Consider the following 57,671-nt stretch of genomic DNA (forward strand, 5'->3'; position numbering starts at 1 on the left):
ACAGAATCAGCAGTTGTCGAACGGGGTCCGTCGCGGCTGCGCCGTGGGTGGCTTGTCGGTGTCACCGCGATGCTGCTCGTGCTGGCCGGCGGTATCGGGGCCGGTGGCTATTTTGCGATGCGTTCCCATCAGGAAAGCCAAATCATCGCCCGCAACGATGTGGCGGCCATGGAGGCGGCGAAGGATTGCGTTGCGGCGACGCAGGCGCCTGATGCGGACATGATGAGCGCCAGCATGCAGAAAATCATCGAGTGTGGGACGGGTGATTTCGGCGCCCAGGCCTCGTTGTACACCAGCATGCTCGTTGAGGCGTATAAGGCCGCGAGTGTCCACGTCCAGGTGACGGACATGCGCGCGGCCATCGAGCGCAACAACAGCGATGGGTCCGTCGATATTTTGGTGGCGCTCCGGGTCCAGGTGTCCAACACCGACTCGGATGCCCATGAGGTTGGGTACCGTCTGCGGGTCCGGATGGCGCTCGAGGAGGGCCGCTACAAGATTGCCAGACTCGACCAGGTGACCAAGTGACGGTGGTGGTCGAGAAGACTCAGACCACGCTGGCACTCGACGCGGCGCCGCAGACCGACCTTGCCCCCTGGCATCTGCGGGCAGCCGCATTCGCTGTTGACGTGGTGCCGGGTATCGCAGTGGTGGCGACGATGGCATTGACGGCGTTGACGGTGCCGCAGCGTAGCACCTGGTGGTTTGTCTGCACGTCCATAGCCGGACTGACGATCCTGCTCCTGCCGGTCAACCGGATGCTGCTGCCGGCGGTCACCGGTTGGAGTCTCGGCCGCGCGTTGACCAGTATCAGGGTGGTGGTGCGCGATGGTTCCTCGAGCGGGCCATGGCGGCTGCTGCTGCGGGACCTGGCCCACCTGTTGGATGTGCTGTCACTGTTTGTGGGATGGCTCTGGCCGCTATGGGATTCACGACGGCGTACCTTCGCCGACATGCTGGCGCGCACTGAAGTGCGACGCGTCCAACCCGTTGAGCGTCCCCAGTTGGTGCGGCGGCTCGTCGCCGCGGTGTCGGTGGCGGCGGCGGCGGCGTGCGTGGGTGGCGCCGTCGTGGGTGCTGCGGTGGTCTACCTTAACGAATGGGGAACCGAGCAGACTCGCGCACAGCTGCAGCTTCGGGGCCCGAAGATCGTGGTCGACATGCTGAGCTACGATCCCGAGACCGTACAAAGCGATTTCGAGCACGCCCGATCGCTGGCCACCGAGAGATATCGCCCGCAGCTGTCCATACAGCAGGACGCGGTGCAGGAGTCGGGAGCTGTTTTCAACCAGTACTGGGTTTCTGACAGTGCCGTGCTGGCGGCGACACCGGATCACGCGACCATGCTGTTGTTCATGCAGGGGGAGCGCGGTACGCCACCCAATCAGCGGTACATCACGGCAACGGTGCGAGTGGTTTTCGAGAAATCGGGCGGGCAGTGGCGCGTTGACGATCTCGCCGTTGTGATGAAACCCCGTCAACCCGAGGGCGAGAAATGAGCCCCCGCCGCAAGTTTGCGCCTGGCGAGGAATCGCTGCTCGTGGCGCGGCCAATCGAACCCGCGCGCCGATGGGGCTTGACGCTGCTGCTGGTCGCGTCCGCGGTGGTGGCGTCCGTGGCGATCTCGTTGTGTGCATTCATGCTGAACTCCCATGAATCGCACGTGCGCGCCGAACAGAAGAATCGGGCGATGCTCAGTGACGTGCGATCCTTCATGACCATGTTCACATCGCCGGATCCGTTCCACGCCAACGACTATGCCGAGGCCGTGTTGTCCCACGCCACCGGTGATTTCGCCAAGCAGTACAACGAGCGGGTGAACGATATCTTGATCCGGATCTCGGGGGTTGAACCGACCACTGGCACGGTTCTCGATGCGGGGGTGGAGAGGTGGAACGACGATGGCAGTGCCAACGTGCTGGTGGTCACCCAGATCACATCGAAATCCTCAGATGGCGAGCAAGTCGTCTCGAACGCAAATCGTTGGCTCGTAACGGCGAGGCAGGAAGGTAACGAGTGGAAGATCAGCAGTCTGCTTCCGGTGATTTGACCCAAGGGTCTTCCGCTAGTGGCGGCGAGGCAAGCGATGACACGGCCCGAGAGACTCCGGAAACTATGGAGAACGTGGACAGCGGTGCGACCGATTCGCCGGCTTCCGAGACTGACCCCGACAGTCGCGCCGGAAGCAATGACTCATCTGCGCAATCCGTCGAAGGCGACGAAGACGATATCGACGATCCGGGCGAGCCGGAAGACAATTCTGCCGGAACGTCCGAAAGCCAAGCCGACGACGGTGATTCGGCCGCGGCGGCGGCCAAGGACGGCAAGGCACGTCGCGGCAGGCGCCTGGCGATCGCGCTCGGGCTGGCCGCTGCTCTGTTTGTAGGGTCCGCAGGGTTCGCGGGCGCGATGGTGCAGCCATACCTTTCCGATCGTGCTGTGGTGGCCACCAAGCTCACGGTCGCGCGGACCGCTGCCAACGCGATCACGACGCTGTGGACCTACACGCCTGACAACATGGACACGCTGGCCGATCGGGCGGCGAATTATCTCAGTGGCGATTTCGCAGCTCAGTACCGCAGATTCGTCGACCAGATCGCTGCGACGAACAAACAGGCCAAGGTAACCAACAACACCGAGGTCACCGGCGCGGCTGTGGAATCGCTTACCGGCCGGGACGCTATTGCCATCGTCTACACCAACACCACAACCACCAGCCCGGTGTCGAAAAACATCCCTGCGCTGAAGTACCTGTCCTACCGACTGTTCATGAGACGCTACGACGGGCGTTGGCTGGTAAACCGGATGACGACCATCACCTCACTTGACCTGACGCCGCGGGTGTAGCGCGATCGGCGACTCTATGGTGCAGCAGGCTTGCCGCTGCGGCCATCCCGCTGGTGGCTAGTTGAATGCCAGCCAGCTAGGCAACGCGCGCTCATGCGAGTCGCACAGGACCTGGCGGGTGTCACAGGAGCCTTTGGGCGACCCGGCGCCGGCCCACATGCCGCCGGTATCACGGCGCAACACAATCGCGGATGATCCGCCGCCGTCGAGCAGGATTGCTCTATCGCTACCCAGTCCGCGAAACAGATCTTGCATATTGTCTGGTGTGTAGCTCCCGCCCTGGAAGATGTACATTTCGTCTTTCTGCTTCGCGTAAGCGATAGCCGTTCGCGCCGCACTTGGCCCGCCGTCATGGAGTTGCCCGGTTCTGCCCGGTGAAAGCAGCCCGATGCCGGCGACTGCGACAAACCGGGCGTTCTTCTTGAGCAGGTCCTGTATTACGGGCGTGGCGACGTCATAGTCCTGTCTGCCTTTGGGTCGTAGCACATACGGTGCGCCGCCGACCGGCAGAATCATCGTTGTCAGTGAGGTCCAGAATTCGTTTCCGCCGGAGAGACCCTGCTTGCCGGCATAGGCGAGCGTGCCGGTGACCGCCTGGTTGGCGCGCCCTTGGCCGTGGGTGTTGTCGACGTAGGCACCCAGCGGTGAGCTACACCCGGTCTTGCGCCAGCTGCCGCCTTTCTGCCCGCGAACGTCGAAGAAGTTCGCGTTGATCGCGATCGTCGGCCGCCCCAGCCGTTGCCACGCTTGCAGCGGCGGATAGATCTCGGAAGCTTGCCGCAGTCCTTCGCCGGTTCGAGCCCCCGGGTTACGTTCGCAGCGCGATTGGTATCCGGTGTGGGAATCGACCAGCAGATGGGGCGAAAGCCGCCTGGAGGCGTTCTTGATGATCATCAAGTGCCCGCCGTTGTTCATTTCATACCAATGACCGGCGCCGTTGAGCAGCGGCATGGGATGGCCGCCGCCGAAGTTGTACACCAGATAAGAGCCCCTGGTGGTGGCGATCGCTTGGGCGAGCATCTCGCGTCCGTCGGCGGCATGGGCGGCCGGCTGGCCTGTGGTGGTCGCGAGAGTGGCGCACAGGGCCAAGGTGGCGCAGCAAACCGCTAGTCGGCGCAGGCTGGCAGTCGGTGTCAGCACGGTTGCCCTCTCGGCCCGAATTCGCATTCAACCTACCCAGCATTAGTCACATACGTCACACTGTCAACTTTAGTAACAGACCTGTGACGGTCGGGCGGGGTCGAAATTACGTTTCGTCGCTCGAACCTTCGCGGGCGCCATCGCGCGCTTGGTAGTGAGCCTGGTGTTCCACGGCGATGGCCATCTCAACGGCGCCCGGAATTCGGTGGAAGCCCCGGCGGTCGTACATATGGGTGATGATGCCGCCCAGCAACAGGCCAATGACCAGGCCAACTGCCGTCATTGTCAGCGCCTGGGCCAAGCCGGCATCCGCCTGGCCATCGAGATACAGCAGCGCCCGCACGCCCAGGAACACCTGGTGCATGGGCTCGAACTCGGACAACCATCGGAAGAACGGCGGTACCGCTTCCAGTGGCACGGTGGCGCCCGCCGACGGTAGCCCCAAGATGACGAAGATCAGCATGCTGACGAGCAGGCCCATCGAACCCAACACCGCGATCAGCGAGCTAGACGTGACGCCCACCGCGCTGATCGCAAACACCCCGTAGAGCCATAATTGCCAGCCATGCGCAATCGGCATGCCGAGACCGTGAGCTATTGCCATATAGACCGCCGACGTGAGCAGCGCAAGGACGACCATCAATCCCCACTTGACCAGCAGGGTGCGAAACCGCGAGATATTGATCTGCTCCGCGAAGCGGTAGACCGGGCCGAACTCCGCCGGTACGTAGCCGAGCATCGAGTCGACCAATGTGCTGACCACGATACTGCCGGTGAAGCCCGCCAGCAGCAGCAAGAGCGCATAGTAGAACGCCGACAGCCCGTTGCCGGTCCCGTTGGGCAAGGGGTTGTACACCGTGGACGTCACATCGATCGGATTGGCGAGCCCCAACGCCGACGCCCCCGTCAGCGGCGCGCCACCGGTCCGCGCCGCGACCTCGGCTGTAAGCCGTTCGCCTACTTTGCCATTGACGACGGTCATCGCCTGGGTCAGGGTTTGGCCGGCGATACTGGCGGCGAGCGTTCCGGCCCGTGGGTTCGTTGAGATCGTGATCTCTGGCCGTTCCGCGCGGGTAGGTTCCACGGCGCTCACGGCGAAATCACGCAGCCTTGAGGAGAAGGTCGGCGGTATCACCGCCTCGCCGTACACCTCGGCCTTGTCCAGTAGCCGTTTCGCCTCCTCGGGGGAGACCACTCGAACGTCGAACCTGTTCTCATCCAGGCCGGTTGCCAGGCCGTCGACAATCTGTTTGCCGGCGGGCCCGGCATCCTCGTTCACCAGAGCGATGGGAAGATGCCTCAGGTTGGTCGTTGGATTCAAGATGCCACCGAGGTACAGCGCGGCCAACGCCGACATGAGGGCCAGCGTGATGACGACCGGAGCGGCCCAGAACCGCACGGTCCGTAGGGCTTTGATGTTCCGGTTGGGTTTGGGCGCCGCGTGCCGCGGCTGCGATTGTGCCATGCGGGCTCCTGTCTGTTCTGCCTGGATCGCCTAGCCGGCGAGCCGTGCGTGCATTTCCCAGATCAGTATTTCCGACTGCTCCTTTGCCGCCAGCTGCCGGCCATCGGTGTCGGTGAACCGGACCGCGTCGCCCGTACTCACCTCAGCCTCTGGCGCGCTGAGGCCCTCCACAGTCAGTCGACCGCGCGGGACGAACAGATGCAGATAGGGTGCCGAAGGCAGCCCAATAGTGTCGCCTGGCTCGAGCCGCGAGACGTGCAGTGCGGCACTACGGTTGTGCAGCCCGATCGCCGCGTTGCTTCCGGGTATGCCTGAGGCGATGGTGGCGGGAGCGCCCGTCAACAGTTTGTCCTCGATTTCGTGTTGTTGGTAGCTCGGGGAGATGGCGGTGTCGTCCGGGATCACCCACATCTGAACGAAATGCACTGGTTCCGTTGCAGAATCGTTCTTCTCCGAATGCAGGATTCCACTGCCGGCCGACATGCGTTGAGCCAGGCCAGGATAGATGACTCCACGATTGCCGCCGGAATCCTGGTGTGCCAGCGCACCCTGCAACACCCAGGTCACGATCTCCATGTCGCGATGCGGGTGAGTATCAAAACCACCGGCCGGCTCGACGATATCCTCGTTGTTCACCAGCAGCAGCCCGTGGTGAGTATTGTCCGGATCATAGTGGTCGCCGAACGAGAACGAATGTCTGGATGTCAACCAGGATGTCGCGGTGAGGGCGCGGTCGGCCGCACGCCTGATCTCCACGGTTTCCGGCACGGACACCAGGGTAGTGAGCCCACATTGTGCGCGTGGAGCTGCGGCACCCCTGTCAGCCGGGGCGAGGTTGAGGTATCCATACCAGTACCCCCTTAGTTTGACGGTGGAGCCGGTGCGCGTGGCGCCAGACGAGCCATTACGCTGCCCGTAATGGTTGCCACACGTACTGAACGGAATTTCGAGGGCGTCGACGGTGTGCGCATCGTGTATGACGTCTGGACGCCCGATCTCGAGCCGACTGCGGTGGTCGTGCTGGCCCATGGTTTCGGCGAGCACGCGCGTCGCTACGACCACGTCGCCAAGCGGTTGGGTGCGGCCGGACTGGTCACCTACGCCCTCGACCATCGCGGGCACGGCCGCTCCGGTGGCAAGCGGGTGCTTGTGAAGGATATTTCCGAGTTCACCGCGGACTTCGATACCCTCGTTGGCATCGCCCGGCGGGAACATCCCAGCCTTAATTGCATCGTGCTCGGCCACAGCATGGGCGGTGCGATCGTGTTCGCCTACGGTGTCGAACGACCCGACGACTACGACCTGATGGTGTTGTCCGGGCCGGCGGTCGCAGCGCAGGAGCTGGTTCACCCCCTGGTGGCCGTCGCGGCCAAAGGGCTCGGAGTGATCGTGCCCGGCCTGCCGGTGCAGGAGCTCGACTTCACCGCGATATCCAGAGACCCCGACGTTAGGGCAGCCTACGACAACGACCCACTGGTCTACCACGGACGGGTCCCGGCTGGTCTCGGACGTGCGCTTCTGCAGGTCGGCGAGACCATGCCCCGGCGTGCGCCGGCATTGACCGCGCCGCTGCTGGTGCTGCACGGTTCCGACGACCGGCTGATCCCCGTCAACGGCAGCCGTCGCCTGGTCGAATGCGTCGGATCCAAGGATGTCGAGCTCAAGATCTATCCCGGGCTGTACCACGAGATCTTCAACGAACCGGAGCGCAACGAGGTAATCGACCACGTGGTTTCCTGGATCACGGCGCGGATCTAGGCGTGGCGGAGCGGCACCGGCACGGAATTGTCGTAGCGCTCTATTAGTTTGGCGCTATGACGGACGACAAAATGCTGGCCCGCATCGGCGCACTGCTGCGTCAGGCCGAAGGCACCGACAATCCCCACGAGGCGGACGCCTTCTTGGGTGCTGCGCAGCGATTGGCGACGGCCGCGTCCATCGACTTGGCGGTGGCTCGGTCGCATGCAGTCAGCCGCTCGCCCGCGCAGGTCCCGACCCAGCGAACCATCACGATCGGGACGGCGGGCGCCCGTGGGCTGCGGACCTACGTGCAGCTCTTCGTGGGCATCGCGGCAGCCAACGATGTGCGCTGTGACGTCGCGACCAACTCGACCTTCGTCTACGCCTATGGGTTTGCCGAGGACATCGACGCGAGTCACGCCTTGTACGCCAGCCTGGTTGTCCAGATGGTCCGGGCGTCGGACGCCTACCTCGCCTCCGGAGTGCACCGGCCCACGCCGACAATTACCGCTAGGATCAACTTCCAGCTGGCCTTCGGGGTCCGGGTCGGCCAGCGTCTGGCCGAGGCCCGCGAGCAGACCCGGCAGGAAGCCGGGAAGGATCCCGGTCGTGCCCCGGGCACCGCAATTGCTCTGCGGGACAAAGAGGTCGAGCTGCGCGACCACTATCGCAGTGTGTCGAAAGCACGCGGTACCTGGAGGGCCAGCAGAGCCACGGCCGGGTATTCGTCGGCGGCGCGCCGCGCAGGCGACCGGGCGGGCCGGCGAGCACGACTTGGGAACAGCGCGGAGCTGCCCGGAGCCCGGACCCCGCTGGACCGGTGACGGGCGAGGCCGCGCGGGATTCGTCGCCAAGGGACTTCCAACGCGCCAGGGTCTATGCGGCTGAGGAGTTCGTCCGAACACTCTTCGACCGTGCGGCCGAACACGCATCGCCAATGGTGGAGTTCTTCGGTACGCAGCTGACGTTGCCGCCTGAAGGCCGGTTCGGGTCGGTGGCGTCCGTGCAGCGCTACGTCGACAATGTGCTCGCCCTACCGGCAGTGCAACAACAGTGGCCGGCAGTTCCGTCGCTGCGAGTGCGGACGCGGCGGGCTGCCGCTGCGGCGCACTACGAAAATCGCGGAGGCGCAGGAATTGTGGCGGTTCCCGATCGGGGCGGTTCTGACTGGGCGATGCGCGAGCTGGTGGTCCTGCATGAAGTGGCCCATCACTTGTGCCGAGTGCCGCCGCCGCACGGCCCGGAGTTCGTTGCGACGATGTGCACGCTCACTGAGTTGGTGATGGGGCCAGAGCTCGGACACGTGTTGCGCGTTGTATACGCGAAGGAGGGCGCGCGGTGGACGGACTAGACAACGGCTCGGGCCGCCTATCCGACAGGTGACAATTCGTCGCCGCAGGTGCAGCGGTAAGCCTCACCGGCGCCAGTACAGTGGCATGAGACTTCGACGCGAACGCGGCAGCCACAGCCCTCGTGGCTACAGGTCAGCAAGGTACCGGCCTCGTAGTTCGTCATTTGTAGCATCCTCATCGGTGTAGGGGACTCCGGCGAAGCCCCGGTGGCTAACTCTGCCTGGACCATCCCCGGCGTGGGACCGGCCACACCATCATATACCCCGTATGGGTATCGGGTAAACCCGCGGCATGCTCTGGCGGGTGTTCGCGAGGGCGCGAGGCAAGAACCGCATCAAGTTCATCCTTGTCACGGCGCGCTGGCCGCGCTGAGAGAGCCGCAGATTTTCGTTGCTGGCGTTCCGCGCGCAAGCGTACTCTGGGAATAGATGGATGGGTTGCAGCGAGCCCAAAAAGTCTGCTGCACAACAGAAAGGTTGAACAATGAGTACGGTCCATTCATCAATTGATCACCACCCCGATTTGTTGGCTCTGCGTGCGAGCTTTGACCGCGCTGCCGAGTCGACCAGCGCGCATTTCACCTTCGGCCTGGCCATGCTGACAGGTCTCTACGTGGCTGCGTCACCATGGATTGTTGGATTCAGCGCCACGAGAGGGTTGCCCACGGTTGACCTTGTCGCCGGGATCACGGTCGCATACTTGGCCTACGGGTTTGCGACCGCGCTAGACCGCACGCACGGGATGACGTGGACGCTGCCGGTGCTCGGCGTGTGGATCTTCTTCTCGCCGTGGGTGCTACCCGGGGTTGCGGTGACTACCGGAATGATGTGGTCGCACATCGTCGCAGGTGCGCTAATAGCCTTCCTGGGTTTCTACTTCGGAATGCGCACCCGCGCTGCGGCTAGCCGCGGATAGCGGCTAACCGCAGACCGCGCCGATCGCGGCAGAGCTGACCAGCTTGGTGTACTTGGCGAGTACGCCGGTCTTGTAGCGCGCCGGTGGAGGGGTGAAATCCTTTTGTCGGCTTGCGAATTCGTCCGGGTCGGCCAGCACGTCGAGCGTGCGTGCGGCAACGTCGAGTCGGACGCGGTCGCCGTTGCGCAGGAATGCGATTGGCCCGGCGTCAACCGCCTCCGGTGCAACGTGGCCCACGCACAGGCCGGTGGTACCACCGGAGAAGCGGCCGTCGGTAAGCAGCAGCACGTCTTTGCCCAGTTCGGCGCCCTTGATCGCGCCTGTGATGGCGAGCATCTCACGCATGCCGGGCCCGCCTTTGGGACCCTCATAGCGAATTACCACGGCATCACCCTTGGTGATGGTGCCGTTCTCGAGTGCGTCAAGCGCGGCACGCTCACCGTCGAAAACCCGCGCCGTGCCCTCGAACACGTCGGAATCGAAACCGGCCGTCTTGACCACCGCGCCTTCGGGCGCGAGCGTTCCACGCAGGATGGTGATCCCCCCGGTGGGGTGCATCGGGTTGCTCAGTGACCGGAGCACCTTGCCGTCCGGATCAGGCGGAGCGATGGCGGACAGATTCTCCGCCATGGTTTCGCCGGTGACCGTGATGCAGTCCCCGTGCAGCAGACCCGCATCCAACAAGGCCTTCATGACCACTGGCACTCCGCCGATGCGGTCAATGTCGAACATCACGTGACGGCCAAACGGCTTGACGTCGGCCAGGTGTGGCACCTTCGAGCCGATCCGGCTGAAGTCTTCCAGCGACAGCGCGACCCCTGCCTCATGGGCAATGGCCAGCAAGTGCAGCACCGCATTGGTCGAGCCGCCAAACGCCATGACCACCGCGATTGCGTTCTCGAACGCTTCCCGGGTCAGGATGTCGCGAGCTGTGATGCCGCGGCGCAACAGTCCGATGACAGCCTGACCGCTGCGGCGCGCGAAGCCGTCACGCCGACGGTCGGTTGCCGGTGGGGCCGCGCTGCCGGGCAATGACATGCCGAGTGCCTCGGCGGCGCTGGCCATGGTGTTGGCGGTGTACATGCCGCCACACGCGCCCTCGCCGGGGCAGATTGCGCGTTCGATGGCGTCGACGTCCGACCGAGGCATCAAGCCGCGCGCGCAAGCGCCCACCGCTTCGAACGCGTCGATGATCGTGACGTCGCGTTCGCTGCCGTCGGAAAGCTTGGCCCGCCCGGGCAAGATAGAGCCCGCGTAGAGGAATACCGCCGCCAGGTCCAGGCGGGCTGCGGCCATGAGCATTCCGGGCAGTGACTTGTCGCATCCGGCCAACAACACCGAACCATCGAGTCGCTCGGCCTGCATCACGGTTTCGACGCTGTCGGCAATCACTTCGCGGGAAACCAGAGAGAAGTGCATCCCCTCATGGCCCATGGAAATCCCGTCGGAAACCGAGATCGTTCCGAACTCGAGCGGATAGCCGCCGGCCGAGAACACGCCTTCTTTGACTGCCTTGGCCAGTCGGTCCAGCGACAGGTTGCATGGCGTGATCTCGTTCCACGACGAGGCGACGCCGATCTGCGACTTGGCAAAGTCGTCGTCATCCATGCCTACTGCCCGCAACATGCCCCGGGCGGCGGCCTTCTCGAGGCCATCGGTGACGTCGCGACTGCGAGGTTTCGGGTCGGGGATGGCCGCGTCCGAACCGGGCTCATCAGCGGTGTGGGGCCTGTCTTGGGGCATTACCCAATTATGCGGTCTAAGCATCTTCGGGGCGCCACCGCTACTGAATACCTCGCCAATACCCCACTGGGGTACGAGATATGATGAGGTCACGACGCCGTCGGGTCCCCGCCCTTCGGCTGGCGGGCGTATCGGGCGAGTTTTGGAGATTTTGGACGAGTTTCGGAGAGTGGATGACGAGCACATGACAGCAGCACATGGATACTCCCAGCAGAAGGACAACTACGCCAAACGGCTGCGTCGCGTCGAGGGTCAAGTGCGCGGTATCGCGCGCATGATCGACGAGGACAAGTACTGCATTGACATCCTCACCCAGATCAGCGCGGTCAACAGCGCATTGCGATCGGTGGCGTTGAATCTGCTGGACGAGCATCTGAGCCACTGCGTGACCCGTGCGGTGGCTGATGGCGGCGGCGATGCTGATGACAAGCTCGCCGAAGCCTCCGCCGCTATCGCTCGCTTGGTGCGTTCCTGAGCTGCTCGGGCGTGTTGAAACAGCAAGTTGGTTAACAGCTGTCGGTGCAGTGCGTACGGTAGGGGCACCGAGATCACCTCAATGGCTGCACCGCTGCTGGGGATGATCGCGGCTCCCACGCCATGATTGCCGAAACCGCGGGTACCACCGCACGAACCTGGACGCCACGGATTGCCGCGCAACTGGCGGTACTGGCCGCGGCGGCATTCATCTATGTCACCGCCGAGATCCTGCCTGTGGGCGCATTGTCAGCGATTGCGGGGAATCTGCACGTCAGCGTCGCTCTGGTCGGGACCTTGCTGTCCTGGTACGCCCTCGTTGCCGCATTGACGACGGTCCCGCTGGTGCGGTGGACTGCGCACTGGCCGCGGCGCCGGGCTCTGGTGGTAAGCCTGGTCTGCCTCACCGTCTCGCAACTGGTCTCTGCCCTGGCGCCCAACTTCGCGGTGCTGGCCGGTGGGCGGGTTCTCTGCGCGGTCACCCACGGCCTGATGTGGTCGGTTGTCGCCCCGATCGCTACCCGGCTGGTGCCGCCAAGTCACGCCGGCCGCGCCACAACCGCGATTTACATCGGAACCAGCCTGGCGCTCGTGGTCGGCAGTCCGCTCACCGCGGCGTTGAGCCTGATGTGGGGCTGGCGGCTGGCGGCGGCGGGTGTCACCGTCGCGGCGGCGATCGTCACCGTGGCGGCACGGCTGCTGTTGCCAGAGATGGTGCTCAGCGCCCACCAGCTGCAACACGTCGGGCGCCGCGCGCGTCACCACCGGAATGGACCGTTGATCGTCGTCAGCCTGATCACCATGGTCGGCGTCACCGGTCATTTCGTCTCCTACACCTACATCGTGGTGATCATCCGCCAAGTTGTGGGCATACAAGGACCCAACCAGGCCTGGTTGCTCGCCGCCTACGGCACCGCCGGAGTGATTGCGCTCGCCCTGGTGGCGCGGCCGTTGGACCGTCGGCCCAGGGGGGCAATCATCTTCTGTATTGCCGGATTGACGGCGGCATTCGTCATGCTGGCCGCGTTGGCGGTCGGCGGGACTCGCTCCGTGGCGCCGGTACTCATCGTCGGGACCGCGGCGATCGTTCTCTGGGGCGCCATGGCCACTGCCGTGTCGCCGATGCTGCAGTCCGCGGCGATGCGCACCGGCGCCCACGACCTCGACGGAGCCTCCGGCCTGTACGTCACGGCGTTTCAGGTGGGCATTATGGCCGGATCTCTGGCCGGTGGGCTGTTGTACGAGCGCAGTGTTGTGATGATGCTCACTGCATCGGCGGGCTTGATCGGGCTTGCCCTGGTCGGGACGATGGCTAGCCGGCGCATCTTCGAGGCTGCCGGGGTGACTCCGGGTGCCGAGCAAACGGCCAGTTCAGAGGACTGAAGTAGGTGCCTGGCCGGGCGCGCGAGCGCCCATTGGGTGGCTGTTGACGACGCAATCAGCCGGCGCGCTATGCCACACTGAATGACAGAACGTGACTGGAGGGATGCACTTATGTCGCGCTGGACGAGGGGACGCCTCTTCGCCGTCGTGATCGCAGCCGGAGTGTTGGCGGTACCGGTGTTTGGAACGGGCACCGCCCTCGCGGACCCCGATCCAGGTCCGGGTGATCCCGGTGTGGTTGCGCCACCGGGGCCGCCACCACCACCCCCGCCGGGGTTAGACCCGCTGGCGTTGCCGCCGGCACCTGACCCGTTGGCGCCGCCTCCGCCGGCACCAGACCCGTTGGCGCCGCCCCCACCACCGCCCAACCCGTTTGGGCCCCCTCCGCCCGATCCACTAGCGGTGCCGATGGCCATGGGCCCGGTTGCCGGGCAGAACCCGACACCATTTTTCGGAATTCCGCCGTTCCGGCCACCGACGTTCAATCCGATCGACGGCTCCATGGTCGGGGTAGCCAAGCCGATCATCATCAACTTCGCGGTGCCGATCGCCGACCGCGGAATGGCCGAAAGCGCTATTCACATTTCGTCGATCCCGCCCGTGCCGGGCAAGTTCTACTGGATGACTCCGACCCAAGTGCGCTGGCGTCCGTTTGACTTCTGGCCCGCCAATACGGCGGTGAATATCGATGCGGCGGGCACCAAGTCCAGCTTCCGCACCGGCGACTCGCTGGTGGCCACCGCTGATGACGCCACTCACCAGATGACCATCACGCGTAACGGCGTTGTCGAGAAGACTTTTCCCATGTCGATGGGCATGGCGGCGGGCCACCACCAGACTCCGAACGGCACGTACTACGTTCTCGAGAAGATGCCCACCGTGGTGATGGACTCCTCGACGTACGGGGTCCCGGTCAATTCGAGCTGGGGATACAAGCTCACGGTGCACGACGCGGTGCGCATCGACAACAGCGGCAACTTCGTGCACAGCGCGCCATGGTCGGTGAGCGATCAAGGCAAGCGCAACGTCACCCACGGATGTATCAACCTCGGCCCGGCCAATGCGAAGTGGTTCTTCGACAACTTTGGCAGTGGCGATCCGATCGTGGTGAAGAACTCCGTCGGGTCCTACACCCAGAACGACGGCGCGCAGGACTGGCAGATCTAACAACCAGCGTGCGCAGGTGGGCGCGCGCCTGCCGCTGGCGAGTGCTCGACGGCTCGGTCGACTGAGCGGATGAGGTGAGTCGCATCGGGCGTTGCTTGCCGGGACGATTATGTATATCGTCATACTTAGCCGGCCGGGGCATTGAGGAGCGGCGATGCGAAGCCCACGCGAGCGGATGGTGGTTTCTGCCGCGCTGCTGATCAGGGAGCGCGGCGCGCATGCCACTGCGATCTCGGACGTTTTGCAGCACAGTGGCGCGCCGCGCGGCTCCGCCTATCACTATTTCCCGGGTGGGCGCACCCAACTGCTCTGCGAGGCCGTCGACTATTCCGGCGAGTACATCGCCGGACTCATCACGCGGGCGGAGCGGAGTTTGGAGCTATTGGACACGCTGCTCGACCAGTACCGCGAGCAGCTGGTCGCCACCGATTTCCGGGCGGGCTGCCCCATCGCGGCCGTCGCGGTGGAAGCGGGTGAGGCCGCGGACCGCGAGCGGATGGCTCCGGTGATCGCCCATGCGGCAGCGGTGTTCGACCGCTGGTCGACCATGATCGCGCAACGCTTCGTTAGCGACGGGGTAGCGCCGGATCGGGCCACCGAGTTGGCAGAGCTGGCGATGTCGGCGTTGGAAGGCGCACTACTGCTGGCGCGGGTGCGGCGTGACCTGGCGCCGCTGGATCGTGTTCACCGTCAGCTGTACAACCTGCTACTGGCCGAGCTGCCGGAAGGGAAGACCGATGACCACCACTGATTGGCAGCCCACAGCGTGCATTCTGTGCGAGTGCAATTGCGGCATTGTGGTGCAACTCGAGGATCGTAAGCTGGCGCGAATCCGAGGTGACAAAGCCCATCCGGCCTCGCGCGGCTACACCTGCAACAAGGCGTTGCGCCTGGACCACTACCAGAACAACCGTGCCCGCTTGACCTCGCCGATGCGGCGCCGCCCCGACGGCACCTACGAGGAGATTGACTGGGACACCGCCATTGTCGAGATAGCCGAGGGTTTCAAACACATCCGTGACACCTACGGCGGAGACAAGATCTTCTATTACGGGGGCGGCGGGCAGGGCAATCACCTGGGAGGGGCCTACAGCAGCGCGTTTCTGAAGGCGCTGGGTTCTCGCTACCGTTCAAATGCGTTGGCGCAGGAGAAGACCGGCGAAGCGTGGATCGACGCCCAGCTATACGGCGGTCATACTCGCGGCGAGTTCGAACACGCCGAAGTGTCGGTATTCATCGGCAAGAATCCGTGGATGTCGCAGAGCTTCCCCCGCGCACGCGTGGTGCTCAACGAGATCGCTAAGGATCCGGCACGGTCGATGATCGTCATCGATCCGGTGATCACCGACACCGCAAAGATGGCCGACTTCCACCTGCGGGTTCGGCCCGGTACCGATGCTTGGTGCCTGGCTTCGTTGGCCGGTGTTCTGGTCCAGGAAAACCTCTGCGACGAAGCATTTCTCGCCGAGCACGTGCGTGGGGCCGACATCGTCCAAGATGCCCTTCGCGAGCTGCCGATCGCCGAGTACGCGGACCGCTGCGGGGTGGACGAAGAGCTAGTGCGGGCCGCCGCGCGCCGCATCGGCGCCGCATCGAGCGTAGCGGTGTTCGAGGACCTCGGCATTCAACAGGGGCCCAACAGCACGCTGTGCTCCTATCTCAACAAATTGCTGTGGATCCTCACCGGTAACTTCGCGAAAAAGGGTAGCCAGCACCTGCATTCGTCCTTCGCTCCGCTGTTCAGCACCGTCTCGGGCCGATCGCCCGTCACCGGCGCCCCGATCATCGCTGGTCTGATCCCGGCGAATGCGGTGCCCGAAGAGATCCTGACCGATCACCCGGACCGGTTCCGGGCGATGATCGTGGAGAGCGGTAATCCAGCGCACTCGCTGGCCGATTCGACCGCGTGCCGGGAGGCGTTCGAGGCTCTGGAATTGATGGTTGTCGTTGACGTCGCGATGACCGAGACCGCGAGGCTGGCTCACTATGTGCTTCCGGCCGCCTCCCAGTTCGAGAAGCCGGAGGCCACCTTCTTCAATTTCGAGTTCCCGCACAATGGTTTCCAGTTGCGTCGGCCGCTGCTGGAACCATTCCCGGGAACTCTACCCGAACCTGAGATCTGGGCTCGGCTGGTGCGAGCACTTGGTGTGGTCGACGACGCCGACTTGCGGCCACTGCGCGAAGCCGCTCAACGAGGACTTCAGGAATACACCGAGGCGTTTCTCGGCGCGGTGGCCAGCAACCCGACGATGTCGAAACTGCTGCCCTACGTCCTCTACGAGACTCTCGGGCCGACGCTACCCCACGGTCTAGCCGGGGCGGCCGCGGTGTGGGGGCTCGCCCAGAAGACCGCAATGGCTTACCCGGAGGCTGTCCGGCGCGCCGGCTACGCCGACGGTAACGCGCTCTTCGACGCCATCCTCAATAGCCCCTCGGGGGTCACGTTCACCATCCACAACTACGAGGACGACTTCGCGTTGATCAGCCACGCCGATCACAAGATCGCGCTGGAAATACCCGAAATGCTGATCGAACTGCGAACACTGACCACCGCGCCGCCCCGGCTGACCACCTCGGAGTTGCCGATCGTGTTGTCGGTTGGGGAGCGTCGCGCCTTCACCGCGAACGACATCTTGCGCGACCCATCCTGGCGCAAGCGCGACGTCGACGGGGCGTTGCGGGTCAGCGTTGAAGACGCCCAGGCGCTCGGACTTATCGATGGGTGCCGAGCCAGCATCACCACCGCGGCCGGTAGCGCCGAGGCGACTGTCGAAGTCACCGAGACAATGCTTGCCGGACATGCCGCTCTTCCCAACGGGTTTGGGCTCGATTACGTCGACGACGACGGCCGTACCTTGGTGCCCGGTGTCGCCCCCAATTCCTTGACCTCCACCGGATGGCGCGATTCGTATGCCGGCACTCCCTGGCACAAGCATGTGCCAGCCCGAATCGAACCGGCGCGAGCAGAGGCGCGCTAATTCCAGATCTTGACGCGGTTCTCCGCGGTCAGGAACAACGCATCATCCTCGGTGACATCGAAAGCGTCATAGAACGCGTCGACGTTACGAATGACACCGTTGCACCGGAACTCCGGCGGCGAGTGCGGGTCTACCGCGAGTCGCCTGACTGCCTCGGCCTCGCGTGACTTGGTCCGCCAAACCTGCGCCCAGCCGAAGAACACGCGTTGGATGCCGGTGAGGCCGTCGATGACCGGAGCCGGCCGGTCGTCGAGTGACAGCTGGTACGCCAATAGGGCGATGGACAGCCCGCCCAGATCGCCGATGTTCTCGCCAACGGTGAACGCGCCGTTCACCCGGTGGCTGCTGTCCAGCGACCGCGGCGTGTACGAGTCGTACTGCTCGATCAACGCCGCAGTGCGGGAGCCGAACTCGGTTCGGTCATCGTCGGTCCACCAGTCGACAAGATTGCCATCGCCGTCGTACTTGGCTCCCTGGTCGTCGAAACCATGCCCGATCTCGTGGCCGATCACCGCCCCAATACCGCCATAGTTGGCCGCGTCGTCGGCATCGGCGTCGAAGAACGGAGGTTGCAAAATCGCTGCGGGAAAGACGATTTCGTTCATCCCAGGGTTGTAGTAGGCGTTGACGGTCTGCGGTGTCATAAACCACTCGTCGCGGTCCACGGGCTCGCCGAGCTTGGCCAACTCGCGGTCGTGATTGACGGCATATCCCCGTTGATAGTTTCCGTAGAGGTCGTTGCGGTCGGTCACCAGCTTCGAGTAGTCGCGCCACTTGGCGGGATACCCGACCTTGGCGGTGAACTTGCTCAGCTTCGTCAGCGCTCGTTCTCGGGTCTGCGGCGTCATCCAGTCCAGGTCGCTGATGCTGATCCGGTAGGCCTCCCGAAGGTTTTCGACGAGAGAGTCGATGCGCACCTTCGCTGCCGGCGGAAAATGTCGTTGCACATAGAGCTTTCCGACGGCATCGCCCATCAGATTCTCCACCAGCGATACCCCCCGCTTCCAGCGGGCGCGGATCTGCTCGGCGCCGGTTAGCCTCCGGCCGTAGAAGTCGAAGTCCTCGGCGACGAGTTCGCGGGTCAGCCAGGGGGCGCGGGCATGAATCAACCGCCAACGCGCCCAGAATTTCCAATCTTCCAGGTCCTCGCTGCTCCATAGCGATGCGAAAGCGCTCAAATAATCTGGTTGGCGCACAACAAGTTCCGCGACGTCCTCCGGTGCGCTGCCCAGCGCGGTCACCCACCCGGCCCAGTCGAAGCCCGCCGCTTCGGTCTGTATGTCTGTGAAAGTGCGCAGGTTGTAGGTGAGTTCGGCGTCGCGCCGCTTGACCACATCCCAATGCGCGGCGGCGAGTTTGGTCTCCAACGCAACGATACGGGCGGCCGTGTCGGTGTGGTTGGCGCTCTCGCAGCGATCTCCGTACACCAGGCTGAACATGCGCGCGATGTGCCGGGGGTAGGCGGCCAACACCGGGGCGTGTTGTTCATCGCGGAAGTAGGATTCGTCAGGCAATCCGATGCCCGATTGCGAGATGTGAACGAGGTAGCGGGTCGAGTCTTTGGAATCGGTGTCGATATAGAGCCCGATGCCGCCGCCCATTCCGGTGCGTTGCAGGGCGCCGACGACAGTTGCCAAACCATCGCGATCGGCGGCGTTATCTATCGCGGCCAATTCATCGTGTAGGGGTTGGGTGCCCCGGCGCTCGATGGCTTCTTCGTCGAGAAAGCTGGCGTAGAGATCGCCGATGCGTTGGGTATCGGCCGCGGTGGCCGCCGCGGAGCGGGTCTCGCTGGCCTCGGCGATCAGATCGCGTACCTGCTCCTCGGCTCGGTCGAACAGGTTCCGGAACGCTCCGTCGGTTGCCCGGTCGGCGGGGATGTCGTACTCGGTCAGCCAGCGGCCGTTGACGTGACCGAACAGGTCGTCTTGAGGTCTGGCATCAGCGTCTACGTTGCTCAGGTCGATGCCCGAGCGGATGGCCTCCAATGTCACCCCGCCATCCTTCCATCTCTTTTCAGGTGCAACGATCGGGCCATGGCTGACCGGGAGCGGGCCGAGGAACCGGCCCAGGAAGATTCTGCCGACGATGGGGAAGAGGCTGGCCCCGATTCGTCGCGGCACGAAACGTCGGCTGGGGGAATGTTCTCGAGCTACGGAATTGCCTCGACGGTTCTGGGAGTCGTGTCCGTCGCCGCGGTGGTGCTGGGCGTGATGGTGTGGTCGGCACGCCGCGACGACGTTGGGGAGCGCGCCTACCTGACCCGGGTGATGCGGACCGCCGCGGAGTGGACGCACGTCCTGATCAATATGAATGCCGGAAACCTCGACGCCAGCCTGCAGCAGCTGCACGACGGAACCGTCGGAGACCTCAACAGCCACTTCGACGCTGCGGTACGGCCGTATCGGCAGGTGGTGGAGAAGTTGCAGACCCGCAGCACCGGCCGGGTCGAAGCGGTTGCGATCGACACGGTGCACCGCGACCCAGACGCCGAGCCGGGTACCACCCGGCCGGTAGTGACAACGAAATTACCTCCGTTCGCCACCCGCACCGACTCGGTCATGCTGGTTGCCACGTCGGTCAGCGAGAACGCGGGTACGAAGCCACAGACCGTGCACTGGAACTTGCGCCTCGACGTCTCCGACGTTGAGGGCAAGCTGATGATCTCCGGGCTGGAGTCGATCCGGTGAGAAACGCCTGGCGGTTTGCCGTTTTTGACGTTGTGGCGCCGCTGGCCGCTATCGCGGCTCTGCTGTCCATCGGAGTCGTGCTTGGCTGGCCGTTGTGGTGGGTGTCGGCATGCTCGGCGTTGGTGTTGCTGATCCTGGAAGGTGTCGGCGTCAACCTCTGGCTGCTGCGCCGCGACGCGGTGACCGTCGGTACCGATGACGATGCGCCCGGCCTGCGACTGGCGGTTGTCATGGTGTGCGCGGTCGCCCTGTCGGCCGCGGTGGTCACCGGCTACATCCATTGGACAACGCCCGACCGCGACTTCAAACGGGATTCTCGAACCGTGGTAGAGATCGCTACGGATATGGCCGAGGCTGTCGCGTCATTCTCGCCGGGCGCTCCGGGCGCCTCCGCCGACCGGGCGGCGGCGATGATGGTGCCCGAGCAAGCGGCCGCGTTCAAGGAGCAATACGTCAAGTCCAGCGCCGAACTGGCCGAGCGCAACGTCACCGCACAGGCGGTCGCCCTGGCGGCCGGAGTCGAGGCCATCGGGCCGTCGGCGGCCAGCGTGGCGGTGATCATGCGGGTGACTCAGAGCATCCCTGGTGAACCTGCCAGTCAGGCCGCGCCAGCCGTGCGGGTCATGTTTACCAAGCGTGACAGCGACTGGCTGGTGCTCGACGTCGCGCCGATCAGTGCTCGCTAAGTGTTCGGGGAGCGCTCGGACTTCATGTTGACAAACCGGTCCGACAACCGCCGCATCCGGATCATCAGCGAGGCGGTCGGGCTTTGGCTGCCGTCGAGGTAGGCGGCCAAGTCCGCCTCGGCTACGCCGATTCGTGAGGCGAATTCTTGTTGTTCCAGGCCGCAGCGTTCCAACAGTAGCCGAACGTTGCGGGCTACCTCGGCGCGTTCGTTGGCCTCGAGGTGGGTGCGGGCGCGATCCAGCACTTCTGACAACGCCGTGGCGATCCCGTAGGGCGGCGAGCCGTCCAGAACCTCCTCGACCTGCCGTGCCGTCCGCCCATATGGGTCGCGCTTTAACGCGGCTGCGATGCGTTTCCAGGTGGCGATCTCGCCGCTCGCCAGCGCCGACCGGATCGCGGCGGTAGGCCAGAGTTCGACCGGCTGGTCGGTATCCGGAGGACTTGGCTGCGCCGAGGGCTGCTCTGAGGGGGCGGGGCGTCGGTCGGCTGCCAACGTCACCTCGCCTCCTCCAACATCGCTACGGCCACCGACAGGCAGCGCTGCCGGACCTTCTCCCAGCTTGCCTCAGTGGCTGGGTCGGACGGTTGATCCTTCTGGTCGGACGGATGCGGATCGGCCAGCCGGCGAACCAACTGGGTTGTCACACCTTGCTGCGCGGGTGGTTGACAACGGTAGTACCTGTCCATTGCGGCCAGCACGACCGCGGCGGTCTCGGGTTCTATGGTATCGACCATGTCAGCAAATTCGATGTAGTCGCGGTTGCTGTTACGACACATGATCAGATAGCCCATGAGGCGCACCGTTTCTGCTCCGGTCGGGATCAGCAGCCGGTCACCGGTGGGCAGCGCCACATTGGTGGTTTCCATCGGACTGCGGCGCTCGTACCTCCGATGGGCAGCTTCACCATGGGGGACTGTCGGCTCGGTCCCGTTATTGTTGCTTGTCCCGTCGTTGTCGTCGGTCCTCTCATTGTTCGAGGTCTCCAGCGCGTCGAGGGCCACCGAAAGGCGCCCCCGCCAGAGGGTGACGGGATGTAGTGGGCGCTCATTGCGCGACATGGCGCACGCGACGTCGCTGCGGTGTGCCAGGCCGACCGCCGCGCTGGCTGTCGCGTGACTGTTGGTCCCCGGTTCTCCCTCTCTGGGAACGGTTGCCGATGCGGCCGAGCCATTGCCGCCTCGTTCCTGTTGTGCGACCTGGTCGGGCTTGTTGCCGTTGTGCCTACAGCCGGTGAAGGCGAGTGGGTCGGCAACGCAAATGGCATCAGGGGCAAGGTGTTTGAGCTTGGCCGCGGACTCAAGCGCCATCTTCAGGTCTGAGCTGGGCGTTATCGCACCGGCGATGTCGTCCGGAATGTTGACCGCGCCACCGAGGTCGGCCGCGGGCAGCGGCCGGTCGAAGTCGACCGACGGCAAGATGCGGGCCAACCAGCGGGGCAGCCACCAGTTCCATTGGTCGAACATCGCCATCAGTGCGGGCACCAGAACCAGTCGCACGATCGTGGCGTCCACGGCGATGGCGACGGCGCATGCCACCCCGATCTCGGCTACAAGGGGCATGCCGGCGAAGGCGAATCCGCAGAACACCGCGATCATGATCAGCGCAGCGCTGGTGATCGTGCGAGCGCTGGTACTGACGCCGTAGGCAACGGAGTCCCGCGTGTCGCCGCTGTAGAGGAAACGTTCCCGGATTCGCGTGAGCAGGAAGATTTCGTAGTCCATCGACAACCCGAATGTCATAGCCAGGACCAGCGGCGGAACGGTGCTGTCGATCGAACTGAGCGGCTGGAACCCCAGCCCCTCTGCCCAGCCCCATTGGAAGACCACCACCAGGCTGCCGTAGGCGGCAGCCACCGACAGCAGGGTCATCAGCACACCTTTGAGTGCCAAGAAGACTGAGCGGATCGAAATCAGCAGCATCAAGAACGCGATCGCCGCCACGAAGGCAAGTACCAGGGGCTCCGTCGCGGAGACTCGGTCGTCGAAGTCTTTGATGAGGGCGGTGGGACCACCGACGTCCACGAGGGCAGGGCCGGCGACCTCGGGTAGTTGGGTCCGCATCCACGTGACGGTTTCCCGGGCGCCGAGGTCTTCCGGATTGACTGACAGCACCGCACTGAGCAGAGCGCTGGCATCGTCGCCAGCAAAAACTGGCGGTCCCACCGAGGCGACGTGGGGAGCCGCGAGCATCTGCTGACGAATCGCAGCCAGTGTCTGGCGGTGGGCGGGTGCGGACGCGCCTCCGTCTGGAAATCTGACCAGCACCGCGACCGGGCCCTGGGCGCCTGGACCGAGTGCCTGCGCCGCTGCCGCCACCCCGTTGCGGATTTCGTGCGATGAGTCGAACTGGCGCAGCAAGCTGTTGCCCAGCACCATCGATGCTGTCGGTGCTGCCATGACGATCAAGACCGTCGACGCCGCCAAGGCTGTGAGCCAAGGCCTGCGCATGACCCATCTGACCCACTGGGACCAGAACCGAGAGTGGGTACTCTCCGGCCGCCGCGACCAGTGCAGCAGCGCCGAGCGCTTGGCGGTCGCCTTGGAGAATGTGGCCAGTAGCGCCGGCGTCAAGGTTGCCGACGTCAGCATGGCGACGGCGACCGCGAGAATCGCGCCCGTGGCCATCGACCCGAGGGCAGGGGTGTTGATCCAGTAGATCCCAGTGAGCGAGGCGATGACGGTCATGCCGGACAGCACCACCGCGAGCCCGGATGTGGCCATCGCCGCATCGACGGCATCCCGCGACGAACGACCAGAACGCAGTTCTTCGCGGAAGCGCATCAAGATGAATAGGGAGTAGTCGACCGCAAGGGCAATCCCGAACATAGACACGGTCGAGGTCACGAACACCGACATGGTGGTATGCATTGCCAGCAGGTAGACCAGACCCATGGTGACGACGACGGTGCAGACGGCGAGGGCCAGCGGGATCGCCGCAGCAGTCAGCGAGCCGAATACCGCTAGCAGGACAATCAGGATGATCGGCAGGTTCCAGCGTTCGGCGTCGGCGATGTCGCGTTTGGTGTTCGCGGCCGCCGCGGCGCTCAGTGCGCCCTGGCCGATGACGTACAGCCGCACTTTGCCGTTCGCCGTTTTTCCGGACCGCTCGCCATCGACTCCAATTCGTTGGCGCAGTTTCTTGGCGACATCGCTCGTCCCAGCGTTGCTGGCGTCCAGCCGCAGCGACACCACGTAGGGGCGGTCGGGCCGAGGCGGGCGTTGGGTGGGGTTGGGCGCCACGGTAACGCCCGGCAGCTCATCGGCCAGTCCCTGCAGTAGCGCGACAGCGTCGTTGATGTCCTGATAACTGGCGTCCGGGCGGGGCGCGGCCACAAGTGCCAGCTCGGGGGCTTCTTGCCCGGGGTATTGAGCGTCGACCACATCATGGACCAGCAATGACTGCGAGCCCGCGACTTCGAACCCGCCGCCGGTGAGGTTCCCCGACTGCGTCATCGCCAGGTAGATCGCCGGCACCAACGCCAGTAGCCAACCGGTGAAGACGAACCAGCGGAACCTGCGCAGGTTGCGGCTCAGGCGCATCATGAACTGCTGGATTTCGGTCTCCCCGTAATGTCGCACGTTGCGTGCTCGCGAGCCTACCTCAGCAGGATGCGCGTCAGGTGGTCTTGCGGGTGCTGAGCTGCGACGTCACCGAGGCTGCAAGGTTGCTGCAAAGACGGTGTGAGTATGTCGTAGGAATCGGGATTTCGGCCCAGAAGTTGGCCGCGCCGATGTCGACGGTGGCAGGATGGCTCTTGGCCCCGGGGGGTTCGGGGACATCCGCGGTGGGCGTGCACGGGATCACTGCACTCGGTGATTCCGTCGCCCATTCGCCAAGGCCGGATGACACCCAATCGCGCAGGTTCAGCAGTGCTGCTCTGCGTTGTTGTCGGGCTCCTGCTCTGGTGGTAAGGGGCCGTGCAGGGCGGTTTCGGCAGGATCATCGGATGGTTTGTGCTGCGACGAGGTGGCTTGATCGGTCGCCGCGTTGCTGGCGGGGCTGCCGGCCGGGTCTGCGGTAGGTGCGGTTGCTGATTCGTCGGCATCCGGGTCGGCATCCGGATCGGTGATGTTCTCGGTGCGGAACATGAAAAAGAACACCACCCAGCCGATCGCGGCGATGAGCAGCCAGCTGATCAACCGGTAGATCAGCATCGCTGAGATGGCACTAGGCAGAGTCATTCCGCTGGACACCAGCCCGGGTACCAGCACCGCCTCGACGACCAGCAGTCCGCCCGGCATCAGCGGAATGGTGCCGACCGCGCGAGCGGCGGCGTAGGCCACCGTCAACCCGGCGACCGAGGCGTGGTCGCCGGCGGCATAGGCGGCGAAACCGAGGCAGGCGACGTCGGCGATCCAGTTGAACAATGACCAACTGAACGCCACGGCCAAGTCGCGTCGGCCCAGGCTGACCGATTCCAGCTGCATGAGTATCTCGCGCCACTTCTCCAAGCCGGTGTCGGCCGGCCTGCCGCGAACCGAGTTGGCCCACGACAACACCCGCCGGCCGATCCCTTCGATCAGCTCCGGCCGTGACGCCACCGCCTGCGCCAGCAACAACAGTGCGACGAACCCGCCGAGCGTGAAGAACAGCGAGAACGGGTTGTTCTTTGCGCCCAAGAAGAAGGCGCCGCCCAACCCGAGTAGTGCCAGTCCCACGGCCTGGAGGACTCCCGACATCACCAGCTGCCACGACGCCACCACAGTCGAGGCGCCCCACATGCGTTGCTGACGGAGCAGGAACGTCGCCGACAACACCGGCCCACCGGGCAGCGTGGTGCTCAGCGAATTGGCGGCGTAAAAGGCGGCTTCCGAGCGCCACTGCTTGACGTGGACCCCGGCGGATCGCAGCAAAGTTCGCTGGATCTGGGCGAAGCTGTGCATTGACGCGCCTGCCGCTGCAATCGCAGCGAGCAGCCACCACCAGTTGGCCTCGTACATGCTCGCCCAGGCTTTGTGGAGTTGGTCCCAGCCCAGCGCCACCTCGACCGCAAGCACGATTGCGACGATGGTCAGGACCACCCATCGCAACCACCAGTACTTGCCGCGCGCGGACTCCCCCGCCCGAGCGGGTGGCGTCCTCATCCGCGCGCGGGGGAGTCCGCACCCGCGCTGACGGAGGTTGCGCGAAGCGGCGTCATGCGACACGTGCATCAGGGTAACCGCGCAGGTGGCGCGCTAATCGCCGCACGTGGCGGTCTGTGTCGGGCTCGTTCTGCGGTCGTGACCGGATCGTGCCGGCTGCTGACCGCAGAAGCGATCCGGCGCGGTGGCGGAGGCCGTCGCTCGGCGATTTCGGGAGCGCTGTGAGGTGGGCGGGAACCAGCGCTTTGCCAGCTAGGCTTGCCGGGTGTCGACAAGCCTGGATGATGCTTCGGTCGCACCATTGGTGCGCAAGGCGGCTGCGTGGGCGTGGCGGTTGCTGGTCATTCTGGGCGCGGTGTTAGCCCTGCTGTGGGTTATCCGCAAACTTGAAATCATCGTCGTTCCAGTGTTGCTGGCTTTGATACTCAGTGCGTTGCTGGTGCCGGCGGTGGACTGGTTGGACAACCACGGGGTGCCCCGCAGCGGCGCGGTGACGCTGGTTTTGCTCAGCGGTTTCGCCACCCTAGGTGGCATCCTGACGTTTGTCGTCAGCCAGTTCATCGTCGGCTTGCCCGATCTGGTCGCGCAGGTCGAGCAGAGCATCGAGGCCACCCGCAAATGGTTGATCGAAGGACCTGCGCACCTACGCGGCGAACAGATCGACAACGCGGGCAACGCTGCGATCGAGGCGCTGCGAAACAATCAGGCGAGGTTGACCAGCGGCGCTCTGTCCACAGCGGCGACCATCACCGAGCTGGTTACGGCGGCGGTGTTGGTGCTGTTCACACTGATTTTCTTCCTCTACGGAGGACGCGGGATCTGGCACTACGTCGCCAAGATCGTCCCGGTGGGCGTCCGGGACCGAGTGCTGGCGGCTGGGCGGGCAGGGTACGGATCGCTGATCGGGTACGTGCGGGCGACGTTTCTGGTGGCGTTGGTTGATGCGGCCGGTGTCGGCGCGGGGCTGGCGATCATGGGTGTGCCCCTTGCGCTGCCGCTAGCGTCGTTGGTCTTCCTGGGGGCGTTTGTGCCGCTTGTCGGTGCCGTGATCGCCGGCTTCCTCGCGGTCGTGGTCGCCCTGCTGGCCAAGGGTTTGGTCTATGCGTTGCTCACGCTTGGTTTGCTGGTCGGGGTGAACCAACTTGAGGCTCATTTGCTGCAGCCGTTGGTCATGGGGCGCGCGGTCGCGATCCACCCGCTGGCGGTGGTGTTGGCCATTGCTACCGGTGGTGTACTTGCTGGGATTGTGGGTGCCTTGCTTGCGGTCCCTACGGTCGCTTTCTTCAACAATGCCGTGCAGGTTTTGCTGGCCAACGATCCAGGCGCAGCCGCCGACAGCCTGACCGTGGACGCAGCCGATGCGCGAGATGCGGGCCGAGAGGGTGAGCCCGTAGGCGCCGCCTCCGACAGCCTCGAAGGCGGCCCTGCGACTGACGCGGAGGAGGCTTAGAGCCGTCCCTCGCGGCGCAGCAGATCCGCAGCGCTGAGACCGCCCGCCGCACGCCGGCGCTGGCGCGTGTTGTCCGGCCCGCCGCGGGCATTGAGCTGCTCGGTGGCGGCTTCGGAGTCGTTGCCGTCCGGGCGGCTTACCGGGAGGGCGGCGGTTGGGTCAGCTGGGTCGCCGGTGGCGTCGTCGGAAGGGTTCTTCGGAATCCGCATGGCCCGGGTTTGACCCGCCGACGGGGCCGGCGGCGGCGTCGGGCTCGGCGCCGGCGCTTGTGCTGGCGACGGTGCCGACGGTATTGGCGACGGGGGCCGCGTGGGTGCCGACGAAGGCGCCGTCGCGCCGCGAGCCGAGCCGCGAACGTCCGCCGATCGTTCCGGTGATGATTCGGTCTGGGCACCGTGGTGAGTGGGCGCCCCGAAGCGGGTGGTCGGCGGCTCCGCCGATTGCCCTGCCACCGGGCTGGTCTTGGCCTTCCCTGCGCTACCCGTGCTGGCGGGTGCCTCCTTGCCGGGTTTGCCGTCAGGGCGGCCTGCCCCGCGCGGACGCGATGATTCGACCGCTGCGGAGTGACCGGCTTCGAGTGTTGGGCGCGGAGCCGCGGCGAGCAGACCCGCGGTGACGGGAGGCCGTCCGGAACGCCCGTTGCCGGCGGGCCGCTTGCGCTCGTCAGGCAGATGGATCTCGCCCAGCCCGATGCGGGTCTGCAAGCGTCTCATCCAGCGCGGAGCCCACCAACAGTCATCGCCGAGCATCTTCATGACCGAGGGAACCAAGAACATCCGCACCACGGTCGCGTCCAGCAGCAGGGCCGCCATCAGGCCGAACGCCAGGTACTTCATCATCACCAGATCAGAGAAGACGAAGGATCCCGCGACCACGGCAAGCACCAAGGCGGCGGCGGTGATAAGTCGCCCGGTCGTTGCGGTGCCGATCCGGATCGCCTCCTGGGTCGACATGCCGTGCTCTCGCGCCTCGACCATGCGGGACACCAGAAACACCTCGTAGTCCGTGGCCAAGCCGTACCCGACGGCGACCACCAACGCGATGACCGGAGCGGTCAACGGGGTCGCCGTGAAGTTCAGCAAGTTCGAGAAGTGACCGTCGACGAAGATCCACGTCAGGATGCCCATGGTGGATCCGAGCGTCAGCGCGCTCATCACCGCTGCCTTGATCGGTAGCACCACCGAACCGAACGCCAAGAACATCAACAGTGTTGTGGTCGTGAGCAGGATCAGCAGCATCGCCGGCATGTTGTCGAACAGGCTATGGATCGAGTCCTGTTCCAGCGCCGGTGTTCCGCCGACAGATATTTCGATGCCTTTGGGGGGCGTTATCGCGCGTAGTTCTTCGAGCTTCTTCGCCGCGTCACCCGAGTTGATCAGCCCGTTCTGTAGGACCCGAACTGACGGATCCTTTGACCCGCCGGGAGCGTAACTGCGCTCCTGCCACATGTTCGCGGGGTTGTTGTCGGGCTCGATGAATCCGCTGATCGACATCGCCTTGTTGCGAACATCGGCGACCTGCTGGTCGGTGAGCGGCTGGCCATCGGTCGACTCGATCACGAGCGTCAGCGGATTGGTGCGGTAGCCCGGGAAGAGCTCGTCGAAGTGCTCCTGCGATTGACGCACCGCGTTATTCGGCGGCAAATACTTCTCGCTCATGCCGCCGAGCGAGAGGTTGAACAACGGGATGACCAGCAGGACCATGCCGACCACAATCGGGAGCGCAAACACCAGCGGGCGCTTCATCACCCAGTTGACGAGCTTGCCCCAGAAGCCGGCCTCGACTTCTTCGCGGGTCTTGGTTTTCTGCAGCCGGTCGGCGAGCCAGTTCAGGTAGGCACGCGACACTTGCCAGTTCCGCAAGAACGGCACCCGGAACAGGGTTCGTACGCCGAGCGCGTCGACGTGGCGGCCGAGGATGGCGAGGCAGGCGGGCAGCAGGGTGATCGACAGCAAGGCCGCCAAGCCGACGGCCGCGATGAGCGCATACGTCAGCGATTTCACGAAGCCCTGCGGCAACATGAGCAGGCTTATCCCGGACGCGATGATCAGCACCGCGGAGAAGGCCACCGTACGGCCGGCGGTCATCACCGTGCGTCGCACCGCGGTCTCGGTGTCGTAGCCTTCGGCGATCTCTTCTCGGAACCGGCTCACCACGAAGAGCCCATAGTCCACCGCGATACCGAGGCCGATCAGTGAGACGACGGGTTGCGCAAAGAAATGCACCGGCCCGAACACCGCGATCAACCGCATGATCCCCAGCGCTCCGGCGATGCTCAGGCCGCCCACCATCACCGGCAGGCAGGCGGCGATGACCCCGCCGAACACGAGGAACAGGACCACGGCCACCAACGGCAGCGCCAGAACTTCCATCCGCCGCTGGTCGGTGGCGATCGTGCCGGTCAACGCCTCGGCGACCGGCTCGAGGCCGGCCAGTTGAACTGTGCCGCCGTCGAGCTTCTGTAAGGACGGCGCGATGTCCTTGTAGTTGTTGAGGATGGTGTCGTCGTCATCACCTTTGAGCGGGATGGACACGAAGGTGTATTTCTTGTCTTCGGTGGCCATCCCCTTGACTACCGCGCTGGTCGTGTCGGGCGCTCTCAGGTAGCCGGCCCAACCCATCACTTGGTCGGGGTGGTCGGCCACGAACTGGTCGAGTTCGTCGACGACTTTCTTCGACCACGCCGGGTCGTTAACGGTCTTCCCCTCCGGGGCGTGGAAGATCGCGACGATATGACCGCTGCGGTCCCGACCGTAGACGTTGTCGCCGAGTACCGAGGCCTTCACTGACTGACTGCCGTCGTCGTAGAAACCGCTCTGCGTGACGTGTGAACCGAGGGACAGCCCGAAAACGCCGCCACCGAGGGACAGAGCCACCATGACCCCGATGACGATGAACCGGTAGCGGTACACCGTCCGACCCCACCAGGCGAACACGGAAGCTCCTTACTGGATCGCTAGCGACCCTCGCACTACTTTTCGTTTTTTAAGAACGGTTTTCGTTTTTCAAGCATGTCGAGCGTCAGACACGCGAGGTCAACAGCGAGGACAGCGGCCGGAATGGCTGCAGCCAAGCACCCTGCTCAGGTAGCGAATCAAGGCCGATCCGCGGGAGCGGCTCCCGGAAAACCCCAGCAATGTCCTCCAGGTCGACGAACTCCAAGGTATCCGACGCTAGCGCCCAACTAGCGTGTTCGCGAAATCCAAGCACCTGAACTGGGGTTCCGCCGCGGGCGATCTGCTCGAGGGGTTGGCGGAAGGCTTGACCATCGGCCGACGCCACTACCAGCGCCGCAAGGCCCTGCTGGTACCGCTGGTCGATGTGGTCGAGCATGTCACGGTCGACATCGCTGTCCTCGTCAACCTTCGGTTTGGCGAAGACCGCGAACCCGACGTTTCGCAGGGCATCCACCCAGGGCCGGACCACTTCGGCACTACCGGGCGCGATGTTGGTGAAGACGGTGGCTTCAGGTTCGGTCGACACATCTGGCTGGCCAGTGGCGACTTCCGCGGTAAGCGTCAGGAGCCAGCGGCCCAAGGCGTCGAAACGCGGTCGTTCCAGAGCTGTCGGCCGACGACCCAAGATGGAACCCAGACCCATGTCGAGGTTCGGGGCGTCCCATACCAAAAGGACACGTCCCGTTGGGGATGGGAGGCTGCCCAGCCCGTCCTTGGATAACTCGGATAAGGCCGGCACCGGCGGCGGGACGAAGGGCTGGGACGCTGGGGTGGTCACTTCTTCAGTCAGGCTCATCGTCATCTAGTTTTCGGTTCGTTTCATATCAACCGCGCCTTTTCTCTGTCAGCGGCGTTTCCTAGCAGCCGCGGTTTTCTCTATCAACCGTGCTTTTCGGGTCAGCTCCGTGTTTTCCAGATCAACTCCGCTTTTTCCAGATCAACTCCGCTTTTTCCAGATCAGCTCCGTGACGCTGCTGCCCTCATGCTGGGCTTTGGTCTCGTACTTGGTAGTGGGGCGCCACACCGAAATCGGCAGCGGTTCGGTGCCGGGGTCAACGCGAACCAGGCCGGGTTGGCCGTCGCCGGAATCGGCGATGTGCTCGGCGTACCCGGAGTGATCGGTCGCGGCGTGCACGACACCGCCAGGGCGCAGCCGGTCGGCGATCAACGCAAAGGTCGCCGGCTGCAGCAGCCGCCGCTTGTGGTGGCGTGCCTTCGGCCACGGATCGGGGAAGAAGACCCGAACGCCGTGCAACGAACCGGGGGCGATCAGGTGTTCTAGCACGGTGACCGCGTTTCCGCGGATCAACCGGATGTTGTCTACTTTCTCGCGCTCCAGTGCGCATAGCAGCTGTGCCAGACCTCGGCGATAGATTTCCACCGCGATCACATTGATATGCGGCTCGAGCTGTGCCATCGCCAGTGTCGAGGTGCCGCTGCCTGACCCGATCTCCAGCACCACTGGTGCATCGCGGCCAAACCAGGCTTGCGCGTCTACCGGGCCCGGCGGCACGGATTGGGCCGGCGGGGATTGCGGGAGTGCCATCATGCCGAATCGCGGCCATAGTCGCTCCCAGGTCTGGCGTTGAGCATTCGACAGAGCGGAGCGCCGCGACCGAAAGCTGGTGGACGGAAGATTGCCGCTAGCGCTAGAACCTGCCCCGTGGTCGAGACCCTGGCCCGATTTCACCGGCGTGTCGGGGTCTGCCCCCAACCCGGGTTGCGCATGCATTTGTCCATCGTGGCCCATGAACGGCTGGTGTAGCCGCCTGTGGTCCAGATTGATACCCAACAGTTGCCTTTTGCTGGTACCAGAAGGTGACTCGCGATTCGGCGGTGCGGATGCCACCATTCGATAGCGCCGGGCAATCGAGCCCTGTCAGCAGCCCGCCCACGGCGTCGGTTTCAGTGGCGATGCGAACGTTGCCGCCTGCAGGGAGCCACTGCGGATTGCGGCTGATCGCTCGGCAGAGGGATCGAACAGAGCGGGCGGGATATGAGGGGACAGGGGCACCAGATATTCGCCGACGAGTTGAGGCGATTTGCGGCCAGGACCGATGACCGGCGAACCGAGGCCGTCGCCGAGCGGGCTACCGAACCACTGCGGCTGGCAGTTCGTGGGCGTCGTGGAGTGGGGTGCAGCACCGTCGCGTGCGCGCTCGACCGAGCTGGTAGCTCGTTAGGCATTACCGTGGCACCGCCGGAGCGCACCGGTGATCGCGGTGATCAGCCGGCCGAGCTGGTCGTCTACGTCATTGCCGAGGCGATCAAGCCCGAAGACTCCGATGCCCTGGAGGCCATCGCCGCGACCCGCCAGCCGGTGGTCGCTGTGCTGAACAAAGCCGACCTGGTCGGCACGCTATCGGGTGATGGTCCGATCGCGGCGGCCCACGCTCGGTGCAAGCGCTTCTCCGCACTCGTCGGAACACCCGTGGAGCCCCTGATCGGGCTACTTGCTGTTGCCGCGCTCGACGATCCGGATAGGCGCCCAGACCCGGACTTGTGGGCTGCTTTGCGGGTGCTGGCCGCGCACCGCGAAGGCCCAACCTGTGTGGACGGATCTTTCGACGGTTTTCTCGCCGCACAGCTTCCGGTGCCGACCGAGATACGGGTGCGCCTGCTGGACACCTTTGATCTTTTCGGCATCGCGCTGGGCGTGGCCGGGTTCCGGGCCGCCACCTCCGCGGGCGAGCTCGCGGGAACCGCGGAACAAGTCCGTGTCCTGTTACGTCGGGTCAGCGGCATCGACGCCGTCTTGGACCGCATCTGCGCCATCTGCTCCCAGCTGTGGTACCGGCGGGTGCTCGTGGCCGTCGCGGAACTCGAGGCCTTGGCCGTCTCGCGGGACCGCGTTGGCGAGCAGGTCGCTGAATTTCTGTCCTCCGATGACTCGGTGCTGGCCCGGATGGCTGTTGCGATCGATGTGGTGCGGGCATCCGGATTGGCCGCTGGCAGCGATCCCGAGCCGGAACCTGCGCCATCCGATGGTCCGGCCGCGCACTTGTCCCGGGCGGTGCGTTGGCAGCGATACCGGCTACACACCAGTGCGGGCCGCCTGGATTCGACAAGCGAGGTTGGCCGGGCATGCGCGGCCGATATCGCTCGCGGATCGCTTCGGCTCTGGTCAGATGCCGGCGCCGTGCCGCCGGGTGCATCCGAGGCGTCGCGGTGACCGACGGGCCTTACGAAGACCCCGCAGCCCGGGTGGACACCCTGGTGGCGGCGGTCAAGCCACGGCTGGACTCGCCCGCCGTCAGCCGCCGTGCGGTTGTCTTGGTGACCGGTCCATGGCTGGCTGGGGTCAGCAGTGTGGTCGCGGCGCTGGCCCAACGGCTGCCGCACCGCACCGTGGTCGAGTCGGCAGACTTCACGCCTGCAGATGCGCCGATGGCGGTGGTATTTGTCATTTCCGGGGCGGCTCACCTGGCCCCATCCGATTGTGTGCTGCTGGACGCCGTCGCCGAGCACACCGACGTGGTGGTCGGGGTGGTTGCCAAGATCGACGTGCACCGCACCTGGCGCGACGTTCTCACCGCCAGCCGCGCCAGGTTGGCCGCGCATGCGCCGCGCTACGCCCAGGTGCCATGGGTTGGCGTGGCCGCGGCCCCCGAACTCGGTGACCAGCGTGTCGGTGAGCTAGCCGCGACTGTCGAGTCGCGGCTCACCGATTCGCATGCTCCGCGGCGAAACACGTTGCGGTCGTGGGAATCGCAGCTTCAGGCTCGGGCGCGGCGGCTGGATCGCGACGCCGAGGGCGCGCAGCGGCGGGAACGAGTCGACGCCTTGCGCGCGCGTCGCGGTGCGGCCATGCGGCGGCGACGCCAATCAAGGTCGGAGCACAGCATCGCAGCTCGCCGGCAGATCCAGCAGGCGCGGATCGAGTTGTTCCACTGCGCACGCGATCGGTGCTCGTCAGTGCGCAGCGAGTTGCGTGAGCGCAGCGCGGTGTTGTCCCGACGGGGCATGGCCGGGTTCACCGAGCAGGTGCGCAGCCGAGTCGAGGATGTTGTCGTTGAGGTGAACGAGGCCACCGACGCCTGCCTCGCAGGTGTGGCGCAGGGTTTGGGCGTGCCGATGCAGCTGCCGGCCATCGCGAAGCTTCCAACGGTCGCGCTCTCGGCTCCAACGCTGAATTCGCGACGGGTGGAAAGCCGGCTGATGATGCTACTTGGCGCTGGCTTCGGACTGGGTGTGGCGCTGACGTTGAGCAGGGTAGTGGTCGGTCTGGCCCCGGGACTGCGCACCGCGGCGCCCCCCGGACTCGCGGCAGCGGGGACCGTGGCGTGCGTTGCGATCGGGCTGGCGGCGACGGTCTGGGTGGTCACTACCCGGAGTCTGCTGCGAGATCGTGCCGATGTGGACCGCTGGGCGGCCGATGCGGTGACATCGCTGCGGGCCGTTGCCGAGCGGCTCGTTGCCAGTCGAGTCCTGGCGGCCGAGGCGGCGGTGGGCGTCGCGGTGAGTGCCCGAGATGAGTCCGAGGATGCCCTGTTGGCCGATCAGCTGGCCATCATCGACAGCGAACTTCGCGACCATGCAGTCGCCGCGGCCCGGGCCGCGGCGCGCTGCGACCTGGAGCTGCCGATGCTCCGCGACGCACTGTCTGCCGTGCGTGCCGAACTGGGTGATCCTGGCACGGGCAATCGCACTCTCACCCGCACCGCGCTACCGGATGTGACCTAGCGCAGCGCAGTTATGGCCTCGTCGGGCGCGTTTAGCTCGCGGCAACCCAAAGCGCGATCCGCGGCGACGGGCGGGATGCGCGAGCGCAAGATTGTGCCAGTTCGGACGCCTTCTGAATCGTTGTTGTGAGCAGGCTTATACCCGCCCGAACCGTCCCCGGCAAGTGATGCGCGATAACCTTGTGTAAAAGCGACACCGCGTGGGCACTTGTATGCGCGACTGCATAGCTGGCTCAGACGCAACGATGAGAACCCGATGACTAGCAGGAGAGTTTAATGACCGCAGCGACAACCCCCGGTCTGGACACCGCGCCGACGAATCACCAGGGGCTGCTGTCCTGGGTAGCCGAGGTCGCCGAACTTACCCAGCCTGACCGGGTGGTTTTCGCAGACGGCTCCGAGGAAGAGTTTCAACGACTCTGCGCTCAGTTGGTCGATGCCGGCACCTTCATCCGGCTCAACGAAGGCAAGTACCCGAACTCCTACCTCGCATTATCCGATCCGTCCGATGTTGCACGGGTGGAGTCGCGTACGTTCATCTGCTCTGAGAACGAGATCGACGCTGGTCCGACGAACCACTGGATGGACCCCAGCGAAATGCGGTCCGTGATGACGGACCTGTACCGGGGCTGCATGCGCGGTCGCACCATGTATGTGGTGCCGTTCTGCATGGGCCCCCTCGGCGCCGAGGACCCCAAGCTCGGAGTGGAGATCACCGACTCCGAGTACGTGGTGGTTTCGATGAAGGTGATGACCCGCATGGGCAGCGCCGCACTGGAGAAGATGGGAGACGACGGGTTCTTCGTCAAGGCGTTGCACTCGGTCGGCGCCCCGCTGGAGTCGGGCCAAGCAGACGTGTCGTGGCCCTGCAACGACACCAAGTACATCACTCACTTCCCGGAGACTCGCGAAATCTGGAGCTACGGCTCCGGCTACGGGGGCAACGCGCTGCTGGGCAAGAAGTGCTACTCGTTGCGTATCGCCTCGGCGATGGCCCGTGATGAGGGCTGGCTAGCCGAGCACATGCTGATCCTGAAGCTGATTTCGCCCGAGAACAAGGCGTACTACATCGCGGCGGCCTTTCCGTCGGCGTGCGGCAAGACCAACCTGGCGATGCTTCAGCCCACCATCCCCGGATGGCGCGCCGAAACCCTGGGCGACGACATCGCCTGGATGCGGTTCGGCAAGGACGGCCGGTTGTACGCCGTCAACCCGGAGTTTGGCTTCTTCGGCGTGGCACCGGGCACCAACTGGGACTCGAACCCGAACGCGATGCGCACGATCGCCGCTGGTAACACGGTTTTCACCAATGTTGCGCTCACCGACGACGGTGAAGTGTGGTGGGAGGGCCTCGAGGGCGACCCGCAGCATCTCACGGACTGGAAGGGCAACGACTGGTACTACCGGGAGACGGAAACCACCGCGGCTCACCCGAACGCCCGATACTGCACACCGATGTCGCAATGCCCCATTCTGGCGCCCGAGTGGAATGATCCCCAGGGCGTGCCGATTTCGGCGATTCTGTTCGGTGGCCGCCGCAAGACCACCGTTCCGCTGGTCACCCAAGCGCGCGACTGGCAGCATGGCGTGTTCATCGGTGGCACGCTGGGCAGCGAACAAACCGCGGCCGCCGAGGGCAAGGTCGGCAACGTCCGCCGCGACCCGATGGCCATGCTGCCGTTCATGGGCTACAACGTCGGCGACTACATCCAGCACTGGATTGACGTCGGCAAGAACTCCGACGAGTCCAAGCTGCCGCAGATCTTCTTCGTCAACTGGTTCCGCCGCGGGGACGACAATCGCTTCCTCTGGCCAGGCTTCGGCGAGAACAGCCGGGTACTGAAGTGGATCATCGACCGCATCGAGCACCAGGCCGGCGGCGTTAGCACGCCGATCGGAACCGTTCCGGCTGTCGAGGACCTCGACCTGAGCGGGTTGGATGCCGATGTCGCCGACGTGGCGGATGCGTTGGCGGTCGATGTCGACGAATGGCGCCAAGAGCTGCCACTGATCGAAGAGTGGCTGGAGTTCATCGGTGAGAAGCTGCCGACCGGGATCAAGGACGAGTTCGACGCGCTGAAGCATCGCCTGGACGAGTCTCACTAGACCAGTCGGGGCCGCCTGTAAGGCGCCCGGTCGGTCATGTGCTGCTGGGCACGCCGGGCATCCTGGCACGCAGCGAGCTCGAGAACGAATTCAACGCCAGGTGCGACCGGCCGCAGCCTGCGACGTACAGTCGGCCCATGCAGATTCGCCAGCACGTCGGCTCCGGCAAGCCAGCTGTGATCTTGCACCCATCGGGCGTGGTCATCGGCTTCGACGAGCTGGAAGCCCGGGCCAATCGGCTCGCGCATCGGTTTCGTGGCGCGGGTCTGCATGAGGGCGACACCATTGCGATCCTGATGGAGAACAACGAACACATGCACGCGGTCATGTGGGCGGCTCGCCGCAGCGGCCTGTACTACGTGCCGATCAACACCCATCTCACCGCTGCCGAAGCCGCCTACATCATCGACAACAGCAGTGCCAAAGCGATCATCGGTTCTGCGATGTTGCGCGACACCTGCGCAGGGCTGGCTGAGCATCTTCCGGGTGGGTTGCCGCGCTTGCTGATGATCGCGACAGCAGGTTCCGAGGACGGTCTGCCGGGCTGGGATCGCTACCCGGAATGCGTGGTCGACCAACCTGATAACCCGATCGACGACGAACTCGAAGGTGACCTGCTGCAATACTCGTCGGGCACCACCGGCCGACCCAAAGGGATCAAACGCGAACTGCCGCACGTCCCACCGGACGCGGCGGCGGGGATGATGTCGGTAATGGTTGGCGCCTGGATGGAACCCGACTCGGTGTATCTGAGCCCCGCTCCGCTGTACCACACCGCACCCTCGGTCTGGTCGATGAGCGTTCAGGCCGAGGGCATCACCACGGTGGTGATGGAGAAGTTTGACCCCGAAGGTGCGCTCGATGCCATCGCACGCCATCGGGTAACCCACGGCCAATTCGTGCCAGCCATGTTCGTCCGGATGCTGAAACTTCCTGAGGCCGTACGTCATTCGTATGACTTGTCCAGCCTCAAGCGGGTGATGCACGCGGCCGCGCCGTGTCCGGTGGAAATCAAGAGGCAGATGATCGACTGGTGGGGACCGATCGTCGACGAGTACTACGCATCCTCGGAAGCGATCGGGGCGACGATGATCACCGCCGAGGACTGGTTGGAGCATCCCGGTTCGGTCGGCAAACCCATGGAAGGCGCGGTCCATATCCTGGCGGAGGACGGTAGCGAGCTGCCGCCTGGGCAGGCGGGTGAGATCTATTTCGACGCCGGGTATTCGTTCGAATACCTCAACGACCCGTCGAAAACCGCTGCGGCGCGAGACAAGCACGGCTGGGCGACAGTCGGTGACGTCGGCTATCTCGACGGCGAGGGTTATCTGTTCTTGACTGACCGGCGCCACCACATGATCATCTCGGGCGGAGTGAACATCTATCCGCAAGAAGCTGAGAACCTTCTGGTCACCCACCCCAAGGTGCTCGACGCGGCAGTGTTCGGTGTCCCTGATGACGAGATGGGACAACGCGTCGTTGCTGCGGTGCAGACCGTCGAGGAGGCGGATGCCACCGAAGAATTCGCCGAAGAGCTATTGGGATGGATACGAGAACGCCTGTCGCACTTCAAGTGTCCTCGATCGATAGCGTTCGAGTCGCAGCTGCCGCGCACCGATACGGGCAAGCTCTACAAGAACGAGCTGATAAACAAGTATTCGGTGTAGCCGATGCTCCGGGTGATCGACCTGTCGAGCGTGCCGGAGCCCTACCCCGACATGGTATCGCCGGGCGTCGTTGTCGCGTTCGGCTCGGCGACTGACATGGCGTCGCCGTCGGCTGAATTCTGGCTGGAGAATGCGACTTTCACCCTCGTCGAGGGCCGCACTGCCGATCGGCGCGCGGTCACTGTCGAATCGGTGGCCGGGGCACTGGTCGAGCTGAAGCGGCGTTGTGAACGCTGGCCGCGGGCAAGTGCCGTGTGCGCCGACGTGTTGCGCGTCGTTGACCCGGGCGATCCCACGCTCACCGGGTTGGTCACCGAGTCACTGGCCTATTCGACCTTGCAGGCCGGACCGGAGTTCGCGCGGTGGCTTGACGAGCGCGGGCCGGTGCACCCACCCGACATCGCGGAACCGTTACTCGTTGACCGCGACGGTGACATTGTGCGGATCAGGTTCAACCGGCCGCAGCGTCACAATGCTTTTTCCGACGACGTGCGCGGTGCCCTCCTGGAGGCACTGACCGTTGCCGTGATGGACCCGGCGGTGACCGAAATCGTATTGAGCGGCAATGGTCCATCATTTTGCAGCGGCGGCGACCTTGCAGAGTTTGGCACTTTTGACGACCCGGCGTCGGCACATCTGGCCCGGACCCGGCACAGTCCCGGCCTGCTGCTCGACGCACTTACCGTCAGGCTTGGACCGGCCTGTCGTGCCGAGGTGCACGGCCAGGTGCTCGGCAGCGGGCTAGAGATGGCGGCGTTTTGCGGTTGGGTTGCGGCCAAGCCGGATTCAGTGTTCGGACTTCCTGAATTGAGTCTCGGGCTGATTCCCGGAGCCGGCGGTACCGTCAGCGTCACGCGCCGGATCGGGCGGTGGCGTACGGCCTATCTTGTGCTGTCCGGTCGAACTATCGATGTCGATACAGCGATGAGCTGGGGGCTCGTGGATGCAGCCGCCGGTGGGCGACGCCAAATGTGATGGCGATCAACGTAACAGGCGCGGTTCGCTCAGAAGTCGGAGTATGTGGTTTCGACTGTGGACGGGAGTTCGCTGACGGCAACCGCCAAGATCAAGACGTAAATCACCAGGGCGATCACGGCCAGGACGACGCCGGTGATCGCGCCGATGATGGCCCATTTCTTGGCGTTGGCCGACGCAGTCTGCGCTTCCGCGAAGCGGCCCTGAGCCCACAAACCGGACACTTTGGTCGAATACACGATCGAGACGATCCCAAATGGCAAACAGCACAGGACGGTGACCAGAATCGCCCAGACCAGGTAGTTGTCCGGCTCCTGCTGATAGCCCGGATATGCCGGCTGTTGGCCCCAACCGGGCTGCTGGGCCGGCCAACCGGGTTGCTGGCCCTGCCATTCCGGGGAGCTTCCGTACGGCCCTGGCGGATAGTTCATGGCACCCGACTTTCTTCCGCTTGCTGGTCTGCTCCCGCGCCGCATGCTTGCACCGAAGTCAGCAAATATACATGGCGGCATGCTGATGGTACTGGGCCTCGGCAAAGCGCCAACAGCCAGATCGCTGCCTGGCTGATCAGCCAACCAACAGTCAGCGTCCCTACGTTTCCCAGGACGCTGCCAGCGGACTCACCGAGGCGGTTCAGAGATTGGTTCTAGTGTCGAATGTCAGATAGGAGTCGACATTATGAACGTGGACCAGATCGTGAACGTGGACCAGGCGCGCATCGCGGCCCTCGAAGAATCCCAGGCGAAAATTCTGGCAGCGCTCGAGGTTATTGGCGGCACCCAACGTGTGCTTGCCGATGCGGTGCGCGAATACATCAACTCGATCGACTCCACGGTCCTTTCTGTCTCCTTCATAGCCCAGGACACCAACCACCGAACTCACGCAATTGAAGAATCCACGGCCGAGATCAAGGACCTGCTCGTCAGGGGTCCGTCAAGCCGCATTCCGGCCGGCCACCGCGAGGTGTGAAAACCCCTACGCGACGTCTATAACCCGCCTCGGGCCACCAGCTGTCGGGCGATCACGTTGCGCTGGATCTCGTTGGTACCTTCGCCCACGATCATCAACGGAGCGTCACGGAAATAGCGTTCGACGTCGTATTCGGTGGAGTAGCCATAGCCACCATGGATGCGTACGGCGTTGAGAGCGATCTCCATCGCGACCTCGGACGCGAATAACTTGGCCATCCCGGCCTCCATATCACAGCGCTGGCCGCTGTCATAGCGCTCGGCAGCGTATCGGGTGAGTTGGCGGGCCGCGGCGAGTTTGGTTGCCATGTCGGCCAGGTAGTTGCCGATTGACTGATGTTTCCAAATTGGCTGTCCGAAACTCTCCCGTTGTTGTGCGTAGTTGAGCGCGTCCTCCAGCGCTGCCGTCGCGACTCCCAGGGCCCGCGCGGCCACCTGGATGCGACCTGTCTCAAGTCCTTTCATCATCTGCGCAAAGCCCTTGCCCAGCTGGCCGCCGAGGACCGCCGTGGGGGGCACGCGAAGATTGTCGAACGACAACTCGCAGGCCTCGACGCCCTTGTAGCCCAGCTTGGGCAGGTCCCGTGACACCGTCAGTCCGGGGCCGGGTTCGACGAGCACGATCGAGATGCCGTAGTGGCGCGGTGTCGCGGTGGGGTCGGTCTTGCACAGCAACGCGATCAATCCGGAACGGCGCGCGTTGCTGATCCAGGTCTTCGACCCGTTGATCAACAGTCCGCCGCGGCCGTCGGGCAGGGCCGTGGTCGACATGTTCTGCAGGTCGGAGCCGCCGCCAGGCTCGGTCAATGCCATGGTGGCCCGCAGCTCCCCGGTGGCCATCGGCGGCAGATACGCCCGCTTTTGCTCCTCGGTGCCGAATAGCGTCAACAGCTTGGCGACCACCGTGTGCCCGCCCACTGCGCCGGCAAGGCTCATCCAGCCGCGTGCCAGCTCCTGAGTGACCTGGACATAGCACGGCATCGACACCGGTGACCCGCCGTAGTCCGCGCCGATGCCAATGCCGTAGATGCCGATGCGCTTCATCTGCTCGATCCACGCTTCGGGGTAGGTGTTGGCATGCTCGACCTCGCGAACGGTCGGTTTCACATCGCGGTCGATGAACGCCCGCACGGTAGCGACCAGCATGTCCTCATCGTCGCTCAGGTCGTTGTTCAACTGACCATTCATCTGCGCCACCTTGACGAGCCGGCAATATTGACCCCTGGTTGCACAGCCTGCCAGCATGTGGCGTTGTGACGCACAGCCACTCCGGGTACGCGGCCATACGCGAGGGCGGACCCTACTTCGACGACCTGTCCATTGGTCAGTTGTTCGACTGGGCGCCGGCGGTGACGCTGTCGTCGGGTTTGGCGGCCGCCCATCAATCGATCGTGGGCGACCGGCTGCGGATGGCTTGCGATGCCAATCTCAGCGCCGTAGTGACCGGCGAACCGGCAGCGCTGGCGCATCCGGGCCTGGTCTGCGACGTGGCGATCGGGCAGTCGACGTTGGTGACTCAGCGGGTCAAAGCCAACCTGTTCTACCGCGGACTCAGGTTCCATCGATTCCCGGTGATCGGCGACACGTTGTACACCCGCACCACGGTGGTCGGGTTACGCGCCAACAAAGCCAAGTCCGGCCGCGCGCCAACGGGACTGGCGGCGCTGCGGATGACGACCGTCGATCAGGCCGATCGTCTGGTCCTCGACTTTCACCGGTGCGCGATGCTGCCGGCGAGTCCCGACTGGCGCCACGAGGACGCCGAGCCCGGGGATGACCTAGCGACCATCGGCGCCGATGCCGCAACGCCGGCGGCCGATCCGACCGGGCACTGGGACGCGGCGGCCTTCCGGAAGCGGGTGCCCGGACCGCATTTCGCAGATCTTGGGGCCAGCCTTGCCGGCGCGGTGTTACACAGCACCGCAGACCTGGTCAGTTCAGCGCCGGAACTGGCCCGGCTCACCCTGAACATCGCTGCCACACATCATGATTGGCGGGTCGGCGGCCAACGTTTGGTGTACGGCGGGCACACCATCGGCCTGGCACTGGGTCAGGCGAGCCGGCTGCTGCCCAACCTGGTGACGGTCGTGGGCTGGGAATCCTGCGATCACACCGGTCCGGTGCACGAATCCGACACCCTCTACAGCGAGCTGCACGTTGAGTCCGCCGAAACTACGGGCAACGGCGGCCTACTCGGATTGCGATCAGTGGTCTACGCCGTCAGTGACGCTGGCGACGGATCCGACCGGCAGGTACTGGACTGGCGGTTTAGTGCCGTGCACTTCTAGCCGACTGCGGGAAGTGACCACTGCCAGCACAGCATCTGCGGGGGATCCTTGGCGCGGCTACGCTCGGCTAGGTGAGCTGTGCGCAGTCCCCGCCGATTGAGGACTGGGGGAGCAGTGGGCTGGCCTACCTGACGGGTCTGCCCGACGGGCCACCCGACTTCTCCCGCGCGCACCTCCTCCGTCGCGCCGAGCAGATCGCGGCCGATGCGGCGACCTTGCTGACGGGCCGGGCGGCGTTGTTGGGATTGACCCGCGGTGGCCGGATGTCGGCCGGCGGTGCCACCCGCTTGCTAGCGGCGCGAGACGGGTGGTGCGCCATCACGCTGTCTCGCCCCGACGACGTTGCCGCAGTGCCGGCGCTCCTACAGGCCGATGCAGTGCTTGGCGACCCGTGGCCGATGCTACGACGCTGGGTGGCAACATGTTCAGTCATCGAGGTCGTCGAGCGCGCGCAGCTGCTCGACATTCCGGCGGCCGCCCTGGGCGAAGCCGTGGCCGAACCGCCACGGGTGGGTCGCCTCGGTGCGCGATCCCGTCCGCGTGAGCCAGCCGGCCTGCTGATCGCTGATCTGTCGTCGATGTGGGCGGGGCCGCTGTGCGGCTATCTGTTGGCGCGTGCGGGGGCGACCGTCGTCAAGGTCGAGAGCCGGCGTCGCCCCGATGGCACCCGGGCGGGCAACCATGCCTTCTTCGACTGGATCAACGGAGGAAAGCTTTCTTACTGCCTCGATTTCGACCGTCACGGCGACGAATTGCGGGATCTGCTGGCAGTCGCCGACATCGTGATCGAGAGTTCACGGCCGGCGGCCCTGGCACGACGCGGACTCGGACCGGACTGTGTCGCGCCGCGTGCGGGACGAATCTGGTTGCGGATCAACGGATACAGTGTGTGTCCCGACCGACCCGCGTTTGGTGACGATGCGGCCGTCGGCGGCGGACTGGTGGGTGTGGCCCGCGGTGCTGGTCTTGACGGACCGGTGTTCTGCGGTGACGCCATCGCTGATCCGCTGACTGGATTGGAGACGTATCGGGCCGCCTCAGAATCCTTGCTCGGTGGTGGTGGCGAGCTTATCGAGGTGTCCATGGCGGCCGTCGCTGCGACCTACGCGGCGCTTCCGGTAGCCCCATCAGCAGCGCTGTGCCCGGGTTCCCCGCCGTCGGCGCCGCCGGTACCCGCAACGGCAGCCCGCCTTGGCCGGGACAACGACACCGTGCGCCGGTTGATCAGCGAAAGATATTGTTTATCATGCTGATCCGGCGGGCCTCGTTGCTGGATGGCGCACGGGTTGACATCCGCGTGAGCGCTGAGATCGATGAGGTTGGCGATACCCTGACGGCCAAGCGTGGGGAGGATGTGCTCGACGCTGCCGGTGGGACCGTGATGCCCGGTCTTCACGACCACCATGTGCATCTGCGTTCCGCGGCTGCCGTCGTGGATTCGCTCTCGCTTGGGCCTCCTCAGGTCCATACCAAAGATCAACTGATGCAGGTTTTGTCGAGCGCGGCGCCAGGGGCTGACGGATGGATCCGCGGGGTCGGCTATCACGAGTCCGTTGCCGGACCATTGGATCGGGGCGCTCTGGATGCCGCCGTGTCCGGCATTCCGGTGCGTGTCCAGGACCGCAGCGGCGCGTTGTGGATCCTCAATTCGGCCGCGCTAGGCCGAATCGGCATGGCCGAACATCCTGACGGGCGCCTGCGCAGCGCCGATCGTGGCTGGTCTCGTGCGCTGCAACGACGCGAGACCGACCTTTCGCAATTGAGCCGCCGACTCACCGCGGTCGGTGTCACCGGGGTCACCGACGCCACGCCCGACCTCGAAGCCGCCGACATGGTCTCGTTGATCTTGGCCCGGCGTCGCGGCGAGTTTCGGCCGCGGCTACGGTTTCTGGCGCCGGGTAAGAAGATCCTCCACGACGACAGCCTCGACCTGGATTACCTGGCCGGCTGGATCGCTATCCAGCACAACGCCGACCGTCCGGTCGCGGTGCATTGTGTGACCGCGGCACAACTCGTGCTGACGATCGCGGCTTTTCGCATCGCGGGCAGTCATCGGTCCGATCGTATCGAGCACGCCGCGGTGGTCCCCAGCGACTGCTTGGCCGACCTGACCGACCTCGCCGGCCTGGGGCTTACGGTCGTGACACAGCCAAACTTTGTTGCCGAGCGCGGTGATCAGTACCTTGCGCAGGTACCCGTCGCCGAGCACGATCAGTTGTGGCGGCTCGCGTCGCTGGTGAATGCCGATGTGCCCGTTGGACTCTCCACAGACATGCCATTCGGCCGCGGTGACCCGTGGGCGGTGATGCGCGCCGCGGTGCACCGCCGCACACCCTCGGGGGCCACTCTCAATGCCGTCGAATGCGTCTCAGCACGAGCCGCGCTGGGCATGTTCTTAGGGCGGTCTGACCAGCCTGGAAGAGCGCGCACGATACGAGTCGGTGAACCAGGGGACCTATGCGTGCTGACTGAGCCGCCGGCGGCGGCGCTGGCCGAGCTGGACCCAGACTTGGTTTCGGCGACGATCATCGACGGCGAGGTCGCTTATGCGGCACAGTGAGCCGGGCTTCAAGCCACGGGAGTCAACCCGGTAGAGAGGCTTGTGCACTGGCTGTCAAAAAACCTCTGTGACACTGCCGCGTTGGGTGCCACATGGTCGAAACCATGGAAGGCGCCGTCAACGACCTCGATGTGGCACGGCACCCCGGCGGCGGTCAGGCGCTCGGCGTAGGCCAGATTTTCGTCGTGAAACAGGTCGTGGTTACCGACGCCTATCCACGCGGGTGGCAGGCCTCTCAGGTTGTCGCGTCGCGCCGGCACCGCGATCTGGGGATCGGCGTCGCCGAGATAGGCCCTCCAGCCGAACCCATTGGCGCGCGCGTTCCACAGCCGGTAGCGGGGATTGGCGGGCAACCGGGAACTTCGGTCATCGAGCATGGGATACACCAGCAGCTGAAATACCGGCGCGATGTCACCTCGGTCACGCGCGAGCAGGGCCAGCGCGGCAGCGAGGCCGCCGCCGGCGCTGGCGCCGCCGACGGCCACCCGCTCCGGGTCGACGGCGGGCAGCCCAACCAGCCAGGTCAACGCCGAGTGGCAGTCCTCCAGCGGCGCGGGGTACGGGTGTTCGGGTGCTAGCCGGTATTCCACGGAGGCGACGGTGATCCCCAGTTTCTTGCTGAAGCGGCGGCACAGCCAGTCGTCGTGTCGTGCGGTGCCCGTGACATACCCGCCGCCGTGAATCCACAGCAGGGCAGGCGCCGGTTCGCTGGATCCGACGGGCCGATAGACCCGGACACCGACTCCGGAAGTCAGGGTGATGACCTCGACGTCGCGGGGGGTGCGAGAGGTACGCCCCGAAGCTGCGATCCACGCGCGGACCAACGGCAAGGTCCGCCGACCCACCAATTGTCGAGGCACGAAGTGGGCGACGCGGCGCAGGTCTGGATGGGCATCGTTGCCAGGCACCAGTCCAGTATGGGGCGCCAGCGAGCGCCGCGATGGCGGAGGCGGCGTGGCCGCGTGCTCGGGGGCGGTGTGGCCGCCTGCACGCCAAGACGGGCCAAGATCAGCCGGCCAAAATCAGCCAGCCAAGATCAGCCAAGGTCATAGGTATCGGAGCGCGCTGGGTTCGTTTAGAGTCGGTTCGTGACATCGGCGCGCCAGTCGGTCCGACGTTGACCGAGGTTCGATTGCTCAGCACTGTGAGGGAGATGTGACGGATCCAGCAGGCGCGCCGGACAAACCCTCCGAAAACGACAAACCCTCCGAAAACGACAAGCCCCCCGAAAACGAGGATGCCTACGGCTTTCCCGCCCGCCTGTGGCGCACGCTGGACCAACATCCGCCCCCGGGTCTGAAAAGGCTGGCGCGGTTTAGGAGCCCGCTGCGCGGCCCGTGGTTGACGTCGGTTTTTGGCCTGATGCTGTTGGTGACGCTGCCGATCGTCATGATCACCGGACTGCTCTCCTATATTGCCTATGGGCCGCAGCTGGGCCAGGCCATCCCGGCTGACGTCGGCTGGCTCCGGCTGCCTGAATTCACCTGGCCAACCCGCCCATCATGGCTGTACCGGCTGACCCAGGGTCTACACGTGGGGCTGGGGCTGCTGATCATCCCCCTGGTGCTGGCCAAGCTGTGGTCGGTGATACCGCGGCTGTTCGTGTGGCCGCCAGCGCGCTCGATCGCCCAGCTACTCGAACGGCTGTCGGTATTGATGCTCGTCGGTGGGATCTTGTTCCAGATCGTCACCGGCGTGCTCAACATCCAGTACGACTACATCTTCGGGTTCAGCTTCTACGACGGCCATTACGTCGGGGCATGGGTCTTCATCGCGGGTTTCCTGCTACATATCGCGGTCAAGATACCGCGCATGATCACCGGGTTGCGATCACGGTCGATGCGAGAAGTGTTGCGCACCAACGTGGCCGATACTCGCCCGGAGCCGCCCGACCCGGACGGACTGGTGGCCGCCAACCCGGCCGAACCGACAATCAGCAGGCGCGGTGCGCTGGGCCTCGTTGGTGGGGGCGTGCTGCTGCTGGGAGTGCTGACCCTCGGCCAGACGCTCGGCGGCTTCACCCGCAGGGCGGCCCTGCTGCTGCCCCGGGGCCGAGTTAGCAGCCCGGGCGACTTCCCCGTCAACAAGACCGCCGCCGACGCCGGCGTCACAGCGAGGGCCACCGACCCGAACTGGCGGTTGGTGCTACGCGGTGGGCCTTCGGAGGTGATACTGGACCGCGCCGCACTGGCCGGAATGCCGCAACGCACCGCGCGGCTGCCGTTGGCGTGCGTCGAAGGGTGGTCGGCAGTCCGCACCTGGGGCGGTGTGCCACTGGCCGAACTGGCCCTGATTGCGGGCGTGCCGACGCCGCACTCGGCGAGAGTGCGATCGCTGCAGCGCGGCGGCGTCTTCGGCGAGGCTAAGTTGGCGGCCAATCAGATCGCGGATCCCGATTCACTGCTGGCGCTGCGGGTCGACGGGACCGACCTCTCGCTGGATCACGGATACCCAGCCCGCGTCATCGTTCCCGCATTGCCCGGCGTGCACAACACCAAATGGGTCGCGACCATCGAATTCTACAAGAGTTGAGATGCCCAGTATTTCAACGCTTTTCACGAAATTCTACGGATCACGTCCGTCGCACCTGCTGGCGATGATCTCCGGCTTCGCGTTGGTGGGCTACCTACTGACCATTTTTCCGCCGTCGGCGCTGTGGAACGAGGTCACCTGGTGGCAGTCGATTGCGGTATGGTTCGTCGCCGCGGTCGTCGCCCACGACCTGCTCTTGTACCCGGTCTACGCCCTGGCCGACCGGATCCTGGCCACGCGGGTTCGCCGGCAGGACGACCCGGCGGCCGGGCGCACGACGGCAGTGCCGGTTCGCAACTACATCCGGATGCCCGCGATGGCGGCCGGACTGACGCTGTTGGTCTTCCTTCCCGGCATCATCCGCCAGGGCGCGCCGACATACCTGGCGGCCACCGGACAAACCCAGCAGCCGTTTCTGGGTAGGTGGTTGCTGCTCACCGCGGTGCTGTTCGGGATCAGCGCGCTGGCCTACACGGTTCGCCTGGGTATCGCGCGCAGGCGAGGCAAGGTGGTATTTTCAGCCGGAATCGACGAGCAAGGGTGTTCGGCGCCCGGCGTGAGCGACGAGGAGTAGGCTCCCCCCATGGCGCAGCGAGGACGGACCGGGCCAACCATGCGGTGCATGAAACGTTTGCTACGTGCCCGGCCGGCCGACTATGTGTTAGCTATTAGTGTCGCAGGGGCATCGCTACCTCTGGTAGGAAAGCATCTTAAGCCTCTGGGGGGCGTTGCTGCTATCGGTTTTTGGGGCGCTCGACACACGCCAGACTTCTTGTCAACGACAGCGCGGGACTGGCTGACTCCGGGTATCAACGAAGTGCGCCGCGAAGAGCGGGCGCGCACGCATGAGGTGTCCGCCGCTGCGCTGCGCGGCATCGTTTCGACCGACGCCCTCGCGGTCGAGTGGCCGGAGCCCGAGCGCACCCCGCCCGTGTGGTCGGCTCTGCGGCACCGCCGCCACCTGCACCGCTCGAGCGTCCGCTACGGCGACGACCAGGGTCATACGCTCGACGTATGGCGCCGCGAAGACTTACCCGCGCACCCCGCCCCGGTGCTGGTCTTCATTCCGGGCGGCGCGTGGGTGCACGGCAGCCGCACCATCCAGGGGTATGCACTGATGTCCCACCTCGCCGAGCAGGGCTGGGTGTGCCTGTCGATCGACTACCGCGTGGCACCACATCATCCGTGGCCGCACCACATTATCGATGTCAAGACCGCCATCGCGTGGGCGCGCGCCAACGTCGACAAGTTCGGCGGTGACCGTAACTTCATCGCGGTGGCCGGCTGTTCGGCGGGTGGGCACTTATCGGCGCTGGCCGGACTCACCGGCAACGATTCCGAATACGAGGACGAGCTGCCGGAAGGCTCCGACACCTCGGTCGATGCAGTTGTCGGGATCTACGGTCGCTACGACTGGGAAGATCGCTCCACTGCGGAACGTGCCCGGTTCGTCGATTTTCTGGAGCGGGTTGTCGTGAAGCGGTCGATCGATCGCCATCCCCACGTATTCCGCGACGCATCGCCCGTGGCGCGGGTCCATCGCAATGCGCCGCCGTTCCTGGTGGTGCACGGCAGCCGCGACAGCGTCATCCCGGTTGAGCAGGCGCGGAGCTTTGTCGAGCGGCTGCGCGAGGTCTCGCGCTCCCTGGTTGGCTATCTGGAACTGCCTGGTGCCGGCCATGGGTTCGACCTTCTTGATGGTGCTCGCACCCGCCCGATGGCGCATGCCATTGGCCTTTTCCTCAATCAGGTCCACCGCAGCCGGGAACAATTCGCGAAAGAGGTCATCTAGGTTCGCGTCGGCTACGGCCAACGACAAGGTCGCCCGATGAATAGGGGGCTACGGTGAAACGGCTCACTGGTTGGGACGCGGTACTTCTATACAGCGAGACGCCGAATGTGCACATGCACACCATCAAGGTCGCTGTCGTGGAGTTGGATCCGGATCGACGTGACTTCAGCATCGACGCCTTTCGCGAGGTCATTGGGGGTCGGCTCGCCAAACTCGAACCGCTCGGCTATCAGTTGGTCGACGTCCCCCTCAAGTTCCATCACCCGATGTGGCGCGAGCACTGCGATCTCGACCTCGACTACCATGTCCGATCCTGGCAGCTGCCCGCCCCTGGCGGCCGGCGCGAGCTCGACGAGGCGATCGGACAGATCGCCAGTACCCAACTGGACCGTGCCCGCCCCCTGTGGGAGATGTACTTTGTCGAAGGCCTTGCCAACAACCGGATTGCGGTAGTTGCCAAGATTCATCACGCGCTCGCCGACGGTGTGGCCTCGGCGAACCTGCTGGCGCGCGGAATGGACCTATTGCCGGGACCGGAGGGGCGCCCGTACGTATCCGATCCGGCTCCCACCAAGCGGCAGCTGATGTCCGCGGCGTTCGTGGATCATTTGCGTCATGTTGGCCGCATACCGGCGACGGTCCGGTACACCGCGGCGGGTGTTGGCCGAGTGCGACGCAGCTCGCGCAAACTCTCGCCCGAACTGACGATGCCCTTCACTCCGCCGCCGACCTTCATGAATCACCGGCTCACACCCGAGCGTAGGTTCGCCACCGCCACCTTGGCGCTGGCCGATGTGAAGCAGACCGGCAAGAAGCTCGGGGCGACGATCAACGACATGGTGCTGGCCATCTCGAGCGGGGCGTTGCGTACCTTGCTGCTGCGTTACGACGGACAAGCCCAACCGTTGCTGGCCTCGGTCCCGGTAGCTTACGATTTTTCGCCGGAGCGGATCTCCGGGAACCGCTTCACCGGAATGATGGTGGCGCTGCCCGCCGACTCCGACGATCCGCTGAATAGAGTGCGGGCCTGCCACGATAACGCGGCGTCGGCCAAGGAGAGCCACGGTCTCTTGGGCCCGGAGCTGATCAGCCGTTGGGCGGCCTACTGGCCGCCGGCGGGCACGGAGGCGCTCTTTCGGTGGTTGTCCGACCGTGATGGGCAGAACAAAGTCCTCAACCTGAACATTTCGAACGTTCCGGGTCCGCGCGAACGCGGCAGGGTTGGCGGCGCGTTGGTCACCGAGATCTATTCGGTCGGCCCGCTGACAGCGGGCAGCGGATTGAACATCACGGTGTGGAGCTACGTCGACCAGCTCAATATCTCGGTGCTCGTCGACGGATCCACCGTCAAAGACCCGCATGAAGTAACTGAGGCCATGCTCGCCGATTTCATCAAAATACGAAGGGCCGCAGGACTTTCCGAGGAACTTACGGTCATCGACACGGCGATGGCCCAAGCTTGACAGAGGCTCGATTCAAACCTCGATTACCGGCCTGATTCATACCGGAGGGAGTTGCGAAGCATCGTGGGCACTGGAAACGACGACGCCGCCACCCCCGAGCCCGAAGTACTGGTTGAACAGCGGGATCGGATCTTGATCATTACGATCAACCGGCCCAAGGCCAAGAACGCGGTCAATGCTGCGGTGAGTCGGGGCTTGGCGGATGCGATGGATCGCCTTGATGGCGACGCCGGCCTTTCGGTGGCGATTCTGACCGGCGCGGGCGGGTCGTTTTGCGCCGGTATGGACCTCAAGGCGTTTGCCCGGGGCGAGAATGTCGTGGTCGAGGGCCGGGGCTTGGGCTTCACCGAACGTCCACCCGCCAAGCCGCTTATCGCGGCGGTGGAAGGCTACGCGCTGGCCGGCGGGACGGAGCTGGCGCTGGCTACCGACCTCATCGTGGCGGCCAGCGATTCGGCGTTCGGTATTCCCGAGGTCAAACGCGGATTGGTCGCCGGCGGCGGGGGACTGCTACGCCTACCGGAGCGGATCCCGTATGCGATCGCGATGGAGCTGGCGCTGACCGGTGACAGCCTGCCCGCCGAACGCGCTCACGAGCTGGGGCTCGTGAACATCCTGGCCGAGCCGGGAACCGCCCTCGATGCCGCGATCGCGTTGGCGGAAAAGATCACCGCCAACGGCCCGCTCGCGGTCGCGGCCACCAAACGCATCATCACCGAATCCCGAGGCTGGAGCCGCGACGCTATGTTTGCCGAGCAGCTGAAGATCCTCCTACCGGTGTTCGCCTCCCATGACGCCAAGGAGGGTGCCATCGCCTTCGCCGAGAAGCGCCCGCCCCGCTGGACTGGGACCTGATCGAACCTGCACCCGTTGGTCACGGCCAGCTAGACGCGCCCGCCGTTGGCCACCACTATTGCATCGCCGACGCCTCCGGGACGTTCTCGGCGCGATGGCGGAAGAATCCCCGTCGTGCACTGGTTCGCAAGCATCTCACCTGCCATAGCTAGCTTGCGCGGAACGATCGGGCTGACGCAGTAGATTCCGGCAGCATGGCCGACCGCACGGTGGGTCGGCGCACACTCTGGGTTCGGCCAGCTCGCGGCCTAGCGAACGGTTGTGCGGTGTGCGGTGTTGTTGGACCGCGGCGCGTCTGGCACGGTCGCGAATTTCGTCAACATCGTGTTGTGGAGTGCGCCCACCCGTGCGCCAGTCGCCGGTGTCGACGTCGCCGTGAGCGCTGGAATCGATACGGACGGTCTTCGCGCGGCCGGGACCGATGAATGCAGCGCGGTGGGGGGTTGGACAGCCTGGTCGGACAAGGCTCGGATCGATCCCGTGAGCCCGAGTGCGTGGCCGCGTATATCTGAGTCGCTCACGAGGCGGCGCCGCGCGCGCCGCCTATTCACGCGGTCGGATCGTGGGTGTGGGCTTGTTGGACTCGGGCCTCGCCACGACGGCCGTGATCGCGACTGTAGCAAATATCTCTACGAGTATCATGGTTCGCGTAGCGCCGCGGATATCTACTTGCCATAAAACTATTTACAAACGTCAACGGACTATTACGGTTCGCTGTATAGTGCTGAAAGCACGCCTTCGGGCGCGTGTATGGACTGTTTCAGCAAATACAACATGGTGATGTAGGGACCCTCGATCGCGGTGCCGACGGCACCTAAGGTGCCGCTGATTTGGTGTCGCGACGGCGATGTCGTCGGGCCTGTCGTTTTCCCGGGAGACACCGGGGGATCCGCAGGTCGACAACGACGGCTTGGTCATGACGTGGTGGGAGGTATCGGATGTCTTTTGTGATCGCGGCGCCGGAGGTTATCGCGGCAGCGGCAACGGATTTGACCAGTCTTGGTTCGACCATCAGTGCGGCCAATGCCGCCGCGGCGGCCACCACGACAACGGTGTTGACCGCCGGCACTGATGAGGTGTCAGCGGCGATCGCGGCGTTGTTTTCTGGGCACGGCGCGGATTATCAGATGATCAGCGCCCAGATGGCGGGGTTTCATCAGCAGTTTGTGCGGGCGTTGAGTGCTGCTGGGGGGGTGTATGCGGCGGCTGAGGCGGTGAATGCATCGCCGTTGCAGAGTATTGAGCAGGCGGTGTTGGGGGTGATCAATGCGCCCACCCAGTTCTTGTTGGGACGCGCGTTGATCGGTGATGGTGCGAACGGGACGGCGCCGGGCCAAGCTGGTGGGGATGGCGGTTTGTTGTACGGCAACGGCGGAGCCGGCGGAGCCGGCGGTCGCGGTGGTAATGCTGGGCTGATCGGTACCGGCGGGGCCGGCGGCAGCGGGGCGGGCCATGGCGTGTCCGGGGGTGCGGGCGGTAGCGGCGGGTTGTGGTACGGCAACGGCGGGGCCGGCGGAGCTGGTGGGACGGCCGCTTCTGGGCTTGGTTTGACGGGCGGGGCTGGCGGCGCCGCTGTGTTGTTCGGTGCTGGGGGTGCTGGCGGTGTCGGCGGGGCCGGGGGCACGGCGGTGACTGGTGGTTCCGGTGGTGCCGGCGGTGTCGGTGGGTTGTTGTTCGGCAACGGTGGTGCTGGCGGTATTGGCGGTGTCGGCGGTGCTGGTGGTGGTGTCGGCGGTGTTGGTGGTGTAGGTGGCGGCGCCGGGTTGTTCGGTACCGGGGGCGCTGGTGGGCACGGCGGTGTTGGTGGCGCTGGTACGGGTGGTGGTGGCGATGGTGGCGATGGTGGGGCCGGGGCTGTTGGTGGGTCCGGCGGGTCACTACTTGGTTCTGGTGGGGCTGGAGGTGTTGGTGGGCATGGTGGTGTTGGCGGTGCCGGCACTGCGGGCGCCAGCGGTGGCGGCGATGGCCTTGCCGGTGGCGCTGGTGGCGCTGGTGGCGCTGGTGGAACTGGTGGTGCTGGTGGGTTGGTCGGCGCCGGCGGTGTTGGTGGTGCCGGCGGTGTTGGTGGCATTGGCGGGGCCGGCGGGGTTGGTGGTGATGGGACCGCCGGGGTGAGCGGTGTCGCCGATGGTGCCGGCCAGGCCGGTGGCAATGGTGGCGCCGGTGGGGCCGGTGGTGCTGGTGGGGTTGGCGGAGGCGGTGGATCTGCTGTTTCGGGCTCAGTTGGCGGCCAAGGTGCGGGCGGAAGTGGGGGTGCCGGCGGTAACGGTGCGGCCGCTGGTAACGGTGGGGCGGGTGCTGTCGGCGACATCACCATCAACGGTGGAGCCGGCGGGGCCGGCGGTAACGGCGGCAATTCCGGTGCTGGCGGCGCGGGCGGGGCCGGTGGTGCCGGTTCGACGCAGGGTAGCGAGGGTGCCAGCGGCATAGCTGGTGGTGGCGGTCACGGTGGCGCTGGTGGGGCCGGCGCGGACGCCACCGTGGCGGGTCAGGCCGGTGGGGCCGGTGGTCGGGGTGGCGACGGCGGGTTGTTCGGCAACGGCGGCAACGGCGGCCGAGGCGGCAACGGCGTCGCTGGCGCGGCGGGTACCACTGCCGCCGATGGCAACGGCACCACCGGCCGGAACGGCGGGGCCGGCGGGGCCGGCGGTGCTGGCGGTGCTGGTGGCGCCAGCGCCGGTGACGGCGGTGACGGCGGGGCCGGCGGGCACGGCGGCAAGGGCGGTGTCGGTGGGGCCGGCGCCGCCGGAGCCGCCGGCGACATCACCGTCAACGAGGGTGCCGGTGAGGCCGGCGGTCATGGTGGTGACGGCGGGGCCGGTGGCAACGGCGGAGCGGGCGGGGCCGGTGGGGCCATGTTAGCGGCAACTGGTCAGGCCGGTAGCCAGGGCGTTGGCGGTGACGGCGGGGTCGGCGGCGCTGGCGGGGCCGCGGGTGACGGCGGGGCCGGCGCCAACGGTGACATCACCATCAACGCCGGTGCCGGCGGCAACGGCGGTAACGGCGGCAACTCCGGTGCCGGCGGAGCGGGTGGTTTAGGTGGTGCCGGTTCGACCCCGGGTAGCGATGGTGCCCGGGGAATCGCCTCAACGGGCGCAGGCCACGGTGGCGCCGGCGGGGCCGGCGCCGACGCTGTCGCGGCAGGTCAGGCCGGCGGGGCCGGTGGTAAGGGTGGCGACGGCGGGTTGTTCGGCAACGGCGGCAAGGGCGGCGCCGGCGGGGCCGGTGTCGCTGGCGCGGCGGGTACTACTGCCGCCGATGGCAACGGCACCATCGGTCAGACCGGCGGGGCCGGCGGGGCCGGCGGTGCTGGGGGGGCTGGTGGCGCCAGCTCCGGTGACGGCGGTGACGGCGGGGCCGGCGGGCACGGCGGCAATGGCGGTAGCGGCGGGGCCGGCGCCGCCGGAGCCGCCGGCGACATCACCGTCAACGAGGGTGCCGGTGAGGCCGGCGGTCATGGTGGTGACGGCGGGGCCGGTGGCAACGGCGGAGCGGGCGGGGCCGGTGGGGCCGTGTTAGCGGCAACTGGTCAGGCCGGTAGCCAGGGCGTTGGCGGCAACGGCGGGGTCGGCGGGCGCGGTGGAGCCCCCGGTAATGGCGGTGACGGCGCCAATGGTGACATCACCATGAACAACGGAGCCGGCGGCAACGGCGGCAACGGCGGTAACCCCGGTGCCGGCGGCGCCGGCGGGACCGGAGGTAGCGGCTCAACCCCAGGCACCGAAGGCGCGACCGGCGCAAGCCCCAACAGCGGTGGAGACGGCGGGAAAGGCGGGACCGGCGCACCTGGCAAAGCAGCCATCGGTACCCCCCGGCCCCAACGTAACGGCGGCGACGGCGGCGACGGCGGCGCCGGCGGGACGGTCGGCAACGGCGGCGACGGCGGTGCCGGCGGTGCCGGCGCGTCCAACTTCAGTCACCCCGGAGGCACAGGAAACGCAGGAATCGTGGGTGCCGGCGGCAACGGCGGTGCCGGTGGCAGCAGCGTCAGCGGGAAGGGTGGTGACGGTGGTGCCGGCGGTGCCGGCGGGTCCCACATCTCCAGCCTCGTCGAGGCAGAAGTAACCATGGGCGCCGGTGGCGACGGGGGTGCCGGCGGCGACAGCGTCAGCAGGACCGGTGGTGACGGTGGTGCCGGCGGTGCCGGCGGGTCCCACATCACCAGCCCCGTTGGTACAGGAACGATGGGTGCCGGCGGCGCCGGGGGTGCCGGCGGCGACAGCGGCAGCGGGACCGGTGGTAAGGGTGGTGTTGGCGGTGCCGGCGGGTCCAACATCAGCAGCCCCCTCAGTACAGGAACCGTGGGTGCCGGCGGCGCCGGGGGTACCGGCGGCGACAGCGCCAGCGGGACTGGTGGTGCTGGTGGTGATGGCGGTGCCGGCGGGTCCAACATGTCCAGCCCTCTCGGTGCCAAGACCGTGGGTGCGGGTGGCAAGGGCGGCGACGGCGGGATGGTCGACAAAGGCAACGGCGGGATTGTCGTCGGCAACGGCGGCGACGGGGGTGACGGCGGTGTCGGCGGGTCCAACATCACCAGCCCCGGTGCCGGAACCGCGGGTGCCGGCGGCGCCGGGGGTGCCGGCGGCAGCAGCACCAACGGCGACGGTGGTGACGGTGGTGATGGCGGTGCCGGCGGTGACGCCGCGAGTATCCCGGGCCTGCCCACTGTGGGCGGTGACGGAGGGACCGGCGGTGTCGGTGGTAGCAGCGATAGTGCGGCTGGCGGTAAAGGCGGTGTCGGTGGCGACGGTGGTAACGGCGGTGACCAGACCATTTCAACCAGTCGCGGTGGTACGGGTGGTGGCGGCGGCGCCGGCGGCAACAGCAACAACGGGGGTGGTGGCGCCGGTGGCACGGGCGGTGTTGGTGGTGACGGCGGCAACAGCGCCGGCATCAGTTTCGGCGGTGACGGCGGTCACGGCGGTGACGGCGGGGTCGGCGGGGTCGGCGGGGTCGGCGGCACCGGGGATGGTGGTGTCGGTGGTGCGGGCGGTCAAGGTGGTAACGGTGGCAACGCCGCCGCTACCGACAGCATCGGCGGCAACGGCGGCACCGGCGGTCGCGGCGGCGCCGACAACACCTTCGGTCGTGCTGGTGGTGACGGCGGTGACGGTGGTGCCGGCGGCGACGGAGCCGGCCGAAACAGTGTCGGCGGCGCCGGCGGCACCGGCGGTGTCGCCGGCAGCACCGGTCTTGGCGGCGGCCCCACCACCGGTGGTGCCGGTGGTGCCGGTGGTGACGGTGGCGACGGCGGTGCCAACGCTCTTGGAAACAGTGAGGGGGGCGTCGGCGGTGCCGGCGCAGCGGGCGCTGCCGGCTCCAAGATTGGTGGTGCCGGTGGTGCCGGTGGATTCGGCGGTGATGGCGGTGACAACGCCGGGGCACTGAGTCGCGGTGGCGCCGGCGGCGACGGCGGTGCCGGCGCCGCCGGCACCGACACCAAAGGTGGTACCGGTGGTACCGGTGGCGACGGCGGCGACGGCGGCGACACCGCCGGCCAAGGCAGTGTCGGCGGCAACGGCGGTAGCGGTGCTGAGGGCGGTCGCAGCGGCACCGAGGCTGGGGGCAAAGCTGCTAGCGGTGGTGACGGTGGTGACGGTGGTGCCGGCGGTGATGGCGGCAATGACAGCCGTGGAGACAGCCGCGGTGGCGTCGGTGGTGACGGTGGCAACGGTGGTGCCGGCACCGCGAAAAGTGGTAAGGGCGGTGT

General features: G+C 65.7%; 46 protein-coding genes (2 of these 46 running past the window's edge). 31 read left to right on the forward strand and 15 right to left on the reverse strand.

The genetic code is table 11. The features are described from left to right. The 4 genes in view from F6B93_RS01550 to F6B93_RS01565 are tightly spaced (each overlapping or abutting the next) and all read left to right on the forward strand, a layout consistent with a single transcriptional unit that may run on beyond the window. On the forward strand, positions 1-528 hold the 3' portion of the coding sequence (locus F6B93_RS01550; RefSeq protein WP_211699210.1) for a hypothetical protein. The gene continues 141 nt to the left of window position 1, outside the view; the window shows 528 of its 669 coding nt (coding positions 142-669); its start codon lies beyond the left edge, outside the window; the stop codon is at positions 526-528. Then, positions 525-1,499, forward strand: a complete 975-nt coding sequence (locus tag F6B93_RS01555; RefSeq protein WP_211697416.1) for an RDD family protein — start codon at positions 525-527, stop codon at positions 1,497-1,499. Before F6B93_RS01550 ends, F6B93_RS01555 begins: the two co-directional genes overlap by 4 nt. After that, a complete protein-coding gene (locus tag F6B93_RS01560; RefSeq protein WP_211697417.1) occupies positions 1,496-2,050 on the forward strand; it encodes a mammalian cell entry protein in 555 nt (184 codons plus the stop codon). Before F6B93_RS01555 ends, F6B93_RS01560 begins: the two co-directional genes overlap by 4 nt. After that, entirely contained in the window at positions 2,017-2,847 is an 831-nt protein-coding gene (locus tag F6B93_RS01565) for a mammalian cell entry protein (RefSeq protein ID WP_246540961.1), read from the forward strand. The genes F6B93_RS01560 and F6B93_RS01565 overlap by 34 nt, the downstream gene beginning before the upstream one ends. Before the next feature lie 57 nt (positions 2,848-2,904). Here the strand turns inward: F6B93_RS01565 and F6B93_RS01570 are convergent, their stop codons facing one another. The 3 genes from F6B93_RS01570 to F6B93_RS01580 form a co-directional block, all read right to left on the reverse strand. After that, positions 2,905-4,014: a phosphodiester glycosidase family protein gene (locus tag F6B93_RS01570; protein WP_211697418.1), complete on the reverse strand. Its 1,110-nt coding sequence runs from the start codon at positions 4,012-4,014 to the stop codon at positions 2,905-2,907. Between the two features lie 79 nt (positions 4,015-4,093). Beyond that, positions 4,094-5,452 carry a YhgE/Pip domain-containing protein gene (locus F6B93_RS01575; RefSeq protein ID WP_211697419.1) on the reverse strand — a complete coding sequence of 453 codons (1,359 nt, stop codon included), beginning with the start codon at positions 5,450-5,452 and terminating at the stop codon, positions 4,094-4,096. 30 nt (positions 5,453-5,482) lie between these two features. After that, positions 5,483-6,220, reverse strand: a complete 738-nt coding sequence (locus F6B93_RS01580; protein WP_211697420.1) for a pirin family protein — start codon at positions 6,218-6,220, stop codon at positions 5,483-5,485. A gap of 150 nt (positions 6,221-6,370) precedes the next feature. Here F6B93_RS01580 and F6B93_RS01585 point away from each other — a divergent pair, with 150 nt between their 5' ends. From F6B93_RS01585 to F6B93_RS01595, 3 genes are read left to right on the forward strand one after another with little or no spacing between them, the layout of a single operon-like run. Continuing rightward, a complete protein-coding gene (locus F6B93_RS01585; protein WP_211697421.1) occupies positions 6,371-7,210 on the forward strand; it encodes an alpha/beta hydrolase in 840 nt (279 codons plus the stop codon). A gap of 56 nt (positions 7,211-7,266) precedes the next feature. Further along, positions 7,267-8,016, forward strand: coding sequence for a DUF2786 domain-containing protein (locus tag F6B93_RS01590; RefSeq protein ID WP_211697422.1), 750 nt, complete (start codon positions 7,267-7,269; stop codon positions 8,014-8,016). Further along, entirely contained in the window at positions 8,013-8,543 is a 531-nt protein-coding gene (locus F6B93_RS01595) for a TIGR04338 family metallohydrolase (protein ID WP_211697423.1), read from the forward strand. The genes F6B93_RS01590 and F6B93_RS01595 overlap by 4 nt, the downstream gene beginning before the upstream one ends. A gap of 17 nt (positions 8,544-8,560) precedes the next feature. Here the strand turns inward: F6B93_RS01595 and mymT are convergent, their stop codons facing one another. Further along, complete coding sequence (mymT, locus tag F6B93_RS01600) at positions 8,561-8,722, reverse strand: copper-binding metallothionein MymT (RefSeq protein WP_211697424.1); 162 nt, start codon at positions 8,720-8,722, stop codon at positions 8,561-8,563. Between the two features lie 305 nt (positions 8,723-9,027). Here mymT and F6B93_RS01605 point away from each other — a divergent pair, with 305 nt between their 5' ends. Further along, positions 9,028-9,459, forward strand: a complete 432-nt coding sequence (locus F6B93_RS01605) for an SPW repeat protein (RefSeq protein ID WP_211697425.1) — start codon at positions 9,028-9,030, stop codon at positions 9,457-9,459. 3 nt (positions 9,460-9,462) lie between these two features. On the opposite strand, the gene ilvD is transcribed toward F6B93_RS01605, so the two are convergent. Beyond that, positions 9,463-11,202 (reverse strand): dihydroxy-acid dehydratase, encoded by a 1,740-nt coding sequence (gene ilvD / locus F6B93_RS01610; RefSeq protein ID WP_246541073.1) that lies wholly within the window; start codon positions 11,200-11,202, stop codon positions 9,463-9,465. Positions 11,203-11,386: 184 nt separating this feature from the next. On the opposite strand from ilvD, the gene ricR reads away from it, so the two are divergent. From ricR to F6B93_RS01635, 5 genes are all read left to right on the forward strand, one after another. After that, positions 11,387-11,677 carry a copper-sensing transcriptional repressor RicR gene (gene ricR / locus F6B93_RS01615; protein WP_211697426.1) on the forward strand — a complete coding sequence of 97 codons (291 nt, stop codon included), beginning with the start codon at positions 11,387-11,389 and terminating at the stop codon, positions 11,675-11,677. A gap of 122 nt (positions 11,678-11,799) precedes the next feature. Next, on the forward strand, positions 11,800-13,059 hold the full coding sequence (locus F6B93_RS01620) for an MFS transporter (RefSeq protein ID WP_211697427.1): 1,260 nt from the start codon (positions 11,800-11,802) through the stop codon (positions 13,057-13,059). A gap of 111 nt (positions 13,060-13,170) precedes the next feature. Beyond that, on the forward strand, positions 13,171-14,226 hold the full coding sequence (locus tag F6B93_RS01625; RefSeq protein ID WP_211697428.1) for a L,D-transpeptidase: 1,056 nt from the start codon (positions 13,171-13,173) through the stop codon (positions 14,224-14,226). 154 nt (positions 14,227-14,380) lie between these two features. Continuing rightward, positions 14,381-14,977 (forward strand): TetR/AcrR family transcriptional regulator, encoded by a 597-nt coding sequence (locus F6B93_RS01630; protein ID WP_211697429.1) that lies wholly within the window; start codon positions 14,381-14,383, stop codon positions 14,975-14,977. Continuing rightward, positions 14,964-17,204, forward strand: a complete 2,241-nt coding sequence (locus F6B93_RS01635; protein WP_211697430.1) for a molybdopterin-dependent oxidoreductase — start codon at positions 14,964-14,966, stop codon at positions 17,202-17,204. The genes F6B93_RS01630 and F6B93_RS01635 overlap by 14 nt, the downstream gene beginning before the upstream one ends. Here the strand turns inward: F6B93_RS01635 and F6B93_RS01640 are convergent. Beyond that, positions 17,201-19,198 carry a M13 family metallopeptidase gene (locus F6B93_RS01640; protein ID WP_211697431.1) on the reverse strand — a complete coding sequence of 666 codons (1,998 nt, stop codon included), beginning with the start codon at positions 19,196-19,198 and terminating at the stop codon, positions 17,201-17,203. The genes F6B93_RS01635 and F6B93_RS01640 overlap by 4 nt on opposite strands. 42 nt (positions 19,199-19,240) lie before the next feature. On the opposite strand from F6B93_RS01640, the gene F6B93_RS01645 reads away from it, so the two are divergent. Together F6B93_RS01645 and F6B93_RS01650 are read left to right on the forward strand one after the other, a co-directional pair. Further along, complete coding sequence (locus F6B93_RS01645; protein WP_211697432.1) at positions 19,241-19,894, forward strand: hypothetical protein; 654 nt, start codon at positions 19,241-19,243, stop codon at positions 19,892-19,894. Then, entirely contained in the window at positions 19,891-20,580 is a 690-nt protein-coding gene (locus tag F6B93_RS01650) for a hypothetical protein (RefSeq protein ID WP_211697433.1), read from the forward strand. Before F6B93_RS01645 ends, F6B93_RS01650 begins: the two co-directional genes overlap by 4 nt. Here F6B93_RS01650 and F6B93_RS01655 read toward each other — a convergent pair. From F6B93_RS01655 to F6B93_RS01665, 3 genes are all read right to left on the reverse strand, one after another. Next, a complete protein-coding gene (locus tag F6B93_RS01655) occupies positions 20,577-21,080 on the reverse strand; it encodes a helix-turn-helix domain-containing protein (RefSeq protein WP_211697434.1) in 504 nt (167 codons plus the stop codon). The two genes, F6B93_RS01650 and F6B93_RS01655, sit on opposite strands and share 4 nt — an antisense overlap. Continuing rightward, positions 21,077-24,124 carry an MMPL family transporter gene (locus F6B93_RS01660; RefSeq protein WP_211697435.1) on the reverse strand — a complete coding sequence of 1,016 codons (3,048 nt, stop codon included), beginning with the start codon at positions 24,122-24,124 and terminating at the stop codon, positions 21,077-21,079. Before F6B93_RS01660 ends, F6B93_RS01655 begins: the two co-directional genes overlap by 4 nt. A gap of 321 nt (positions 24,125-24,445) precedes the next feature. Further along, positions 24,446-25,729: a lysylphosphatidylglycerol synthase transmembrane domain-containing protein gene (locus F6B93_RS01665; RefSeq protein ID WP_211697436.1), complete on the reverse strand. Its 1,284-nt coding sequence runs from the start codon at positions 25,727-25,729 to the stop codon at positions 24,446-24,448. Between the two features lie 202 nt (positions 25,730-25,931). On the opposite strand from F6B93_RS01665, the gene F6B93_RS01670 reads away from it, so the two are divergent. Next, positions 25,932-27,116, forward strand: coding sequence for an AI-2E family transporter (locus F6B93_RS01670; RefSeq protein ID WP_211697437.1), 1,185 nt, complete (start codon positions 25,932-25,934; stop codon positions 27,114-27,116). Here F6B93_RS01670 and mmpL3 read toward each other — a convergent pair. From mmpL3 to trmB, 3 genes are all read right to left on the reverse strand, one after another. Beyond that, the gene (gene mmpL3 / locus F6B93_RS01675) at positions 27,113-30,052 is read right to left on the reverse strand and encodes a trehalose monomycolate exporter MmpL3 (RefSeq protein WP_211697438.1); all 2,940 of its coding nucleotides are present in this window, start codon (positions 30,050-30,052) and stop codon (positions 27,113-27,115) included. The genes F6B93_RS01670 and mmpL3 overlap by 4 nt on opposite strands. A gap of 85 nt (positions 30,053-30,137) precedes the next feature. Then, positions 30,138-30,869, reverse strand: a complete 732-nt coding sequence (locus F6B93_RS01680) for an NYN domain-containing protein (protein WP_211697439.1) — start codon at positions 30,867-30,869, stop codon at positions 30,138-30,140. 141 nt (positions 30,870-31,010) lie between these two features. Further along, positions 31,011-31,823: a tRNA (guanosine(46)-N7)-methyltransferase TrmB gene (gene trmB / locus F6B93_RS01685; RefSeq protein WP_211697440.1), complete on the reverse strand. Its 813-nt coding sequence runs from the start codon at positions 31,821-31,823 to the stop codon at positions 31,011-31,013. A 246-nt stretch (positions 31,824-32,069) separates the two neighbouring features. On the opposite strand from trmB, the gene F6B93_RS01690 reads away from it, so the two are divergent. From F6B93_RS01690 to F6B93_RS01710, 5 genes are all read left to right on the forward strand, one after another. Then, positions 32,070-33,245 carry a hypothetical protein gene (locus tag F6B93_RS01690; protein ID WP_211697441.1) on the forward strand — a complete coding sequence of 392 codons (1,176 nt, stop codon included), beginning with the start codon at positions 32,070-32,072 and terminating at the stop codon, positions 33,243-33,245. Next, positions 33,242-34,756, forward strand: a complete 1,515-nt coding sequence (locus tag F6B93_RS01695; RefSeq protein ID WP_246540962.1) for a hypothetical protein — start codon at positions 33,242-33,244, stop codon at positions 34,754-34,756. Before F6B93_RS01690 ends, F6B93_RS01695 begins: the two co-directional genes overlap by 4 nt. A 275-nt stretch (positions 34,757-35,031) precedes the next feature. Beyond that, positions 35,032-36,861: a phosphoenolpyruvate carboxykinase (GTP) gene (locus F6B93_RS01700; protein WP_211697442.1), complete on the forward strand. Its 1,830-nt coding sequence runs from the start codon at positions 35,032-35,034 to the stop codon at positions 36,859-36,861. Between the two features lie 137 nt (positions 36,862-36,998). After that, positions 36,999-38,528 (forward strand): fatty-acid--CoA ligase FadD4, encoded by a 1,530-nt coding sequence (gene fadD4, locus F6B93_RS01705; protein WP_211697443.1) that lies wholly within the window; start codon positions 36,999-37,001, stop codon positions 38,526-38,528. Positions 38,529-38,531: 3 nt separating this feature from the next. Continuing rightward, entirely contained in the window at positions 38,532-39,503 is a 972-nt protein-coding gene (locus tag F6B93_RS01710; RefSeq protein WP_211697444.1) for an enoyl-CoA hydratase/isomerase family protein, read from the forward strand. 29 nt (positions 39,504-39,532) lie between these two features. Here F6B93_RS01710 and F6B93_RS01715 read toward each other — a convergent pair whose 3' ends face one another. Continuing rightward, a complete protein-coding gene (locus F6B93_RS01715; RefSeq protein ID WP_211697445.1) occupies positions 39,533-39,934 on the reverse strand; it encodes a CD225/dispanin family protein in 402 nt (133 codons plus the stop codon). 247 nt (positions 39,935-40,181) lie between these two features. On the opposite strand from F6B93_RS01715, the gene F6B93_RS01720 reads away from it, so the two are divergent. Further along, positions 40,182-40,472, forward strand: coding sequence for a hypothetical protein (locus tag F6B93_RS01720; protein WP_211697446.1), 291 nt, complete (start codon positions 40,182-40,184; stop codon positions 40,470-40,472). 17 nt (positions 40,473-40,489) lie between these two features. On the opposite strand, the gene F6B93_RS01725 is transcribed toward F6B93_RS01720, so the two are convergent. Then, on the reverse strand, positions 40,490-41,659 hold the full coding sequence (locus F6B93_RS01725) for an acyl-CoA dehydrogenase family protein (RefSeq protein ID WP_246540964.1): 1,170 nt from the start codon (positions 41,657-41,659) through the stop codon (positions 40,490-40,492). A 65-nt stretch (positions 41,660-41,724) separates the two neighbouring features. On the opposite strand from F6B93_RS01725, the gene F6B93_RS01730 reads away from it, so the two are divergent. The 3 genes from F6B93_RS01730 to F6B93_RS01740 all read left to right on the forward strand — a co-directional run bounded on the left by F6B93_RS01730 (position 41,725) and on the right by F6B93_RS01740 (position 45,319). Further along, the gene (locus tag F6B93_RS01730; RefSeq protein WP_211697448.1) at positions 41,725-42,759 is read left to right on the forward strand and encodes a MaoC family dehydratase; all 1,035 of its coding nucleotides are present in this window, start codon (positions 41,725-41,727) and stop codon (positions 42,757-42,759) included. 71 nt (positions 42,760-42,830) lie between these two features. Next, positions 42,831-44,012 carry a CoA transferase gene (locus tag F6B93_RS01735; protein ID WP_211697449.1) on the forward strand — a complete coding sequence of 394 codons (1,182 nt, stop codon included), beginning with the start codon at positions 42,831-42,833 and terminating at the stop codon, positions 44,010-44,012. Next, complete coding sequence (locus tag F6B93_RS01740) at positions 44,006-45,319, forward strand: amidohydrolase family protein (RefSeq protein ID WP_211697450.1); 1,314 nt, start codon at positions 44,006-44,008, stop codon at positions 45,317-45,319. Before F6B93_RS01735 ends, F6B93_RS01740 begins: the two co-directional genes overlap by 7 nt. Before the next feature lie 8 nt (positions 45,320-45,327). On the opposite strand, the gene F6B93_RS01745 is transcribed toward F6B93_RS01740, so the two are convergent. After that, entirely contained in the window at positions 45,328-46,227 is a 900-nt protein-coding gene (locus F6B93_RS01745; protein WP_211697451.1) for an alpha/beta hydrolase, read from the reverse strand. A 352-nt stretch (positions 46,228-46,579) separates the two neighbouring features. Here F6B93_RS01745 and F6B93_RS01750 point away from each other — a divergent pair, with 352 nt between their 5' ends. The 6 genes from F6B93_RS01750 to F6B93_RS01775 all read left to right on the forward strand — a co-directional run. Next, on the forward strand, positions 46,580-47,851 hold the full coding sequence (locus F6B93_RS01750) for a molybdopterin-dependent oxidoreductase (RefSeq protein WP_246541074.1): 1,272 nt from the start codon (positions 46,580-46,582) through the stop codon (positions 47,849-47,851). 1 nt (position 47,852) lies between these two features. Next, positions 47,853-48,425: a hypothetical protein gene (locus F6B93_RS01755; RefSeq protein WP_246540965.1), complete on the forward strand. Its 573-nt coding sequence runs from the start codon at positions 47,853-47,855 to the stop codon at positions 48,423-48,425. Between the two features lie 9 nt (positions 48,426-48,434). Then, positions 48,435-49,643 carry an alpha/beta hydrolase gene (locus F6B93_RS01760; protein ID WP_211697453.1) on the forward strand — a complete coding sequence of 403 codons (1,209 nt, stop codon included), beginning with the start codon at positions 48,435-48,437 and terminating at the stop codon, positions 49,641-49,643. Between the two features lie 53 nt (positions 49,644-49,696). Continuing rightward, entirely contained in the window at positions 49,697-51,106 is a 1,410-nt protein-coding gene (locus tag F6B93_RS01765) for a WS/DGAT/MGAT family O-acyltransferase (RefSeq protein ID WP_211697454.1), read from the forward strand. Between the two features lie 63 nt (positions 51,107-51,169). Then, positions 51,170-51,961, forward strand: coding sequence for a crotonase/enoyl-CoA hydratase family protein (locus F6B93_RS01770; protein ID WP_211699214.1), 792 nt, complete (start codon positions 51,170-51,172; stop codon positions 51,959-51,961). A gap of 938 nt (positions 51,962-52,899) precedes the next feature. Next, on the forward strand, positions 52,900-57,671 hold the 5' portion of the coding sequence (locus F6B93_RS01775; protein WP_211697455.1) for a PE family protein. 1,705 nt of this gene lie beyond the right edge of the window; 4,772 of the gene's 6,477 nt are visible here — the first part of the coding sequence; the start codon lies at positions 52,900-52,902; its stop codon lies beyond the right edge, outside the window.

The organism is Mycobacterium spongiae (assembly GCF_018278905.1).
In the GTDB taxonomy this organism is placed as follows: domain Bacteria; phylum Actinomycetota; class Actinomycetes; order Mycobacteriales; family Mycobacteriaceae; genus Mycobacterium; species Mycobacterium spongiae.

Excerpts from the sequence above, each read along its gene's own strand:
- F6B93_RS01755 (WP_246540965.1), top strand. The coding sequence starts at position 47,853 with ATGCCCAGTATTTCAACGCTTTTCACGAAATTCTACGGATCACGTCCG.
- F6B93_RS01740 (WP_211697450.1), top strand. The coding sequence starts at position 44,006 with ATGCTGATCCGGCGGGCCTCGTTGCTGGATGGCGCACGGGTTGACATC.
- F6B93_RS01645 (WP_211697432.1), top strand. The coding sequence starts at position 19,241 with ATGGCTGACCGGGAGCGGGCCGAGGAACCGGCCCAGGAAGATTCTGCC.
- F6B93_RS01725 (WP_246540964.1), bottom strand. The coding sequence starts at position 41,659 with ATGAATGGTCAGTTGAACAACGACCTGAGCGACGATGAGGACATGCTG.
- F6B93_RS01720 (WP_211697446.1), top strand. The coding sequence starts at position 40,182 with ATGAACGTGGACCAGATCGTGAACGTGGACCAGGCGCGCATCGCGGCC.
- ricR (WP_211697426.1), top strand. The coding sequence starts at position 11,387 with ATGACAGCAGCACATGGATACTCCCAGCAGAAGGACAACTACGCCAAA.
- F6B93_RS01760 (WP_211697453.1), top strand. The coding sequence starts at position 48,435 with ATGGCGCAGCGAGGACGGACCGGGCCAACCATGCGGTGCATGAAACGT.
- fadD4 (WP_211697443.1), top strand. The coding sequence starts at position 36,999 with ATGCAGATTCGCCAGCACGTCGGCTCCGGCAAGCCAGCTGTGATCTTG.
- F6B93_RS01630 (WP_211697429.1), top strand. The coding sequence starts at position 14,381 with ATGCGAAGCCCACGCGAGCGGATGGTGGTTTCTGCCGCGCTGCTGATC.
- F6B93_RS01590 (WP_211697422.1), top strand. The coding sequence starts at position 7,267 with ATGACGGACGACAAAATGCTGGCCCGCATCGGCGCACTGCTGCGTCAG.
- F6B93_RS01710 (WP_211697444.1), top strand. The coding sequence starts at position 38,532 with ATGCTCCGGGTGATCGACCTGTCGAGCGTGCCGGAGCCCTACCCCGAC.
- trmB (WP_211697440.1), bottom strand. The coding sequence starts at position 31,823 with ATGGGCCACGATGGACAAATGCATGCGCAACCCGGGTTGGGGGCAGAC.
- F6B93_RS01715 (WP_211697445.1), bottom strand. The coding sequence starts at position 39,934 with ATGAACTATCCGCCAGGGCCGTACGGAAGCTCCCCGGAATGGCAGGGC.
- ilvD (WP_246541073.1), bottom strand. The coding sequence starts at position 11,202 with ATGCCCCAAGACAGGCCCCACACCGCTGATGAGCCCGGTTCGGACGCG.
- F6B93_RS01635 (WP_211697430.1), top strand. The coding sequence starts at position 14,964 with ATGACCACCACTGATTGGCAGCCCACAGCGTGCATTCTGTGCGAGTGC.
- F6B93_RS01575 (WP_211697419.1), bottom strand. The coding sequence starts at position 5,452 with ATGGCACAATCGCAGCCGCGGCACGCGGCGCCCAAACCCAACCGGAAC.
- F6B93_RS01700 (WP_211697442.1), top strand. The coding sequence starts at position 35,032 with ATGACCGCAGCGACAACCCCCGGTCTGGACACCGCGCCGACGAATCAC.
- F6B93_RS01680 (WP_211697439.1), bottom strand. The coding sequence starts at position 30,869 with ATGAGCCTGACTGAAGAAGTGACCACCCCAGCGTCCCAGCCCTTCGTC.
- F6B93_RS01690 (WP_211697441.1), top strand. The coding sequence starts at position 32,070 with ATGAGGGGACAGGGGCACCAGATATTCGCCGACGAGTTGAGGCGATTT.
- F6B93_RS01625 (WP_211697428.1), top strand. The coding sequence starts at position 13,171 with ATGTCGCGCTGGACGAGGGGACGCCTCTTCGCCGTCGTGATCGCAGCC.
- F6B93_RS01620 (WP_211697427.1), top strand. The coding sequence starts at position 11,800 with ATGATTGCCGAAACCGCGGGTACCACCGCACGAACCTGGACGCCACGG.
- mymT (WP_211697424.1), bottom strand. The coding sequence starts at position 8,722 with ATGAGGATGCTACAAATGACGAACTACGAGGCCGGTACCTTGCTGACC.
- F6B93_RS01660 (WP_211697435.1), bottom strand. The coding sequence starts at position 24,124 with ATGATGCGCCTGAGCCGCAACCTGCGCAGGTTCCGCTGGTTCGTCTTC.
- F6B93_RS01570 (WP_211697418.1), bottom strand. The coding sequence starts at position 4,014 with ATGCGAATTCGGGCCGAGAGGGCAACCGTGCTGACACCGACTGCCAGC.
- F6B93_RS01605 (WP_211697425.1), top strand. The coding sequence starts at position 9,028 with ATGAGTACGGTCCATTCATCAATTGATCACCACCCCGATTTGTTGGCT.
- F6B93_RS01585 (WP_211697421.1), top strand. The coding sequence starts at position 6,371 with ATGGTTGCCACACGTACTGAACGGAATTTCGAGGGCGTCGACGGTGTG.
- F6B93_RS01560 (WP_211697417.1), top strand. The coding sequence starts at position 1,496 with ATGAGCCCCCGCCGCAAGTTTGCGCCTGGCGAGGAATCGCTGCTCGTG.